Origin of the sequence: Arthrobacter sp. NPDC057013, from assembly GCF_042674585.1 — a bacterium.
Lineage (GTDB): Bacteria > Actinomycetota > Actinomycetes > Actinomycetales > Micrococcaceae > Arthrobacter.
In genome coordinates this window covers 1-55,109 of the sequence record NZ_JBHUSE010000009.1, presented here as the reverse complement: position 1 = coordinate 55,109, position 55,109 = coordinate 1, and the positions used below count along the sequence as shown (strand labels likewise).

Here is a 55,109-nt window from a genome sequence, read left to right as displayed (position 1 = left end):
CGTCGCCCGGAAAGCAGACCCGGAACTGCAGGCTGCGCACGAGACTGCCGCGGCACTACGAACCACTCACGCCCCCACTGCGGGGGGTTTGGAGCATCTTAGGGAAGTGGTGACGTTCGTGCGGACGACGGGTCGCTTCCCCTCCAGAGCCACTACCAGCGAAACAGAGCGGACCTTGGCTGCTTGGCTGACGCACCGGCGGGCGGAAGCCCGCGATGGGACCCTGGCCCCGGCTTACCGGGACGGTCTGGCGGTGCTTGACGGGTGGAAGATCCCGTCCCGGGCAGAGTCTGACGAAGCGCGCTGGCAGGAGCGGCTCGCCGCCCTGGTCGAGTACCGGAACGCCGGCAACGACTGGCCCCGGCACAAGGCTCCGGCGACAGGGCTCGAGCACGACCTCGGCGTCTGGCTGCACTTCCAGCGGGCCAAGCTGCACCGCGGTGAACTGGACGAGGCCAAGATCAGAGAGCTGGACCGCGCTCTCCCCGGTTGGAGTGAGGGCAGGAAACGCGGACGGAAGCCGCACCGGGCCGGGAGTTCGCTATGAGACGCAGGCCAGCTGCCGCTATCTGGACTCGGAAGACTGAAATCAGCCGTTATCCCGACCCGGCAGCGGCGCGCCGTTGAGGAACGCCTCGTACTCGACCCGCACATCCTCATCGATTTCAGGTTGCCGGCGGCTGTACCGGGCATCCGTACGATCCCGTTTCGGACCGGAAATCCAAAACTCCTCGCCATTGTCGATGTCGTAAAAGTTTGCATCGAAGTTGGCGCGAGCGAGTCCGGTGACCCTCTCCAAGGTCCGCCCGCGGAAGTACGCAGTCCTCCAGGTCTTTGAGAACCGCAGCCTGGTGATCCATGCCGGCCCCTGATCCGTGTTGTAGCCGCTCTTCAGCTGGACGTACATAATCCTTTCGGGCATGGCGACATGGTAACTCCGGCCCTACTCCACCGGGACAGCACGCTACCGTCCTGTTCGAATCTCAGCGCGGGCGGTGGCCTACGAAACCTTGGAAGAACCTTGGGAGACCCCCTCAAAAAGGGGGCAAAAGCGAGCTTCGACTCTCAGGTCGCACCCGCATTTCCTAGTGTCCTCGAAGCAGAATGGTCTTGTCGCTGAAGCACAGGTAGCCGCGAACCGCAGCTTCAGCTCGCCGGGCCCGGAACGCGTTCCCCCCTTGCACTGCGGGCCCGGCGGACAACCTCTTTCAGGTGATGGCCAGGACGGGGACGTATTGATGCCAGCCGAGACGCTTAGGCCAACGCCCCGCAGCCGGCGTGAGAAGGCCTGCCACTGGCTGGCAGACGGGGTGTCTTTCCTCGCGGTCCTTGGTGCCAACCTCGTTTGGCCGGACACGGGCTTTTGGTCGGCCCTTCTGGTGGCCGTGGTCTTCCCGCTGCTGGTGCTTCTGCTGTTCGGCGGGCTCGCGACCCCTGCACGGAAGGCGCGCCTGGCCCTGGACGCCGAACGCGGCCTGATCGAATGCGCGTCCCGCCAGCCCAAGGCACCTCCGGGATCACTGCAGGACCGGTGGAAGCCCGGCTATGCGGAGGTTCGTCACGGGCACATCAGGTTCCAGGCACTGTACGGGGACATGGAAGAGGCTGCCGGGCCGATCAACGTCTTCCAAGTTCTTTCTTCACCCCAGCCGGTGCCGATGCCGCAAAAGCGGCCTGCGGACGTCAAACGGGGCTGGAAGATTGTCAGCATGGACACCGACCAGGGACCGCTGCAGCTTGCCGCCAGTCAGGCATCGTTGAGTCTGCTCGACAGGCTGTGGCCATGACCGCGGAGGACGGCAAGGACGGCCACAAATACGAATGGCAATCCTGGCCGCCCGACTCGCTTGAGGGCATGCCGCCCAAACGCCGCCGCCTGGTCGCCTGGGGACTCCTCTGGTTCCTCCTCGTTGGCTGGCTGTTCGGGGAAGTCCTTGAGGCAGTCGGCATGCCGCAGCCGTGGCGCTCACTGCTCATGGTCGCCGGCTTGGTTGCCGTCTTCGGGCCCCTAATCCGCGGAGCATCCCAGGAAACCCGGCAACTGCGCGCCGAAGGCATCGATCTTCCCTCTTACCCGGTTTCGCGCAAGTCCCTGGTCACGAACGCGGTCATCACCGGGGTTGCCTGGGTCGGGTTCGCGGTATTCGCGGCTGCCGGCCAACCACCGGCGGTCGTGCTCCCCGTTGCTTGCACGGGCTGGCTCTTCTACTTGTTCTGGCGATGGCGGGCCTCCCGAACCTAGCCCTCCGGATCGCTCAGCCGACCGTGACCCTGGCCGGGTAGGTGGTGGTGTCGTAGGCGAGCATCATGGCATCTGAGCTGGCGGAGCCCACGGCGACGCGGATCTGCAGCACCCTGTTGCTCGGCAGGTTGATAGTTCCGAGGTCGATGTCGGTGGGCACCCAAGTTGTGCTGCCGCCGCTCCAGCTGCCCTGACTGGTGATGGTTACAGGAGTGCCGGCCGCCGTACAGTTGTTGCTGCCCGGGTTGCAGATGTAGAGGCCGACGGTGAGGCTGCCGGTCTTGGTGGGGCTGAATCCCTTCATTGCCGTCCACAGCCGCGCTTTGGCGTTGCCCGATATGACCGTCGTTGCCCGTGGCATCATCCACGACTGCAGTGAGGCGCCGAGGGGCGCGTCCAGTCCCTGTCCGATCCCCTTGGCGATCAGCAGGCCAGGGTCGGTGTCATGGGCCGTGTCGTAGTTGTAAAGCGTCGTCAGGGTTGGCGCTGTTGACGTGAGCTCCAGCGGCGTCGTCGTCGATGGTCCTGGGCTGTCGTTTGGCGCGTTCGTCTTCAGGTAGAAGATGTTCGCCGCCGCGGCCGCAGTGCTGATCAGGTTTTGGTGGTTCACGCTGGAGGCAGCGAACGCGGCGCGGGTCGGTTTCGGTGCCAGCCACACTCCAGCCGCTGCCAGGGAGACTGCCACCACGATCCCGACTGGCACAGCCCACTTCCGCACCCCACGCGAGCTGGGCCCCTTCGGGCCATTCTGGTCATCCGGGCCGTCCAAGGGCTCGTCCTTCTCGGGAACGTGCCACGGGTCGTGCTTCTTGAGCAGGCCGTACCGACTGAGGAAGCCCAAGAGGATAACCACGAAGACGGCGGCCGCAGCGAGCATCGGCTGGCCGTTTTGGATCCAGACCGCCGGCAGACCGATGGCCGGCACCAGGAGCAGGCCTTTGCCGATCACCGCGTCGTGACGGACCGGGGACACGTCCGGCTGTCCGTTCGCGTCGCCTTTGGTGCGGTAGCTGCCATCGGGGCGGATGTCGAGGGTGCGGTGGGTGATGAGACTGCCGGGTTTGTTCGGGTTCTTGAAGGTGATGACGGTGCCGGGCTTGATCGGGTGCTCCACCGGGGCGACGAGCACGATGTCGCCCGGCGCGATGCGCGGCATCATCGACCCGGAGGTCAGCACCACCCGGTCCCAGCCCATCACCAGGGGCAGGACGGTGGCAGCGAGGACCAGCCCCGCCAGCGCGCTCACCACGGTCAGGGACACCAGGCCCACGGCAAATTTCAGCCGTCGCACGTCATTCCCTCCATTGAATGGTCACGCCGGCGGGGCCGGCTAGGTCCGCTGCTGGCGGTTACGGGCGGTTGGTGGTTGCCACGTCCTTGCCCTGGGCTTCCCAGGTGAAGTCCACGGCGGCGCTCTTGCCCTGGTACTGGGCCAGGTTGGACACCGTCATGCTGATCCGGTAGCTCTTGGTCGCGCCCTTGACCGCGTTGGTGTAGCCGCCGAGACCATTGGCGTAGGTGCCGTGGCCGGCGCTAAGGTCGGCAAGGGTGCCGGTGTACTGCGAGGTGCCGCCGGTGAAGCCGGTGCAGTCAAAGCCTGTGCCGCCGGTGGCCCCGGATCCGACCTCTACCGTGGTGGCCAGGCCTGCGGCCAGATCACCGGAGGCGATGGTTTCGAGCTTGATGTCGGAGGTAAGGGAGCCGTTGTAGGCGACGTTGACGCAGCGGGTGACGGTCTGGCCGCCGTTGAGGTTGCCGACGTTGAACATGGCGGTGCTGGAGCCGTCGTTGGTCAGCACCACGGTGCCGGATTCGACAACGTTGCCCTTGCTGTCTGTGCTGGCGGTGAACGCAGCGGACGAGCCCTGGACAAGGAGGACGCCGACGGCGGCGAGGCCGAGGGCACCCGCTCCGAGACGCAGAAGGTTAGCCGGGACGGCAGCGGGCAGTGCTTTCATAAGAATCCCCCAGAGGTGATAAGTGGTCGGCGTTCATTTACTGGTGCTGAAGCTGAGCATTCCAAGTCGACCTCGGGTTTCAATCTGGATCGCATCAAGATCGGCTCAAGAGTCACCAGCGTCCGTGGCCGACCTGTTCTTGCGTGCCGATCTTGATCAAACCTTGAGGAAAAGACCGCTCGGCCCTTGATGAGCGAGCGGGACACTGAGCCCGGCCGTGCAGCAGCGACGCGGCCATTTTTTGATTGACAGGAACCACATGACCCTCGGCCCCACCCCGGCCGCCCTACGCATGGAAGCCATCATGATCGACACTTCCCTGCCCGCTTATGACCCGCTGGCACTGATGTCGCTCGCCCACGAGGCAGGCGAAGCAGTCGCCCGGCGGTTCCTCGACCATTACCTGGAATTGTTGCCACACCGCCACGCCCGAACCCTCCAAACCCTCACCTGCGGGGATGCCGAAGAGGCGATGGACGCCGTCCTCAGCCTGAAAGTCGCCTCCGCAATCGTGGGCGCAGCCCAGCTCAGCGCCTTCGGCCAAAATCTCCAGGACCAGCTCAAGTCCGGCAGCGTCGACAACATTACGGACATCGCAACGGAGCTCGATAGCCTGGTGGCTGCTTTCAATGGGGCGGTGCCCCGCCTGTAACAGAACAAGCCCCTCCACCGTCAGGGCTCCGGGGCAGTGAGAGGAGACTGGCGATGCAACTCGAGCCAGTGAACACCAACAGCCCTGGCACCTTCGAACCCGTCCCGGCTCCGAACTGCCGTAGCCGGGCATCCGCGCCGGCGCGCCGGCCGACGACCCTGCAATATCCCTGGCGGGGATTCCAGCCACCTTCCCCGTATACCCGTTCATCCGATGGCCCGACGGTAACTTCAGGGGCCGGCGGCGGCTGGGTGGGAGTTGCCCGGTCTCAGAGGCGCTCCCCGCCGCCGGCCCTGGAACTATTGAACAGTGGAAGTTCGCCCATCCGCGCGGGAAGCCCTTACGTGTTTCGCCGTTGCCGCGCCTACGGAGTCGCGCCGGTGGAAGATTCCGCGAGCTGTTGTGTCAGCCAGCCGAGCTGACGGCCGATGCCCATCCCCTTCATGGGGACCTCGTAACGCCACTGGCTGCCGTAGACGGCATACCGGTACTGCTCGCCTGCCAGGACAGTGAGCGTAACGTCCTCAAGTCCGATGAGTTCGGCGGCCAACTGCTCCTGGACCCGTTCACACCAGGCCGGGATCGGTGGGGACGTGCGGCGGCTGGCGCCCAGCCGCATGTCGTAGGGCTCCAGGACCGTATCGGGGTGAACCAGACCGTGCTTGGCGCTCAGGATGTACCAGCGGTCGCACGTCTGCTCCGCGTAGGCCGACGCTTTCTTAAACAGCGAGGAGACATACAGTTCCCGGGCAGGCGCCGGACGGCGCAGCTTCTGCGAGGCGCAGCCGACCAGGCCGACTCTGTGGAGTTGGATTCCCATGCCCAGACGCATGCGAAGACCCCACCGGCACTCTGATGTGACTAGCGACACATCAGCCTTTACCATGGAGCCAGCATCGCCATGGGCAAACGGCACACGAAACCATCCGACGAGCCCGCCTGGCGGCATCACTTTCTCAGCCGGGGGGCAACACGCATGTCATCAGTCCAGTTCGACCGTGTCGGGGACAACGTTTCCGTGGATCTGCTCGGCGAAAGCATCGTACGGGTCGTTCTGAAGCCAGGGGCACGGATGACCGCGGACGACGGGGCACGCGCCAGGCAGGAGCTCCTGGCCCTCACGGGAAGCAAACCCTCCGTGGTGCTGCTGCAGATCACTGGCGTCGGCTCCGTCACCCCGGAAGCGGTCAGCGTTTACAGCGACGCCAAAACAGTCCGGGCCTTCGCCATCCTGGGCTCAACCCCAATGGACCAGGACGTCGTCCGCGGGTTGCTGGGCCATCACAAGCCGGCGTGCCCGACCGAATACTTCACAGACCTGAATAGCGCCCTGCACTGGCTGCTCCAGCACATACCCGCGTAGGAATAACCCGCAGGCTTCAGTCCGGGCGGCCAACGACCAGTGGAACACCGGGGGTTGCTCAGTCCTCGTGCCGGAGGGCGGCCCGGAGCCGGGCGGAGCGTGAACCGATCCGGTTCGTCTGGCCGGTCCGATGCTTGCGGGCCTTCTGGTCTGCGTGGGTGCCGGAAGCACCGGAGGCGGCGAACTGAACCCGCTGCCGCACCAGCTCTGCCGGCAGCGCGAATCCGGGCTTTCGCTTCTTACGGGCAGGCATGGGAGGGCGTCCTTTCAGGGATGGTTTAGCGGGCACGGTGAGCCCTTCTCCTCCGAATGTGTGCGGCAGCCCGGCCCGCCGTCGCCGGTGCACCATGTGTTCGACGCTACCCGGCGACGACGCCGCCTTCGACCAACGTAAGCGTGGTGGCTGAGTCCGGCGCGGTGTCGATGGCTTCCTGGACGTGGACGGAGAACATGGCGATGGACGCTTTCTCCAACGTCCAACCCGGCCACATCGAGTGCCACGCGGCATCATCAATCGTGATCCGTCTCCGGATCTCATCAAGGGGCTCCCGGAAGGTGAACGAGCGCGTGCCATCATTCCTGGCGGTGATGGACAAGGCCCCCTCGTCAGAGACCTGAGCGGAGCCGACGTCGGCCAGCCCAGCCGTCAGGTCAGTGGCAAAGGTGTCTAGATCGGGCGTGCTCATAATCCGTCCTACCTGCTGCTCGTTGGGTACGCCGTAATGATCCTGCCTCCGGCCGATGTTGCGTCACCCGGCTCATGCTGAGCGGCGGTCAGCGCGCCGTTACCACCCGGGTTTTGGCGCTGGTGCGGGCTAGAGTGGTGTAGCCGGCTTTACTTCCGGTGACCGTGACGGTCATGGTCTTGCCAACATCGGCTGCGCCCAGGAGGTAGGTGGCGCCTGTGGCGCCAGAGACGTTCAGGCCGTTGCGCTTCCACTGGTAGCGGAGGGTGACAGGTGCTGGGTTCCAGATGCCAGCGCGGGCAGTTAGCCGCTGGCCTTTTGCCGCTGTTCCGGCGACCGTGGGGGCCGGGGCTGCAGTGAGGTTGGCGGGGTGAAGTGCGACCACCGTCACCGTGTTGCGGTCCGGGAAGGTGGCATAGAGGCCGGAACCCCAAGGGTTAGCCGTCAGGCTGCCAACGCGGCCGGTCAGGTTGGACAGGACGGAGCCCTTGCCCGTGGCCGGGTCAACGTCGTAGATGGTGGTGAACCAGGAGCCCTGGAACACAGCGAAGCCGGAGCCATGAGTGTAGAGGTGACGTCCGTTCGGGCTCAGGGCCAGGGCTGCGCTCTGGGGACCGAACACCGCGTACTTTACGGTTTTGGCAATCGTGTTTGTGGCGGTTGTGATGACGGTGAAACTGTCCTGAGCGCCGCCTCCGACATACAGCTGGGCACCCCCTGGAGCAAGGGCGATCTCACCCGGCTCGTAGGTAGTGTGAACCTTCGCTGCCAGGGCGTTCTTGGTGATGTCCACGACCAGGACATCCCCGGCGTTGCCGTCGGGCCCGGTCGCGTATAACCGGGTTCCGGCCTCATTGACCAGGAGTTCGCGCGGCACCCCCGGCAAGGGGATGTCAGCTGCGATCCTGTTGGTGCTCGTGTCGACGACAGAAAGCCCGAACAGGTGCGCCACGTACAGGTAGCGGCCGTCCTTGCTGGTCTCAAGCGGCCCCGGGTATTTGCCGACGCTGATCCGGCCGATGGCCACGTTGCGGGTGGCGTCGATGACTGTCACCGTGCCGTTGTTCTGGGCGTCTTCGCTTTCGACGTAGACGCGGGTGCCGGCCCGGTTGACTGCCAGATGCCGCGGGGAGGCAGCGGTCGGCACAGTCGCGATGACCTTCTTGGTCGTCGTATTGATCACGGAGACTGAAGACGATCCCAGGTTCGCCACATAGGCACGCGAGCCTGAGCGGTTGAACTTCAAGTCTTGCGGGTTCTTGCCCACCGGGATGGTCGCCGCGATCGTGGAGGTTTGCGGGACGTCCGCGTGGGCTGGCGCCGCGAGGCCGGCACTGCCCACGCCGAGCATGGCGGCGACGGCCAAGGCAGGGAGCGCTCGGCGCAGAGCACGCTTCTTAGAAGGCACAGTGGTACTGGTCAGCAATGAACTCAAGGTGGTGGTTCCGTTTCTGTCGTGCCAAAGAGGACGACAACCCGTCACCGTCCCTCCTGCGGCTCAACGTACCAGAATTCACCGGCATATCCACTCATTGGACAAACCCTGGAGCTGGGAAAAGCCGCGAAACTTCCGGGGCTAGAATGGCACGATCCGTTTCCGGGCGGCGATGATGTCGGCCAGTCCCGGCACGGCCGCGGCGATGCGCCGGGCAAGGTCGCGGGCTTCGGTGGCTGTGGCGAAGTTGAAGATGCTGCCGCCGACGCCGGCGATGTTGCACTGGAGGTTCCAGTAGGTCATCCCGTCCAGCAGGATCCTTTCACCGAGGATGGCGGCTGCCCGGCGCAGGCGCACCGCGTCCTCCGCGAGTTGGCCGGTCAGGGCACGCAGTTCCGTTTCCCGCACGTATTGGAGCACCTCGGAAAGGCCGGCGTCCCATGCGTCGTCCGTGCGGCGGAGGTGGTCCAGGGAGATGGCGAGCCGGGCATCCGGGTCGGAATTCAGTGTGGCTTCGATGGCGGGCAGGAACGCTTTCAGGTCGCCGCCGGGCACCAGGCCGCCGGGCTGGCGGATGTGCTGCTGGCGCCGGTCGGCGACGAGCCGGCCCAGGACGGGTTCGGACTCCACAATCTGTGTGACGGTGGCGCGGGCCTCGGTGTCGTCGGCCAGGTCCAGGATGCTGTCGCCCCGCTGGTGGAGGCTGTTGGCCAGCTCAGCGTAGGTCGTGCCGTCCAGTTGTGAGGTCCCGGCGAGGATGCCGAGGCATGGCGCAGGCGCGTTCCAGACGTGGGCAAACGCGACGGAAGAACTGACCCGTTCTGCGGGCGGCGCCGTCACTGCAAGTGATTCAGCAAGTTCCGGAGCGTGCTGAAGAGCGACGGGATTCCTCTAGGTAGAAGTGGTTCGGTCGTTGAGCTCAGTTGAGCGCCGCCGCTTCCTCCGGCGTGTATGCGACGCCCGCCGAGGTGGCGATGAGTTCTTTCAGCAGGGCGCTGTGCTCGGCCAGCTCGGCCCCCGACACGCGAACCCGATAGTACCCAAACCGCTTTTCGTAGCTGAGGAGATCCAGCCCGCCGGCATCGAGGCGCGCCGTCAGCTCCTCGGACTGCGGGATCCGGAACTCCACAATGAGGTGGCTGCGCCGAGGACGAAAGGTCATGAAGTTGTTGGCAAGTCCCGAGCGGGAAAGCCCAATGTAGTGCTTGTTGAACTTCAGCTCATGCCCCGGCGCGAATGTATTCAGGACTCCGAGAAAGTCTTCAGCGAGACGGACGGTGGTTGTGGAGCCGCGCTCTTCCCAGAAGGCGCGGTCAGTACTCTGGCCGGGCTCGTCCTCATCCTCTTCCGCGCCGACGGACATGAGGTTGAGGACGGTCGTGGCATGCAGTGTCACCGCCGAGCCGATTTGTAGCGCATTCATCTGGATGGCAATGAGCGGGATGGCCTTGTTGAAGAGGCTGATCACGTTCAGGAATCGGGATGTGATGTCCTCAGCGACGATGACGGCTACATGGTCGAACTGGGGATAGCGGGAGCGCTCGATGTCCCAGTATTCGATGGTCCGTATTATGTGAGCCTCGTCAGTGGCACCGAGTTGCAGTTCGACCTCGTAGCGCGTGCCCGTCTCCGGATCGGACAAGAGCAAGTCCAGGCGGCCGGCGCGCGGCTGTCGGCGCTCGATGTCGCGAACGACCAGCTCTCCAAGCCCGAGCAGTGAGGGGTCTTCGGCGATCCGCTCCTGAAGCCATTTCTCGCTGTACTCCGAATGGCTCCTGAGGCTGAGCGTACGCGCGCGCTGATAAGTCATCCGGACAGTATTTCAGAACCGCGGGCTTAGCTTTGGTCACTGCTCGCCGCGGACATGAGCGACCGCGCTCCTAGAGGCCGGAATGTCACCGCCCCCTAGACCACCTGACAGGCTGTCTGCGGACAGCACGCTGGGTCCCGCCGCCTGCTGGAAGCCAGAGATTCACGTTAGGTGGTGGAACACTGCATCTGTCGAAAAGGACACCAAAACCACGCCCGATACTGGCACTCCAAGGCCCGCCGATATGGTCTCATAACGGGAGGGTAACACTAGGCACTATGCGGGAGTCCCCGAACTGATCCGCTGGGCAAGTAGCCCCTTAAACGACTGTGGCCGGGCTGCCACTCCGCAGTCCGGCCTCAGCTCTTGCTCCTTAGAGCGGGCTGATGTTTTCCGCCTGCGGGCCCTTGGGTCCCTGCGTGATGTCGAAGGAGACCTGCTGGTTCTCTTCGAGCGTGCGGTAGCCCCTGGTTGTGATGGCTGAATAGTGTGCGAACACGTCACCGCTCCCGTCGTCGGGCGTGATGAAGCCGAAGCCCTTTTCGGCGTTGAACCACTTGACCGTACCTGTTGCCATTTGCTGCTTCCTTACGTGGGGGCCGGTCGGCTCCGCTGTTCGGAAACCAGTCCCCAACGACCCCCAGGGCCTGAGCCTATGTGCCCGGGGCAGCACTGACAACAGCTGGCGTCAGATCACGTCGTTTACAGCTGTTCCTTAGCGAGGGCTTTGGTTTTGGCCGGGGTTTCGCGGCCCAGGCGCTCGTCAAGGGTGACGCGCAGCCTGGCAGCGGCCACCTGCACCCTGTGGTCGGCGGCGGCCGTCTTCTTGGACTCCTGCACGGAAACGCGGCGTGGGGCATGCACGTTTCGTTGCTCCGGTGCGCTTGCGCCCATCGTTGCCCCTCCTCGTTGGTCGTTTCGTCCGTTGGTCCATTGTCCCCGATGTCGGAAGCTGAGTCCACGGCGTCTCCTGCAGTCCGTGGCTTGGGAACCCTAGCTACCCAGTCCTTTACCTGCTCGAACTCCCGCCTGGCAGCGTCGGTGAAGTGTGCCCACGAGCCGAGTTCGACGGCTGGACGGCCGGAAACAGCGTTCTCCGGCGGTATCTCCGGGGATTGCGGGGAATCGCCGTTTTCGTCGCCCCCGACGGATTTCCAGGCGATGTCGAACAGCTCGAGTTCTTCTTTTCGGGCGAGTTCGCTGCGCGCCAGCACCTCCAGGGTGGCCAGTCCGAGGGCTTTGGTCCCCTGGTCCTCATCAAGCGCGCGGTCGAGGGCCCACTGGGTGCGCCGCCACCATTCGGCGCGGCTGTCCGCCTCCGTCTTCTGCCGGAGGGCGTTGGCATCGGCCTCGCGCCGCTGTTCCAGGGAGGTCTTGTCCGCTTCCGTGCGCTGCTTCAGCGTCCGCCAGTTGATGTAGAAGGCGAGGACAGCGGCGATGAGAACGGCCAGCGGTCCGACGCCGGCGAGGATCACCCACCATTCGGCAGGGCCCGAGTGGAAGAAGACGTCTATCGGAGGCGTGGGGTCGGGGTTGCTGCCGTCGTTCCACCTTAAACCGCCGAAAGGCCGGCACCGGGCGACACGGCCATGAACGGGTCTTCAGTCCCTGGGCCGGGCATCATGCCCAGCCGGCGCTACAGGAAGCCCGTGTATCCCCTCGGAGCCAAGCCTGGTCGGTGGCCTCGCCGTAGAGTCCGGCCGGGAGCCTGGCGTCAGCGACGGCGCGGGCCGGATCCATCACCTCACGCACGCGCGGGATGAAGGCGAAGGGTTCAATCCCCGGCTTCAGCCGGTAGCCGTGCTCGATGTGGGTGCTCAAGGTGTCCTCCATTGATGGTGGGTTGATGCACCACATGTGTACGGAGGACCCGGTGCCACTCCCCTGTCAGCTGGGCACCCGGCGTCCGGCCCTTTCGGCGAAGGCATCCAGTGCCGTCAGCATCTCCGGTGACCGCCAGAAGCGGCCCTTCTTGAACTTGTCCACGCCAATAACGATTCCGGCAGCCTCCAGGGAGTCCATGGCGCGCTTCTGCCGCATGTAGTCCAGTCCCAACTTGGATTCCAGGACGGCGGCGTTCACCACCGGTTGGCGGGCCAGCAGGTCGAGGACGGGCCAGACAGCGGAGTCCCGCCGGGCTTTGATCTTGTCGGCCCAGGACGTGGTGATGGCGACGACGTCGTCGGCGAGCCTGGTGCCATTGTCGATTGCGAGGAACGACGCTTCGGCAGTGACGGTGATGATCCGTTCCGGGTCCCCGGCACGGTAGGCGGTGAGTGCGTCGTGGTAGTTGTGGACGTCGGCGAGCAGGCCGGCCGACACCGGAACGGTGACGTGGGAGGCGAGCCCGCGGCGCTTGAGCATGGCATGCAGCAGGGCCCGTCCGGTGCGGCCGTTGCCGTCGGTGAACGGGTGGATGGTTTCGAACTGGGCGTGGGCGATGGCGCCTTGGACTATGGCGGGCAGGTCGGTCCGGCGGGCGTAGTCCATCACGTCCTCCATCAGGGCAGGTACGCGGCTGTGGTGTGGCGGGACGAAGTCGGCGCCGATCGGGCTGACATGGCTGGACCCGATCCAGACCTGCTCCTGCCGCCACCGCCCGGCGACGTCGTCGTCGTTCGTTCCGTCCATCAGGGCGCGGTGCATGTCCAGGATGCTCTCGGGGCTCAGGTGCTCAGCCGCTGCAAGGGCTGATTCCATGGCCCGCACGTTTCGGACGATCAGGGTCGCATTGGCGCGGTCCTCCACCCCGAGCTCGGCCTCGGCCAGGCTGCGGGCGCTGGCGATCAGGTTCTCAATCCGGGAGGACGCCGCGGACTCGCTCCGCAGCAGCAAGGCAGCGAAAGGCCTGACATGTTCGCCGCAGCGTTCATCGAAGCGGCTGATCGCCTGCGCAGCTTCCTCTGCAAGGGTCGCCGTCCCGGGAGACGGCAGATAGCCGGAGTCTCCGATCAGCGGCGGGGTGAACGCCTCGTACGTCTGGCCGGCCATCCCGGAGAGGTAGCTACTGGATTTGAAGGCATCCACTTTCCCGACCCACTCGTGGCTTTCGTACCCGCCGTCCGGCCACGGGGCCGCCGATCCCAGGGAGATTGCGGGCTCTGAGTGCGTGACGTGCCCGTAAGTGCCGTCCTGATTCCGCGGCTGTTCCATGCGGTTCCTGTCTGTAAGTATGTCCTTTGGATTCTTACATTTATCGAGCTAAGTGTAAATAACCGACTAAGGTCCTGCACTTGGCACCCCCTCGGGCCCTCTAGCCGAAAGGATCGGGGGCAGATTCTTACAGCTATTTGTCTATGCGTAAGAATGGCGCTTTGATTTTCTCATTTAGGCCTCCGGTGTCGTTCCGTTACCACGGCAGCTGATGCTCGTGGGTTCCCTGCGGGATGGTGTGCAGGAGGACGTACTCGCCGGTCGCCGGGTCCATCTCCCACAGGGTCATCTCGGAATGGGAGCCGTTAGGGCCGTATATGCGGCTCCTGATGGCCGACTGGGCGTAGCCCAGCTTGGTGTGGGCTTTCCGGACGGGGCTGCGGCCAGGAACGATGGTCAGCCAGGACGAGGGCTTCGGTGTCTTCACTGAGGGATCCCAGAGCACCCAGACCTCCGGCTTGTCGTCCGGGCAGTGCAGGGTGAGGGCGGCCCAGACCTCGGTGTCGGCGTATTCCCGGCTGGACTCGAACACCGTGAAGAGATCAGTCCAGGCTTTGCGGTGCGCCCGTTCGGGCTGGCGCGGCGGGCAAACGATCGCGGAGCGCAGAAACCCCCGGCAACTGCTGCCGGGGGTCGTGGCTGTATCGGTTGGAGTTGGTCAGGAGCCGAACGCTGCGGTGTACTGCTTGTTTACCGTCGGGGTGAGCTTGCCGCTGACCCGCAGCAGGACCGCACCTTTCAGGTGGTGCCATTCGGTGCCGTAGGCGGGACCCATCTCTTTCAGGACCCCCAGGATGTACTCGGAGCGGGCTTTCGCGTCGGCCTCGTTGGCGAACACCTCAACGACCGCTCCGCCATCGATGCCGGTCTCCCCTGCCGTGGCGCCGGAGTCGGTGATCCAGGCGGCGGAGGTGTACTGGTTGGGCCGGCCGATGAGGTTGTTCGAGTCCAGCGCCTCGGTCACCGTGGTGACCTTCGTGATGCTGGCAACCTTTGGCTTCAAGGCGGCGGCAACCGCCGTCGCATCGGCAGCTTTAGTCTCAGTCGGTGTCGGCGTCGGTGTCGCGGTGGGCGTCGCTGAAGATGTGGACGCGGCTGACGATGGCACCGCCGAGGCGGGCTGACTGGACGAGGCAGGCTGGCTGGAGATCGGGGTGGAAGGTGCCGAGCAGCCAGCCAGAAGAAGTGCCGTCACCCCAAGGACGGCCAAATGTTTACGCATATGCCTGATGCTAGCCGCCGGTCAGGGCAGGTTCGGAAATGCGACGGGACTGCCCGCCATTGAGTCCTTGAAGCGGCAGCCGTCGCTAGGGCTGCCGTTGGCGCTCCTTCTGTTCGCTCGCCAACCCGATGCCCATCACGACGAAAATGGGCAGCGCGAGAAAGATCATGATCACCGTCGCCTCGTCCTGCTCTAACGTTGACCCCAAGGGCCTTTTACCCGATGCCCCCATGGTGGGAGCAGGCGCCCTGCCTGCCGCCGCTGTGTGAGACCCAGCCGTCCGAGCAGACAACGGTGTAGCCGGAGCCGCCTCCACCATACGAGCCACCCGAGTAGCCGGAACTGGATCCACCAGAATGGCCTGACTCGCCCGAGCTGCCGGAGTATCTAAAGGGGTTGGGTAGGGCGCCCAGCAAGCCGGTCACGTCGACATCGTATTCGCCTCCGTAGGAGACCAGTTCGTCCGCATAAATCCGGAGCAACTTATTGTAGGCGATGTCGTTGTCGGTGAAGTCGCCCTGGATCGCGAACGGCAGCGCCAGGCTGAAATCTTTCTTGTACACCACCCCGGGCGGGGGCGGGGGCTTGACCGCCGTCGTGCAGTTCCCTTCGATGGCGCCGTCGCAGGTGGCCGGCACCTCCCTTCGGTCAGCCTTTCAGGTGGACTACGAGAAGCTCATCCAAGGCATCCTGGCGTGCAGCGGAGGATTCCGGGCTGGATGTCCTGCGCACGTACTGGTATTACGCCTCCAAGGACGCCTTGTTCACCGATCAACACAAACAGATCGGCCTGCTGCCCGGAGTAAAGGTCCGACTCGGCAGGATTTCCTTTAACGGCGAGCAGAAAGGTGTTGACCTGAAGCGGGGCCTGGATCTCGTCGGCGTGGCACGCAACCGTGCCGCGTCGGTGGCCTACCTGGTCTAAGGCGACGACGATCTTGCCGAGGCTGTTGAGGAGGCTCAGGACCTCGGCACGAAAGTCGTGCTGGTCGGTGTAGCCGACACGGCCCATCGCCTCGGGGTCATGTCAGTGGCGGAACATTTGGCTCTGCGGGTGGACAGCATCATCACCCTCCCGGCGGAACTGATCGCAGACTGCTTCACCAAAATCGTCCAGGAGGCGCCCCGGCCGGCTTCGCCGTCTGCCCAGACCGCCCGCCCGTCGACTCATCCTGCTCCAAGGCCGGGTGGTCTGATCGCCAAGCCTGCCCCGCCGACACGGCCGCTTCCCTATGTGGCCCCGCGGCCGCACCTAGCCGAGCCGCACCTCGTGTACAGCTCCGGCGGCGCCAAGCCTACCCTCGTCCAGGAGGACAGTGCCATGGACGTCGCTCAGGATATGGGGGCGAGCGTGACGGCAAGCTGGTACGGCTCTGTAACTCAGGGGGAACTTACAGAGCTGCTCGCTGACCGGCCGATCCTGCCCGGGGAGATCGACAGGGTGCTGCTGAAGGACTGCGCTCAGAGAATCGGGGAATACAAAACCGACCTGCAGGCTGTCCGCAAGGCCCTGCGGCTGGCCTTCTGGGAAAAGCTGGACGAACTGATCTAGCGCGCGTTTCCTGTGCGCCTAGGTGTGGCCACTGCCGGGCTGAATTGACCGCACAGCGGCGCCTCTCCCCTAGGCAAAATTTCGCACCGATAACGGATATGTCAACCTAAATTGATTGAAGTGGCCTTTGATGCATTGACTCAGCTCACGGCAGGTACTAAATCGCGATTTTGGGGCCCGCATTTCGCATCGGCGAGGAATGTCCGCGAAGATCGTTTCGGTACCATCTGACACGAAGGGCAGAGATGACCCCCGACAGTAGCATCAATCAATCTGATTCCCTCTTAGTACAACAAATTACCAATTTGTGGTCTAAGACGGCTTCATGCGGTGGGACGGTGTGATCGTGGACCCCAAGTACCTTGAAGCTCTCTTCGCCAACTACCCCGAGCGCCTGACGACTCAGCACCTCGAAGAACTCTTCGGGCTCTCCCGGAACACCGTGTATCGCTGGCTGCAAACTGGAGTGATTCCTGCTTACCAAGTCGAGAAGACATGGTTGATCTCCAGGGATCAGGTCAAGGACTGGGTCTGGGAAAACCGGAACACCCTCAGGAAGGGCCAGGAGCCGGAAGTACCTGCGGATCGCCCCTAAGCACGCTTTAGCGGGGTGTGGACGGGCCAGCGGGCGACTTCGGCCAGCAGGGCCGCGGCCACCTGAGGGGCTACTACGTTGGCGGCCTGCAGGAACTGCCGGGACCGGCTGCCGGTCCAAGGGAAGCTTGCCGGGAAGCCGTTGAGGACCCCGGCCTGGGCGCTTGTCAGGCGGGCTCCGTCGGATTCGCGAGTCCATGTCCGGGCTTTCTCCGTCAGGCACCACGCAGGATTGTCGGCGGAGAACAGGTTGCCGCCGCCGGGCTTGCGGTTGGCCCTGGTCCGCACCTTCTCCCCCACACCCCAGCCGAGGGCAGCGGCGGCGCTCGTGCGCACCGCACCGGCTGCTGGCTTCGGGATGTGAACGGGGCGGGTCTTGTGACCGATCAGGAAGGCTCGGCGGCGCCTCCGCGACGGAACCCCGAAGTCCATGGCAGCGAGCATGCCGACATCAACGAACTCCCAGCCGGCCGAGTACAGCTCGGCGGCGATGTCCTCCCACATGTACTCCAGCGCCGGAACCTGCTCGAGGATGAACCATTCGAGGCTCGGCAGGGCGAAGGCGAAGCGCACAGCCTGCAGCACCAGTGGGGTGCGCTGGTCCTGGACGACCGCGGTGGCGTCCCCGAACATCTCCTCCCAGGTGCAGTCGCAGCCCGGCTCGGCGCCCAGGTGCGTGATGACGTCCAGGACGTGCTGATAGTCATCGGAGAGGCCTGTGCGTTTGCCCGAGGCTGAGAAAGTTGGGCACGGGGCGCTGGCGATCAGACCCCTTCACGGACGGGAAGTCGGCAGGATCCAGCTCCAGTACGTTGCCGTGGAGCCTGGTGTACCCGGCTGCGCGAGCGGTCTGCACGGCTGTTGCGTCCAACTCGACCCCGATGATCCGTCGCGGGTTGATACCGGCAAGTTCGGCTCCACGGTCCCAGCCGCCCGGCCCGGCGAAAAGGTCCAGGATGTCGGGTTCAATAGTGGCCGTCATGGCGTTTGTCCTTCGGGGTCGGCGTCAGCTTCAACCCGAATGTGTACGGAGCTCCCCGGTTCGCTCGCCAGGGGGCATCATCAGAATGCCCGGCACGACACCTAGAATTTGTGCATGCGCTGGGGAACCGTACATGTCTTGACCGAAAACATCGGCGACTATTGCTATGGGCAGAGGACCGAATCATTCGAAGCCTGCATGCGCCATGCCAAGGAACGCTCTGACAGCACTTCAGCGATGTTGACCTTCATCGTCATTGGCGTCATTGTCGCCATATTTTTCTACAACCGCGGCAAGAGAAAGGCCGCGGAAGCGGCGGCGGCACAAGCCGAGCAGACAAGACGAGGGCGGCTTAGTCCCGAAAAGCGTGTCGCAGAAGATGTCGAGGCGGCGCGGGTCAGGGCAGTTCAGCGAGAGCAAGCCAGATCAGACGCTGAGGAGCTTGAAGCCCTTCGAAGAATGTGGGCCAGCGGCTTTTTCAAGCCAGGGGTTCCCCTACCGCCCGAGCGCCAGACGGATTCACGTCCAAAACCTGAAGGGAACGCAGCGCCAGGCTGGTACGACGCTCCTCCGGGCGATGGCTACGGCCTCTATTACCGGCAAAAATATGCTTACCAGTTTTGGAATGGCACGGATTGGGATCCGCAGACGTCTCCCCCCTCCCAGTATTACTACTGGACGCGCCGTCGGTAGCCTGCGTCAAACCCGTTCTATGAGGTGGACTCCTGCCCCTACTCCGCGAGGCGCCGGAGTTCTCTTGCCAGATCAACGCTGGGCGAGTATCCCCCGGACCGTTCGATGAGGAAGTTCCGTGCGGCCGCGAGCCGGTCGCTGGCCAGGTACCGCGTCTGCCATTCTCTGCTGCCCCGCAGTTCCGCGGCCATCTCATCCACCTGCCCCATCAGCTTGGCAAAAGCCGCCTGGGCATTGTCGCGAACCATCCGGCTGGCCTCCTTCAACACCTGGCGCGTGATGAAGGAACCCTCGTTGGACTGCAGCCTGTCCTCCACAAAGTTCGTCCCGATCGACGTTCGCGTGCGGAGGTTTCCAGCGCGGTACTCCGGGTCCTGCTCAAGCAGTTCGGCGAGGTGCGTGATGCGAATCAGCTCCGCCCTGTAATCATCGACGCGTTGGGCGTCGCGGTCTTCAGACCAGCCGTCACGCAATTTCTCCAGTTCCTGTTTCCAGACCGGCACGGCAAGGTAGATGTAAGTCGCGCCGCCGCCGACCCACTCAACGAAGACACCGTCGATCTGCCCGGTGCGTTCCTCCCACAGCCTCAAGAGCTCAGCAGGAGGCTCGGGAGTCAGCTCAGAGAAGAAGTCTTTCTCGCCCCAGCTTTCGACCAGTTCCGCTGTGTCGAGCCGGGAAACAGCCAGGCTCACGAAAGGCGCGAAGGACTGTTGGGCCACGTCGAGCACTTCATCGACGGAGGCTGTCCCATGCCGGAAAATCACATCAGGTTTCCCCGGGAACTCTGCCTCCATAAGCCGCAAGCCACGCCTGTCAGCACCAGCGCGGACCTGGTCCACGAGCTCTTCGAAATCATCCACCTCCGCACAATATCGGATTGAAGTATGGAGCCCGCCGAGCGCCCTCCGCCGGCCGTGCCGCCTGTGCCCACCTCCAGACGCGTACGTCGCTTCCCGGGGCATTCTTGGACATCTCCGCTCAGGTTGCTCGACAGCGACGGCATGGCGGGCAACCGCTCTTACACGGCGAAGAGGGCCCAGCCGGGGTGTCCTGGCCGGGCCTCAATACGATCCGCCAAATAGGCAGCGCGTCGGCTACCCTAGGGGCTCGTCCCCACCGACTTCGTAGGTTCGGGCGTGGGGTTCAAGCCTCCGCTTGCCCCTCCGCTCGGTGGGGTCGCGGGGTCTCCCATAAGAAGAGCCCAGTGGTCGTTGTTCCAGGTAATTCTGAAGCTTCCCGCGGTTGCCAGGCCGGGCTTGGACACCTTCACGTCCGCCACCTCAGGAAAATCGTTGCTGATGTCGATTTTCCCAGAGTCGCGGCTCCATCCCTGGGCGAACTTGACGAGCTTATCGACCTCGGGGCGTACGTTAACCCGGTCATCCATCACCAGCTTTTCAACTTGTTCCACGGAACCCGTCGCGGCCGTCGTCATGACGTTCTGGGCGAAGTCGTCGCGGGTGTCCAGGTTCGGGGACGGAAGCTCGGGAGTGCAGGCTGCAAGGGCCAGAGAGGCCAGCAGAATCGCTGCTGCGTACTTACGTGCGGAGTGCATACCAGGTCGCTCCCGGCTTCTGACTGTAGAGGGTCCAGATGGACTTATTAAGGGTGTCTGTTGTGTGGTATGTGACACGGATGTCGTTGTATCCCGTCCCACCCGAAGCCCAGTAGGTCACGATCATCGCGTGGTCCTTGAGCCCGTTACTCTCCCAGTCCGCGATTTCGATGTCGGCCGGGCCCATGCTGTTGAGGTATGCAAGCTCGTACGTGCGTCCACTCCCCCAGGTTGCATAGGCAAAGAAGTCCGGCGTGGATGTCCATGACCTGGTCGCGATCCACGGGTAGTAGTACCACTGGTCGTTGGTCTGATAGTAACCGCCATAGTCGTACATCCCCCAGCCGCCCTGGCGGAGCGACTGAGAAACGAAGTTGGTGCAGTCGTTTCCATACGCTTTGTAATTGGGGTTGTAGTTGAGATAGTGCCCCATCGCGTAGTAAACCATGGCGTTGTAGTCGTATCCGACGGCCATCGTCGTCACCATTGTGCTGTCGGAGCTGTTGGTCGTTTTCTTTGGCTCAAGGGTTGCTTTGTCCCCCTTCTTACCGGGAACTGCACCCTTGCTCGGTGCCGGAGCAACCTGCGTCACTGCCGTTTCCGACGGATCTTTCGGATCGATCATGGAGAACGGAAGGCTGGTTTGGCCGGTATCGGGAGTGATTTCATCGAGGACCCATACCCCGCCTACCTTGATAAAGGAGGCGGTTTCGTGGACCCGGTACTGCTCGGGAGTGTCGCTGGCCCCAGTCGTCTCAGATGCCATGTAGAGCGTTGCCGACTCGTCGAACTTGACGGTCGCAGCCACGTCCGAGCCCGTGACGTCGGTTATTTGAATGGTGGTTGAACCCGACGTGTAGTGGAATCCGAACCCCTTTAGCCTCTGCTTCCGGGCCGCCACGACACTCTTCTCGATGCCTTTGGCGTCTTTGTACTTCTTGGTTGATTTACTGGCCTTCAGCTTCGGCAGCCCGGGTGTTGCCAACGCTTCACCACTCCGGTCATTGACAGCCGCTTCCAGGATTCCCTGTGCCTCGGCTGCAGTCACGGTGGATGTAGTCGCGCCGTCGGTCGCGAACGACGGCGTAGCGGCCGCCAGCAGCAGCAAAGGTGTAACGAGCGCAGCCGTCAGTTTCGATCTATTCAAATGTTCCCCCCAAGGGACTTCTCGCGCGGGCACCGTTGCCGTAAATATCGCGAAGTGATCGAATCTTCTTACAAAGCCACCCGTAAAACAAGCTTTCCCTCACCGTGTCGGCCCTGCCTTCGATGAGGCTCGGAGGCCAGCCCCGCCGCGGCCAACACTGGCGCCTTGAGTTCGGAGCAGTCCAGCGCCAAAACGAGCGCTGGCATCCGGCCAGCAGTGACAACCAGTCAGGTCCAGAGTTCTGACCCGCAGCCCGGGGCAGGTCGCCATCGCCACAGGGCAGGTGGCCATCACCGAGGTCACCTTCAAGGAAAACTCCAACACGCAGGAGGTCCGGCTGCCCCGGGGAACCAAACCGGGCGACGGCAAGAAGATGGCCGCTCATCATCGTCCGCGTAGTCGACACCCTGCAGGCTTCCTCATCCAGGCGGTCGCAAGTCCCGGGCATGGCAGCAGGCCGGCCAGCGCGCCGTCAGTCGCCACGGAATGAGGAAGTGACCGGGCTCCGTGACCAGGGGCTGGTCGCACCAGAAGAGTCAGAATGTAGGCCACAGGGACTGCTCCAGTGAGTCTGAGTCTGCTTACTCCCCCCGCGCACATTGTTCTCGCGTTGGCTTCGGCAGTGCGCATCATTCATAAAAGGCATGTGTGCGGCCGAGTTCAACAAGCGCCGGCCGATTTCAATTTTCCCCGCATCTCTTCGATCTCTTCCCGGCTGCCCGACGAGTCCACAAGAAGCGGCCTGCCCAAGGTACCAAGGGCCGCCGACTCGGGCACCTCTTCGGGTGGCCCGGAAGCCGCTCGACCCGTTGCTCCAAGGTGGTCCACTTCGCTGGTCCATTAGTGGTCCAAGGGTCTGGTCCATGGTGGTCCACTTTCGTGGTCCACTTCGTTGTCTCCCCCTGGTCCTAAAGTGGCCCATACGTGGTCCAAAACGGGCCAATGAAGTCAGGAAGCGGGGCTGATTTGAGTTCACGATTTGAAGCTGACGGGCCGGAGATGACGTTCGCGGCGATGGCCCTGGTTGCGGTGCTCGCTATCGCTAGTTTCTCCCTTTCCTTCCTCGGGCTCATCCAGGCAGCTGCATGGGCGGGAGTCGGGGAGAACCTTCGTTGGCTCGTTCCCATCGTCATCGACTCGACCATCCTCGTGTACGCCGTTTCGGCCACGGTGCAACGTGCTCGCGGGGAAAACACGGCCATGTCGTGGCTTGCGGTCGGGTTTTTCACCGCCGTATCGGTGGCCTCCAACACCTCGCACGTGCTGGCTCCGACGGGGGCTGCGCAGCCGCTCTCCCCTGCCTTGGTGTTGGGGTCTCTCGTGGCAGGGATCATGCCGGTAAGTCTGTTTTTTGCCACTCACACGGCCGTGAACTTAATCGTCCAGCCCGTTTACGGGACGGTCGACCAGCGGCGCCGACGTGCGGCCAAGCGGTTGGTCCAAAACCAGAAAGTGGCCCACCGGACCGGACCTCATGGACCACAAAATGGACCACGCGTGGACCAGCAGGATGGACCGTTTGGACCACTAAGTGGACCAGGAATGGAGCAGGGTTCCGGACCACGTGGACCACGCCAAGTGGACCGCTCTGGACCAACCGAGAAGATCCGCGTCACAGCGGACCCTGCGAAGGTGCGCGAACTGTCCCGGGAGGGGAAGAGCCAGCGAGCCATCGCGGGCAAGCTCGGGGTGTCCAAGACCGCAGTTGCCCGAATCCTGGCGGAGCAGGAGAAACACTCGCGCGAGCCTGCCGCGGTCCGTTAGGCGAAGGGGTGGTCGTTCGTGTGGGCTCACGGGCGAAGGCAGGCCGGCGATGAATCCCGAGATCCAGCCTTCCTGAACCTGATTCACACCCCTGCACCCAAGCCGGAATGGTCAAAAATCAGCGGCCCTAGGAATTAGGCGCACGACCGACAAGCGGGCAGCGGCTCGTGAGCAGACAAGGACCCCAGGTCCTCCCTCGCGCAACCTCCGCGGAGCCGTCAATGCTCCGACGGGGGTGCGCGGCCAACGACGGGCGGACACGGGCAGTTTGTGCAGCTGCCCACGGGTTGATCAGGCGACGGCGGGCTCGAATGATTCCCGCACGGACAAGGTCTGGGCCTCCGGGGCGGGCACGGGGACTGGCGGGCTCTGCAGGCCCGCGGTGGCTGACGCCTTACGGGACGTCTTCATAGCCTTCTTGGCTGCCGGGCGCATGGCGGAGTTCTGGACGAGCACGACGGACAGGTGCGTGACGGTAAGCAGGACAAGCGGCGGCATGGACGCCACGACAGCTGCGACCACGGCCGGGACCGTGGTGTGCTCGACGGCGAAGATGGCGTGGACGGCGTTCGCGACTGTGGAGACGCCGGCTCCTCCAATCAGCAGCCCCCACGGGTAGAAGAGCACTTTCAGCTCCCGGCCCGCGAGAGCAACGATGGCTACGGTGGCGGCGACGATGAGCCCGTCGATGATGACCGGCCAGATCCACGCGAGTGACGGGCCGATGCCGGAGCGGATGGCCAGGTCGGTGAGTGCTGCGAAGGACAGGACGAACGCGCCGATAGCGATCACGACGGTTGCTGCGATGCCGGTCGCGACGACGGGGCTGGCCAGGGCTCGGCTGTTTTTGCGGCCGACTGTCCTGGTCACGGTTTCCTCCGAAAGTATTGCCTCTTCGAGTGGACGCTAGTCAGCGAGCGGAGCCCGCGCTTTATCCCGGCGCGTTGGCAGCAGTCAGCAGTGTCAGGAGCGGCCATGTCCGTCCACGTCCCTGGCCTCAGCCGGGACGGACGCTTCTTTGCTTTCATGACTTACCCCATGCGTAGACATCCAGCGTATGGGGTGCGAGGACGGCTTTGGCTGAGAAGAATTCAGGTGGGCCCCGTAGACGTCCTGACGACACACCAGGGGCGCGACTCGACATGCGCCGGATCGGCCCACGGGCATCCTGTTTTGCGCTGCGGCGGCTCTGGCAGAGGTGTCCCGAGGCGCTGCGATGCCTGGGGCCCGTCCAGCCGTCCGCCCAGCCGTCCGCCCAGCCCCGCCCACCCTCCGCCCAGCCCCCTGCCGGGCGGGGAAATCCTTGCAAATAAAGGGAAGGAGGCCCCTTATGAATGAATGACCAGTCTTAAGAGAGAAAACTATATATATAAGGGGAGGCCGGTGTTATTAGTTGTTTGCTGCTCTCCGAACTAATAACACTTCCTCTCTCTGTATGTCCTCAGTTTTTCGGCCGGTCAGACCGGCGGGCTGGGCGGGCCCGGGAAAAACCGCGGAATCACGCGGATTTTGAGGGCATTTCCGGGGCCGGTCAGGCTGGGCGGGGGGTGGGCGGGAACCCGGAATAGGGTGGGCGGGACATCAAAAAGCACCGTTTTCGCCCATCCGAGGCTGCGCAGCGGCACCCTCGTGCACCACGGTATGCGATTGCTAATTCCCCCGGTCGGCACCATTTGACCGTTTTGGCCTCACCGGGGACAGTAGGACCCCCTCGCCAAGAGGTTGCCGGGGTTTCACTGTGGCTCCTAGAAGCTGCTGTCCTCGTTGCGCTGCTGCGCATTCGGTGACCGTGCCGCCGAGGATGGTGTCTACCTCAATGGGCCCCCGGAGATCGCGGGCTATCCCGGCCTCGGGGCTGAGGCCGGGACCGCCATGCTGCTAGGGAATCCGAACGGTTGAACCCGAGTATTTGGTCACCGTGGTGTACCCGGCTTTGGTACCGACGACGCGGACTTTGAGGGTGTCGTACCGGTCGGCGGCGACCAGTCCGTAAGTCCTCGCGGTGGCCCCGGCGATGGCGACGCCTGAGCGGTACCACTGGTACCTCAGGGTCGTCCCAGCCGTCCACGTGCCGGTGTTGGCCGTGAGGGTGTAGCCGTAGCGCGGCGTGCCGGAGATCCACGGCGTCGGGGCCACAAGAGTGCCGGCGACGACCGCGGTCGTTACGGCCGAGTCCTTCGCGACAGTGGTGTAGCCGGGCTTGGACCCGGTGACACGGACCTTCATGGTCTTACCTAGGTCAGCGGCCCCCAACGTGTACTTGGAGGCGGTGCCGCCGACAATGGCGACGCCGGAGCGGTACCACTGGTACTTCAGCGTGGTCCCGGAGGTCCAGGTGCCCGGCGCTGCGGACAGCGCGTAGCCGACCTTTCTGGTCCCGCTGACCGCAGGCACCGGGGCCGTGAGCGTGCCGGGGGCCACCAGCGATGTTTGTGGTGAGTCTTTGACGAGCGTGGCGTAGCCGGCCGTGGATGCGGTCACCCGCACCTTGATCGCTTTGCCCAGGTCAGCCGAAGACAGCGCATAGGTGGAGCCGCTTGCGTTCGGGATTACGACGCCTGAGCGGAGCCACTGGTAACTCGGTGTGAGGGGCTGAGGCCACGCCGTGGTGGTGGCGTGGGCCGTGAGCACAAAGCCCACCTTGGCGGTTCCCGTAATGACGGGCCGGGGATCGGCAAGCGTTCCTGGCAGGACCGGATCTGTCGGTGCCGACTCCAAGCTCAATGGACTGTAGCCGTCCTTCGTGCCGCTGACCCTGATCGTCAATCGCTTGCCGACGTCCTCCGCTCGCGGAGTGTAAAAGACGCTGTCGGTGCCCGGAATCTGGACGCCGTCCCGGTACCACGACTTGCTGATCTGTGTGCCAGAGGGCCAACCGGACCATACGTCACCGGCCGACACTTCAACGCCCAGTTGCGGCGCTGCGGGGGTAAGGGCGGGGATAGTCGCACTCAGGGTTCCGGGACCCACGTCGGCGGTGGGAGCAGAACCTACGGTCAGCGGTGCGTAGCCTGCTTTGGTTCCGGTGATGGTAACTGTAATCGGCTGGCCGAGGTCGCCAGCATCCAACGTGTACGTTGCGGTAGTGGCGGCAAGGGCCGCGACTCCGTTCCGGTACCACTGGTAACTCAGCGCCGCGTTCGGCGTCCAGGTTCCCGTGGCTGCCGTCAAAGTCTGGCCGACAGCCGCCGTTCCGGTGATCGTCGGAATCGCCCCGGTCAGGGTGCCGGCGGCAACCGGCGTCGTTGCATCGGATTCGACCGTGAGCGGATTATAGCCGGCAGCCGAGCCCGTGACGCTGACTGTGAGCACCTGGCCCAGGTCTTCGGCGACAGGCGTGTAAGTTCCTGCCTTCGCTGTAGGGATTGACGCACCGGCCCGGTACCACTGGTAGCTGAGCGTTGCGTCGCCTGCCCAAGTGCCCGGAACCGCAGAAAGTGTGGCACCGACGGCCGGGTTACCGGTGATGGCTGGCTTGGTGGCAGTGAGTGCCCCTTCGGCGACCGGCTCGGTTTGGGCGGAGGTTCCTGTAACGGTCTCCTCATCCGGTGACAAGCTGTGCACCGTGACGGTGACCGTAATGGTCTTCCCGAGATCGGAAGGTTTTGGAGTGTAGGTCCTGCCGCTGGCAAAGGATATGGGACCATCACTGTTCGACCACCGGTAGGTCCAGTAACCATACCTGCCTTCCTGAGCCGTCAGCGTTGAGCCAACTTTCGCCTCACCCGTAATCGAAGGGGCGTAGGCCGGAGCGGGCGCTACGGTCTCCGTGGCGGTCGGTTCCGGAGTGGGTGTGTCACTTGGCGCGGGAGCGATGGTGCCGATCGGCGTCGGTTCCGGGACGAGGACAGGGTCCGACACTGCGGAGGCGGAACCCCATCCCTGCTTGTAGCCAATGACCCGGACGCTGATGGACCTGCCCATGTCGCCGAGGTCTAGCTGATAGCTTCGGCCGGTGGCGCCGGGGATGGGCTCACCGTTCCGTCGCCACTCATAGAAGTACATGAGGCCTGTCGGCGCCCAGGTGCCCGTGTCGGCGGTCAACGTCCGGTCGTACTCGGGGTTGCCCAGAATGGATGGCTTCCCGGGCGTGATTGCAGGTGCCGCGGACATGGAGGCCCGGACGGCCGCCCAGGCGTCGACCAGGCCGGTGCCGCAGCCTCCGGTGTCGCACGCCCCTGGCAGGGGGCGGGCGGTGGCCTTCATTTTCGCTTCGACTTCGGCCGGGGTGATGGTGGACCCGGAGGTCATCATGAGGGCGGCGAGGCCTGCCACATGGGGTGCGGCCATCGAGGTGCCCTGCATGAAGCCGTACGCTTCGTTGCCGACGGTGGTCTGGCCGTCGTTCCAGGTGGAGAGGATCGCGTCGTAACCGCTGGCGGTGGCGTCCCCGCCGGGTGCACTGACGTCTACTTCGGGTCCGTAGTTGGAGTAGAACGCGCGGCTGCCGTCTCGGCCGGTCGCGCCGACGGTGATGATCTTGTCGCAGTTGGCCGGGCTGGATCCGGCGGCCGGGGAGTTCTCGTTGCCGGCTGCAGCGATCACGACAGCGCCCTTGGAGGCGGCGAAGTCCAGGGCGGACTGGAAGTAGGCCTCGCACTGTCCGGCGCCGCCCAGGGACATGTTGATGACCTGCGCCGGGGTCGGGTTGGCGGGCAGGCCGGCCACGGTTCCGCCGGCGGCCCAGACGACCGCGTCGGCGATGTCGCTCAGGTAGCCGCCGCACGCCCCGAGCGCACGGAGGGGCTGGACCTTGGCGCCGTAGGCGACACCGGCGATGCCCCGGCTGTTGTTGCCGACCGCGGCGATGGTTCCGGCCACGTGGGTTCCGTGCCAGGACGACGGTGAACCGTTGCAGTAGTCGCCGGTGTCGGTGGCGTCCGCGTCCCGGCCGTCCCCGTCGTTGCTCATGCCGGGGTCGGAGATGAAGTCGTAGCCGGGGACGATGTTGGCTGCCAGGTCGCTGTGGGCGGTGATGCCGGTGTCGATGACGGCGACGGTGGCTCCGCGGCCGGTGGTCACATCCCAAGCGGCCGGGACGCGCATGCCGCCGGTGGATTCGCGGTAGTCCCACTGGTACTGGAAGTACGGGTCGGAGACGGTCGCGGCGGGACGGACGAAGGTGTCCGGTGCGACCGATTCGACATTGGTCTGACTCCGCAGTGAGGCGACGACGCTGGCGCGCTCACCGGGGGTCAGAGTCTCGCTGGCCTGGACGACCGTGGCGCCTGTCGCGGTGCGGCGCAGCTCCTTGACGGGAACGCCGGCGGTGCGGGCGGCCTGCCCGAAGGCTTTGGCCTGTGCGCTGGCGGCCCCGGCGGCTCCGGGCTTGAACTTCACGACGAACCGGTCGGCCGCCTGGGCGGGCAGTTCTTTGCTGGTGGTGGGCGGTGCGACCGGCCCCGGGTCAATGGCCGGGTCCTGGGCTGCTGCCGCAGGGAGAGCGAACAGGGTGCTGAGCAGGACGGCTGCGGCGCTCAGTGATGCGACGGCCTTGGTCAGGCGCGGTGCTGGCATGTGGTCCTCAAGGACATGGCCGGTGCTGGCACCGGCGGACGGGCGGGAGCGGGAAACACGTGTGCTCGCAATGGCCCGGGCCCCGCCAAAACTTTAACCTAGAAGTTCTTCCGCTCTTGAGCTCTGGCGGGGATCCTGCGGTTTTCCTGCGGTTTCGGAGGGGAGATTCGGACGTCCGGCCGGGTACCGGCCGCCGTTCGGGTTTTGAAGCAGTTGCCTTCGACCCGCTACGGCCATACCGCTAGAACCAGCGTGAACCCAACGCCGGGATCGATCCGGCGACGTCCCGTTTACGACGTTTCCCCTCAGGAGCGCAGGCTCTGCCTCGGTCCACACGGCTGGCCGCGAACCGCCTCCGTTCCGGAAGATGCCCGCCCGCATGCCTGCCGGCAGGCAGCAGATGCAGACAGTGCGTAGCTAAAGATTTACCGGATTTTTCGATACTTAACGAAAACTGTAGAGCGGGGTAATTTGAAAGTCAGCTCTTTATTCAAATCCCCACACTATTATGGCGACATGCGTACCTGCCGGGAGAATATGGCGGCCGTACAAATCAAGCGAAGGTCGCCATCGACCGCTCAGACGAGAGCGTCAATTCTGCTGGCCGCGTCCAAAGGCCTCTTGGTGCCTGCAACCGCCAAACTCGGCCGGGAGGACATCGACCCCAAAAACACGGCCTCTACGTCACCGGTGAATGGAGCCAAGATGCCTCACTGCCGCTCCTCGCCGAGCTCCCTGACTGCGTCATGGCCATCGGCTTCCCAATCTCGATTATGACCCCCGGCCTGCCGGACACCGGTCTAGGGCACGGCCGTCTCACCAAAGTAAATACGAAGTGCCAGACACGCGGCATCGGCGGCTATCCACAGCCCTCAGTGTCTGGCGGTTTGAAGGGAACAGCAAAATGAAACCACTCGGCACGCCGGCCCTCACCCTAGCTCTCTTACTCGGTGCTACTGGCTGTGGAGGGACAGAGGAATCGGCCCCGACAACCACAGAGCAACACACGGCATCACCGGCGCCAGCTCCGGTGAAGAAGACGCCGGCGGACACGCGCACAGTTGGGCAGAAAAATGCGCAGCGGGCAGCAGAGAGCTACTTGGAAACGTCCCCATTCTCCCGCTCCGGGCTAATTAAGCAGTTGGAGTTTGAGAAATTCTCCAAGGCGGACGCCACCTGGGCGGTGGATCACATCAAGGTCAACTGGAAGGAACAAGCGGCAAAAGCCGCCAAGTCCTATTTGGAAATGCAGGGGTTTTCCCGAGGGGGGCTCATCCAACAGCTGACGTTTGAGGGATATACGGCCGCGGAAGCGGAGTACGGCGTGACACAGGCAGGGCTGTGACCCTTCAGGAAGCTTAAGCCCCGATTGATCGAATTCCCGTCACCCACAAAGCCGGAGACCTCGGTATCGTGCAAGTCGTCGTCCCGGTTCCAAATTCAAAAAAGCTGAGTCGTTGGCGCTCACAATAGTGACGTTGAGCCGCTCCGTGTAACTTTCTTCAAGGGGAAATCCGCACCTGGGAATGCGTGCGCGCATGTCCGGGCGCTCACCGGGATGCGCCAGGTGGATGTCTCAGCGATGATGATCCTGTGCCCCTGTTCCCGGTTCGGACCGCCCGCTTTGACACTGCCGTCCCCGCCGGACGCATCGGCTGCAGCCTTACCACCGACAAGCTCCTGCTGCATACCATCCCGACCGCTGATGCCTTGGAGGCACTCCTGTCCACCGGAAGACTCGTGCCAAACACTTCCCTGGCCGAACCTCACTTCGAGGACGCGTACGGCTGGATGCTCCGGCAGGTGGCTTCACGCCTGTCCACCACTAGTAACGGAGCGCTGTGGTTCTGGGCCCGGATCCACCGGCGGGACCTCGTGGACTTATGCAAAGCCTCTCCCGGGAGCGTCCTGCTCACCTGCAAAGTGCCACGGGAACGCGTGCTCGTATCGCATTACGGCGACTGGCACGCAGTCCTGAACGGGAGCCCTCACGTGCCCGACCTACCAGGCGAGAGCGACGACGACTACGTCGCCCGGCTGGAGCGCATCTTCAATGAATTCGAGGTACGGCAGAAGGCAGCCGGAGCGCCGCGCCAGCCGATTCGCGATTGGCCCGCAGACCTGCGCGCAGACTTAGAACGAACTTGGGAGCACATCCTCGACCCGTCCACTTTCGGCCGTTCGGACACTTTGCAGGCCACTACGCACGTCCTTCACAACGAAGATGTCGTAGAGGCGGTCCGCCTGATGTCGTAGTGCAGGCTGGAGTACCTTTTGCCAGCTTTCAACCCGCTAATAGCAGAAGCTCCGGGACCAAGCCGAAGCTGTTGAACGACAGTCACTGGCCGTACAAGACGAAACACATGGCACTTGGAAGTAGGCCCCCAAGAGGCACTGCGGATGCTCTGAACGGTTCCGGTATCGGTATGATTGCGTAATGCTTGTTAGCGTCTCCCAAGCAGCCGAGCGGCTCGGAGTATCAGACCGGCGTTTGCGCGTGTTGCTCGCCGAGGGGCGCATCCCCGCCCAGCAAGTAGGCAGGCAATGGGTTATCGACACGGTTGATCTAGCCAGGCATCAAGGGACCCGGGCAGCAGGTCGGCCGCTGTCCCGCCGAAGTGCATGGCTGCTCATTCAAGAGGGAAGTGGACTGGCCGCAGAAATGGCTGGCGTTGCAGGTACTGCTCCTATCGAGAAATACCGCCTTAATCAAAGACTTCAAAGACTGGCGGAGGCCTCCGACCCGCTGAATTTGCTCCTATCGATGCTCGCTAGGCGGGCCGACAAGCTTGAGGTCTCAGCAGTCAGAGCCGATCTTGCCGGGCTGATCGTTGACCCGCGCCTCCGGCTTTCAGGTGTTTCACACCCGGCCTCCGGTCTCCTGTCCAACGCCGAGGTGGAGGCATATGTGAATGCCCGGCACGTCGAGGCACTCATAAAGGATTGGTTCCTGATTCGCGTCGCGGCTGGTCGTCAGCCCAACGTCCTGTTGCACGTGATGGAGGACGTCCCCCAGGAGCTCGGGCTCATGGCGATAGCCACTGACCTCGCCGAACGAGGGGGCGTCAGGGAAGGTCAAGCAGCGCAAGCGATCATTGAGGGCCTACGACCCGTATGGCAGCGTCCGGGACACCCATAGCGGTGAATTGGAACCGCGTCGAGCATCGACAAGGAACCGCATGACTCCATTGAGGGGCGCACGTACTAGTACAAGCCACGATGAGGGCGCGCGGATCCCGCTGGTACGCGGCATCCTCGCCCGTTGTACTGCATCCGGTCGATAGCGTCGTGGGACTTCAGCCACCGGTAACCTTTGTATGTTCAACGAAAAGCACTGGGGGAACCTCATGACCGAAACCGCCGCATCCGCCGCGCCCACAAAGAAGCGTACGCTTCTCGTTGCCATCCTGGTGGCCGTACTGTTGATCGGCGGTGGAACGGCTGGCTGGTTGGCTTGGAACGCTACGGAAACGACCCGCCAGGCGGAGGCGAAGGCGGCAGCGGAGCAAAAGGCCAAAGAGGATGCCGCAGCGGCGAAAAAGGCCAAGTCCGACGCGTACTGGGCCAAGGTCTATGAGGACGAGAAGGCTGCCAAAGCCAAGGCGGAGGCCACTGCCGCAGCGAAGGCGTCTGCGGACCGGGCAGCGGCCACCAAGGCCATTGCTGACGCCGGCTGGAGCGAGAAAGCCCCCGGCATCTACTACGCGGACTCCCCCGACACCACCTGCGACTACACGGCCTGTGCCAAGTTCAACGTTATGACCACGCTGGAGAGCGGCTGCCCGGGCGGCATCGTGATTCGGGGACGGTGGCTGAACGGTGAGACAGTCACCGGGGCGGTCTTCGAGGTCACCGGGCCGGTCTACGCCAACGAGCAGGCCGCCGTCGAGGCAAACGATTATGGAGGCAATGCCACCAGCGTCGACCTGACCGAATTCAGCTGCCGCTAGGCTCAACCGACAAGTTGCGGCGGTTGCGAATCTCAATTGAACAAAGGTGCGGAATGCGGATTGTCTCCTGGAATTGCTCGATGGCCTTCTACAAGAAGCGCCACCTGATCGAAGCTCTATTTCCGGGCATCGCCATCATTCAGGAGGTGGCGAAGAAGGACATCGTGAACACTGAGTTCCCCTTCGCGGCCTGGGTGGGATCCAACCCGAACAAGGGCCTGGGCGTGATTGGGTTCCATCCCGCCAGCTACAAGGTCACCGAGACTGCGGACCCTGCCCTGCCGTGGCACATCCCGTTCAGCGTGGACGGACTGAATATCGTCGCTCTGTGGGCTCACCAGGCAACACGCGAGCTCCGCTATGTCCGGGTCACGCACGAGATCGTTGACCGGCACGCCGATTACCTTGCCAGCGGACGCGGACTGATCGTCGGCGACTTCAATAGCAACACGATCTGGGACCGCGAACACCCGGGCCGGAACCATTCCATGCTGGTCGACAAGCTGAGCGGGTTCGGCTTGGACAGTGTCTTTCACCGCCAGGAGCTGAGTGCCCACGGCAGCGAGCTGGCCAAGACGTACTTCCATACGAAGAACCTGAAGTTCGGGCACCACATCGACTACGCGTTCCTGTCCTCGACAGTGGAGGCGAAAGTCTCCGTCGGCGAACCAGACACCTGGCTGGCCCACAGCGACCACATGCCGCTGACACTGGACATCGGCTAGCGGCCAGCCCGCCCCTATCTTTCTCACGATACTCGACCCGGCGTGCGCGGTTCGCCTGCCCACAATTACAGGTACGGGAAGACCTTGTCCGGGTGGCCATCTGCTGCAGACACCACCCTACCGGTTCACCGCCGCAATCCTTGGAGAGTCGGTTGAAGCTGCGGGCCACCTTGTGGGCCTGGACCAGCTGGGCGAGGGTCTGCCGGTTGGCGTCCGTCATGCCGGCCCCTTCAACGTGTCTGTGCCCTAATGGAGACCACGTCATTACGCTCAGAACTACCTCGCCCGTGGTGCGGATTGAGTCCCTGAACCCCTCGGAATCGTGAATATGGCACCACAAGGGTTCCGGAAGGCGGCACCGTCACCCAGCGTTCTCGACGTCATCATCCATGATGCGGGGAGTTCAGTAGGAGAACGCTGGACCTCGGAACTTAGGCTCATCCCCCCGTCTGTTAAACTGAGGGTAGAGGTAAACCGAAGGCGCAGGCCAAAGGTTTGCCCAAAAACTGATGGGCCCTGGAGCCCCACACTCCGGGCACCAGCTTTTCGACACGGACCCGGGGCTTCTGCGCCCAGAAGGTCGTAGGCCCATGGAAACCTTGTGTCTACTGCTGCTAGGAAGCGCAGCACGAGATGGTCGGCACTAGACTGAACCCAGTCCGAATTGGTAAGCATGACCGCAAGCGCACGAAGGAGCAGTGATCGTGAAGAAGGCGGCTTCATCTCTCGAACGTGCTGCACTAGTCTCCCTCCTGCATCCACCGCGTGAGTTCAAATGGGCGGCGTTCCGAGATCATCTGATCGAGGATGAAGCACTCCCCTCCGAAGTACTACTGGAATCGCTGACCAACAACACTGGAAGATTCGACGACGAAATCGCGCTCAGTGTTCAGCGAATAAGAACTTGGGAATCTCTGGGCTACGCGTTCATGACGTACCTAGATCCTGAATATCCGATTCAGCTAAGGGAAGTCCACGACTTTCCCCCATTCCTATTTGCTCGCGGCACACCCGCCCCGGAGGCTCAACGTGAGCGCGGCATTAGCATAGTTGGTTCTCGCTCGGCCTCTCCCGCGGCCATTCGAGATGCGGAGGCCTTGGCCCTAGCGTTGGCCAAGGATGGTGTCACCGTCATTTCCGGACTAGCTGCAGGAATCGATGCAGCGGCGCATTCGGCTGCACTTAGCGTCGGTGGAAGAACTGTTGGGATTATCGGGACAGGGATCGACAAGTACTACCCCAAATCATCGGAGGTTATCCAGCGCCGCATGGAGAAGGGAGAAGGCTTGGTACTTTCCCAGTTCTGGCCCGGCTCCTCTCCGACTAAGTACAGCTTCCCCATGCGCAATACAGTGATGTCTGGGTATTCACGCGGGACCGTTATCGTTGAGGCGAGCGAGAAGTCTGGCACACGCCACCAGGCGCAGCGGGCTGTTCAGCACGGCAGGCCCTTAGTAATTTCTCGCGCGGTGGCCAATGACACCTCTTGGGGCCGCAAGCTAAGTAGCGACCCCAAAAGAACTGAAGTCTATGTCGCTGACAATCTTGACCACGCCATCGAACTTGCACTCTATATGGCAAGGCCCCTGCGTGCCGCTATTCCCAGCCCTGACCAACTTTCCCTTGCATGGCAGTAAGCACGGACGCCCTAGACGAGTGGCTGCCTAAGGTCGCGCACATAATGCGGAATCCTGGGCTGCCGATCGATCCTGCAGAGGCCCGGACTGATCTCCTGTCCCCGGCACTCACCTACTGCCCGATGTGCACGATACCCATGTACGACACGTGGCCGTACTGCTTTGCATGCAAGACCGCGAGAGAGACCCTCCCTGCCACGGAACTACCCCGGAGACTGGCGTTCTTGACTTACGCCGGCGCTACACGCCAGTCCCTGACTGATGTATACGAGTATAAGAACGATCCGCCAAGTAGCAGCGCACAGATACGCCTTTCAGTACTGATGTACCTATTCACTGGGATCCACGGCCGCTGTCTCCTAGCAAGCTCCCAGCATCCGATCGATGCTGTCGTGACCGTGCCGTCTGGACGGGGTCGCAATCCACACCCTCTGGACCATTTTCTTAGGTATTTTCCAGATGAGTGGAAGACAGTCAGGGCATCGTACGTCGGGCCCACTCGAGACGGACGGGCGACAGCAATCAACCCTGAATTTTTCCAATTTTCAAGCCCGTTAGTTGGCGGGCACATCCTCATTCTCGAAGACTCCTGGGTGCAGGGTAAAAATGCTCTCGGCATGGCTGCAAGCGCTTATCAGAACGGCGCCGCCGAAGTAACCGTTATCAGCATCGCAAGGATTTTAGAGCGGACCTTCGGAGCTAACGCACCTTGGTTAGTGACTACCGCCGCGACGTCCCTGTACGATCCGTTCTTCTGCCCTGTGACGCGCGGCACATGCCCCCTGTGATGACCCCATCGCTAAGCATGCCCTATTAGGTTCCAGTCATATGCGAACCCTGACAGGGGTGAGAACCGCAGAATCAGGGAGGCAAGCAATCCTGGCGACCCGCATTCAACCGCAGACGGTGAGGAGGAGCAGCTTTGACTGTCCGACGCCCTGCCGCCTTCAGTAGCAGAGGCGTAAAGCTATAGGAGTAGAGGAGGTCGCCACATGAGCGCGAAAGTATTGAAGAAACCTTGCACAGGAACCGCGCGCGGGACCGCCGCCGCACACTCTAGTGACAGCCTCCAGCACCTCCTTGCCTCCATGCACCTGCGGCTAACTGCGGACGATCTAGTAGCTGCACTGGAAGCGCTGCAGCGCAACGACTCTGCCGTGGATCTCCCAGCCCCCGACCGTGACTTTCGGGCCGCCCATTCAGGAATCACGCACGATCCAAGCACCGTCGCCAGCGGTCCTGCAAGAAACGCCGCGGCACAGGTCCTAATGGACTCCTCATCGCTCACTGCCGCTGAGGTCGCAGAGAATCTGAACCTCTCACCTTTTACCGTCCGCCATTACAAGGCGGAGCGGAAGCTGTACTCATATCTGGCCAATGGCCGGCTTCTGTTCCCGACATGGCAGTTCAGGCAGCAAAGTCCCCGTCCCCTTCCCGAGCTGGACCGGGTCTTGGAGCGCTCCCCGATGACCTTCATCCGCAGGCTGTCGCCGGCTTCTTCCAAACCTCGAAGCCCGACTTGGTGATGGGCGGTAAAGTGGTCTCCGCCTCTGTGTGGCTCGAGGCCGGCCGTTCGGTGGGCCCCGTCCGCGCTATGGCCGACGCTTTGGCAGCCTGGCACTGACGAGTAACCAGCGCCCCTGGGAGCGCCACCCAGCGGATTCGCACTGGCATGCCTTAACGTTGACGGCCCCCGCTAAGGGGTCTCCAGCCCGTTACCAAGAGTTCGCGACAGGACTAGTTCATCGCCGACACGGGGCGGGGGAAGCAATCGCGCCCGCGCCCATGCCCGGATACTGCTGGACAGGAGTGACTTCGCGTTGCGGACAGGGGCCCACCGGGCTGCGTAAGGATCGTCGCGCTAGCTACCCCAGTTTCCCTGCAGCGGCTTACCGAACGTCATGCCCTTGTACTCGCAATGCATTGAGTTCTCGATGTCCCAGGTCCGCGTCATCACCCGCGCCGATCCGCTGAGCTTCAAGGACGCAATTGGCGAGCCGAAGTTCCTGAACGCCAGCAGGTGATCGCCTTCGTCCGTCGCGAAGGTCGTCCGACCAGACGGGACTTCGTACGTCTCAGGCAGGTCTACATAGCCAGTTCCCATCTCAGCGCCGCTGTCCCGGACCGCAGTGACAGTAAGCAACTCGCCGACCTCGATGCTGACCGGCACTGAGAACCTATTGTCCAGTACGAAGGTCAGCTTCAAAGCATCGAAGACGTCGCTTCCCGGTACAGATTCCGCCTTGACGAGCGTCAGCGTCACCCCGTTGTCGGCGGGGCACGTGGGCTCCGGGGTCGGGCTGGACGGAATAGCGGGTACGGCATCTGCCTGTTCAACCGTCGGCGGTGGCGGTGGCAGCGGCTGGACTTCAGCGAACGACTGCTCCGGGACGGGTGATGGTGTCACCCGCTCAAAGTGGGCCGGCACGGATGAGGTTGGCGCCGTGCTGCTCTCCGTTGGTTCGGGCTCCCTGCTTTCCGTCGGCTCAGTTTCTACTGTTGGGGAGCTGGCCGGCGCCTCTGCAGGTGAAGCAGCCGCAGGAGTGGACACAGCACTCGATGGTTCGCTTGTCAGCGATTGGCCAATCCGGACGCCGACAAGAATGACGATGACCGTCACCAGGACAACGCCGACCGCGATGGCGGCAATCATCGGCCGACTGAGGGTGCGTCCACCCGGAGACTCTTGATTCACCGCATCAGTGTAGGACGGCAGCTCCGGGTTTCAGTTGGCCGCCACGAACTCGGCGGAACTGTGACAAGGCGACCGGACGAACACTGGTGAGGCGGTCAACGGGCTCCGCACACATGCGTTCCAGACAGTCTCTGCCGAACCGGAAGGAACGCCATGTTTGAACGCTTCAGCGCTGACGCCCGCCGCACCGTCGTCCTCGCCCGCGAGGAGGCACGGTCCCTGCACCACGACTTCGTCGGCACCGAACACCTGATGCTCGCACTCAACCTCAACCAGGAGCCGCCGGCCAGGCGCTGAACGGCCTCGGCGTCTGCCACCCACAGCCCTGAACACCCCCGCGTCTCTGAGCAGCTACGCCGCGCCAGCGTAGTGCTGTACGCTCCGGCGATAGCCGCAGCCGTGGCGTAGGTCCGTTGGCTGGACCAGCTGGTGGGCATTTAAAGAAGGGACGGCGCCGAACGAAGCGCCTCCCCAGTCATCTTTTCGTTGAGCTTCATGCCTGCGTCATGTTCACAGAGTGTCCGCTGCGCGGCCACCGTTGACCTGTTCGCTGCGCTCTCTCACCGTTTCGTTCCCTACACGTTCACCGTCATGGTTGCCTGGCTGCGGCCTGCGGCCGCGGCCGGCGTCATGGCTGCGCCGCGCTGGCCTGGCGCTGCGCGCCGGGGCTGGCGGCCACTCCCTCAGGGTTCCTTTGCTCACGTGGCTGCGCCACGCGCCCACCGTCTCGTTCACCGTCGCGGTGACCTTCTTGTTGTCCTGGCTGCGGACTTCGTCCGCGGCCGTCTGCTTCACGGCTGCTTCTCGTTTCCCGGTCGCTGCGCTCCTCTCCCCTGCTGCTCGTACATCACGGCTCGCTGGTGTCTTCGATGGCCTGCGGCCGGCTGGAGCTGGTCCACGGCTGACGGCGGCTCTCTCCGGTTGTCGATTCGTCCGACTCACGGGTGTCTGTTCGTTAATCTGGTGACTTCGTCACCCGTTCCTCTGCGCGGGGTGCTGTCCGTGGGGCGTGTCGGCTGGCGCTGCCCCTGCGGGGCGCAGGTTGCGTTCCGGTCACCTTTACGTGGCCGGTCTGGGTGGGTGGTGGCCTGCGGCCGGCTGGGGTACCTGGACGGTTGCGTTGGCAGATTGGCCAACGTCGAGCTGGACGAATCGACTCCGGTTCGACAACGGGATGCGATCAGTTCACCGCTGCGATGAACGGGGAGGGCGACGAATCGTTGACCGGCTCCGAGCAGCCTCGCAGTACAACCCGGCCACACATTCAACGGCCACCACTAGACGGCTACCCGGCCACCCACACACTCAGCCGGCCGCAGGCCAAACCCAGCACCACCAACGGTGACCATGACAGATGCGGCCACCCACACGAAGCGCCGCAGGCGTTAACGGCCCGCCGCAGGCGCCACCCCAACCGGACATGCCGCCAAAATGCAGCCACCACTTCGTTTCGGCGAAAACACAGTGGACCCCGCTCCGGAACGGAAGCCGCCGCACACATCAAGGCAGAGCCAAATAGTCAAAGTCCCACGACCAAGAGCACCAATGGTTCCGGCTGCGCCGCCACTAAGGTTCGGTCGGAAAACAACTCTTATTAGGTGATGGAAGCCGTCGGCAGTCCTGCAGTCGGCCTTCCCGCGAAATACGCCCCACACCTCAGCGTCCAGCGGATACAGAAGGCGTATATCCGAGGCCTGACGTTCGTCACTGTGACTGCTGGGAACTTCGCTTTGGGGAACAAGGCCTTGAGCCAACTGGCGCCGCCGAGATAGTGACTGCGTTTTGCTAGGCGTTTGCTCCTTCACGCGCTGCCACACCTTTACTGTCACGTACCGTGACACTAAAGACCTCGGTGAGCGCGCGTCAGGCCACTCCCTGTGTACTCGGGGGCACACGCCTCTGCTCGCTCTCAAAGTCCCGTGTGCGACAGAAGCTTCGGTCTCCAAACCCACTCGCCTACGACTAGTCCGCGAGCCTCAGCTAACGCGGGCACCCGCGAACAGCCCCGCATCACCGGCTGAAGGGTTGCCCTTCATCGGAGGGCGCAGCCGGGCTCGCCTCGAACCAAGCGCGGCCGTGGCGGTAGCGGAACGCGAAACCGTTGTACCCGGCGGGCCGCAGGTCGATGGTGTCCAGCGCGCCCGCTGCCGGACGCTCGGCTTCATCCCAGCCGGGAACAATGTCGCCAGGTTCGGCCTCCCGTGCCAGACCGATTTCCGGGAAGCTGGCGTCCAGGAAACCGCCCCGCTCTGTCACAGGGATGCCGGTGAAGGCGTGCCCCGCGTACCCGTACAAGAGCAGCCGCTTCTCCTCGGGGCGTGACGGTTCCGGCATGGAGGACTGCTCATCCCAGAGCCACGTCGATGTTGCCTTCGCAGTGAACTCCTCCGGCATCATGTCGTTGATCCTGTCGATGCCATGGGCGGGACAGTACGCGGCGGCGTACACGCCTTCTTCTTCCAGGACATGGTCATCCGCATCAGGGAAGGACCGCTGGAACTCCGACAGGCAGATGCAGCCTGCGGACTTGGCTTCTTTCGCCGGCAAGCGCCCGGACGCGTCCTCACCGAAAGGCCAGGACGGAGCGAGGCCAGCGCCGGCGGGAACCTTCCAGACGCGGCGCCTGCCCACCCGAGCTATCGCAAAAAGCCGCCAGCCCTGGCGGGTTGCCGCCGTGACGGCCACAATGCTGAGGGCGGCTGCCGCGGCAGTGAACATGGTGGAGCCTGATTCCTGCCCGGCCTGTTCGTAGGTCAGGCCCAGTTCCGCCGGAAGCACGGCAAAGGCCGCAGCCCAGCCGGCGCCGGCAGTCGCGAACGGGACCAGCATGCTGATCAGGCCACGGCGGAGCACCCGTCTGCTGGCCTGCACCGCCGTGGGACCGACCGTCGCGGTGCGTCCGGTGGCCGAGGCCTGTGCCAACGACCGCACGGCACGCAGTTCACGCCACGACCGGCTGGCGACACCCGCTGCCAGCACAGCACCCACAGCAGCGGCGCACCACCACACCGGGGCCGAGGTGTAGCCGTCCAGGGTGTGTGGCACTGCCGCGAAGGTCAGGACTATTGGGGCTGCCACAATGGCGCCGCGTCCGAGCATCCAACCCGCAAGACAGAAAGCCGTGGCAAGAAGAATGCTCGCTCCGCCGAACATGTCGATGAGGCGGAACGGCCCATACCAGGAGGGATCATCCGTCGACTCCCAGCCGCGGTCGGCAACGAACGCGCCTGCAGTGCCGAGTAGCCCGGTGAGCCAGCCGGCGAGCCTCTGCCACCGGCTCGGGATCCGCTTCGGGAGCGCCACCCAGGCCGCAGCGTCCGTGCGAACAATGTCGACGCGTGTCAGCGGTCGCTCCTGTCGTTAGTTGGTGCACCGAGCCTATGGCACAGCCTGTGGCAGATCCGGCAACGTCGGATCATGGATTGCGTCGCATCCGGACCGCTTGTGATAGCCAAGGCCCTACAGATCGACGTCGTCCGAGTTCGCAGCGTGTTTCTCACACAGCAGACCGCTCTCGGCGATGAGGACCTGTCCAGCACGTCATTCGATCCATTCCCGTCCTCCAGCTGGTTTAACCCGGCAACACCACGAAGGAACCGTGTAGCTCAATCAGGGGCGCAACGAAGGAATTGCCTTCCGTTCCAGCCAATAGGGCAAGATACTTTCCATGGGTTCAGCTAGTTTCGAAGATGTCCTCGATCGTCTCTATTTCTCGGCGAGTGACCAGCACGACAAGGGCACCAAGTTCGAGCACCTGATGAAGCGGTACCTGGAGCTGGAACCCAAGTACGCCGACCAGTTCTCCGACGTTTGGCTGTGGAGCGAATGGCCGGGCCGGAACGGGCACGTCGACACGGGCATCGACCTAGTCGCCAGAGACCGCTACACCGGCGAGCTGACCGGTATCCAGTGCAAGTTCTACGACCCGGCCCGGACCCTGGACAAGAAGCAGATCGACTCGTTCTTCACCGCCGTCGGCAAGGCTGACTTCTCCTACGGCATGGTCGTCTCCACCACCGACAAGTGGTCCCAGCACGCCGAGGACGCACTGGAGGGCCAGTCCAAGCCGATGACCAGGCTCCGCTTCGCCGACCTGGCGGACTCCACCATTGACTGGTCCGAGTTCAGCGTCGACGCCCCTGAGCAGATGAAGCAGCTGGGCGGCAAGGAACCCCGCAAGTACCAGCGCCAGGCGATCGATGACGTGAAGAAGGGCTTCACGGAGAGCGACCGCGGCCGGCTCATAATGGCCTGCGGCACCGGCAAGACCTTCACGTCATTGAAGATGGTCGAGGAGATCGTCCCCATCGGCGGCTCCGTGCTGTTCCTAGTCCCCTCCATTGCGCTGCTGCAGCAGACCCTGAACGAATGGACAGCCCAGGCCTCCGTTCCGCTGCGGCCCCTGGCCGTCTGTTCTGACACCAAGGTCGGCCGCAAGGAGCACGAGGACGTCAGCGTCCACGACCTGGCGTTTCCGGCCACGACCGACCCTGCCAAGCTGCTGAACCGGGCGAAGATCAGCACCGGTCAGGAAGCCATCACCGTGGTTTTCTCCACCTACCAGTCCATCGACGTCATCCACCAGGCCCAGAAGGCCGGGCTGCCCGAATTCGACCTCATCGTCTGCGACGAAGCCCACCGCACCACCGGCATCACCGAAGCCAGCCACGACGACTCCGCCTTCGTGAAGGTCCACGACAATACCTACATCGAATCCGGCAAGCGGCTCTACATGACCGCCACCCCGCGCATCTACGTCCAGGAATCCAAGACCAAGGCCGCCCACGACAACGTAACCGTCTACTCCATGGACGACGAGGCCGTCTACGGCCCCGAGTTCCACCACCTCGGCTTCGGGAAGGCCGTGGAGATGGGCCACCTCGCCGATTACAAGGTCCTGGTCCTCGCCGTGGACGAGGAAACCGTCAGCAAGTCTTTCCAGAGCCTGTTTGAGGACAACGGCGACCTCAACCTGGATGACGCCGCCCGGATCGTCGGGTGCTGGAACGGACTCTCCAAGCGCGGCGTGAACGGCCAGCGCCTGGACATCACCGACAGCTCTCCCATGCGCCGGGCGGTCGCGTTCGCCCGCAACATTAAGGAATCCAAGAAGCTCGCCGCCGACTTCGAACTCGTCGGCCGGCAGCTGCTCATCAACCGAGGTGAGTCCGATGCCCCGGCGCTGAAGCTGGAAGCGGAGCACGTGGACGGCACCTTCAACGTTCTGGAGCGCTGCTCGAAGCTGGACTGGCTCAAGGCCGAGGACACCGCCGGCGCCGACGGTGAAGAGACCTGCCGGATCCTCTCCAACGCCCGCTGCCTCTCTGAAGGCGTCGACGTCCCCTCGCTGGACGCGGTGCTGTTCCTGAACCCGCGCAACTCCCAGGTCGACGTCGTCCAGTCCGTCGGCCGCGTCATGCGCAAGGCCGAGGGCAAGGAGTACGGCTACATCATCCTGCCCATCGCGGTACCGGCCAGCCAGGACCCTGAGACGGCTCTGAACGACAACAAGAAGTACAAGGTCGTCTGGGATGTGCTGCAGGCGCTCCGCGCCCACGATGACCGGTTCGAGGCCATGATCAATAAGCTCGAGTTGAACCGGAACGCCAACGACAAGATCGACGTCATCACCGTTGCCGACCCGTTCGGCGATGGCCCGGGTGGCGGCGGCAGCGACGCCAACAAGGGCACCGGCACGGAGGCCCTGTTCCACATGGCCGGCGCCGACCAGTGGCGCAACGCCATCTTCGCCCGCATGGTCCGCAAGGTCGGCGACCGCCGCTACTGGGAATCCTGGGCCAAGGATGTCAAAGAGATCGCCGACCGGCACGTGCTCCGGATTTGCACCATCCTGGACGGCGAAGACCACCGGCCGCGGGAAGAATTCAGCGTCTTCCTGCAGGGCCTGCGCGGCAACTTGAACGACGCCATCACCGAGTCCGACGCCATCGACATGCTCTCCCAGCACCTGATCACCAAACCGGTCTTCGAGGCCCTATTCGAGGGCTACTCCTTCGCTGCCAACAACCCGGTCTCCCAGGTCATGGACTCCATGGTCGACATCCTGGAGAAATACAACCTGGACTCGGAGGTCGCCAGCCTCGAATCCTTCTACCGGTCGGTGCGCGTCCGTGCCGAGGGCATCACCAATGCCGAAGGCAAGCAGAAGATCGTCACCGAGCTGTACGAGAAGTTCTTCAAGCTCGCCTTCCCGCGCACCGCTGAATCCCTTGGGATCGTCTACACGCCGGTAGAAGTTGTGGACTTCATCATCCGGGCCGTCGACGACGTCCTGGCCAAAGACTTCGGAGCTTCCATCAGTGACGAAGGTGTCCATGTCCTGGATCCATTCACGGGGACTGGAACCTTCATCGTGCGACTGCTCCAGTCCGGCCGGATCAAGCCGGAAGACCTCCTCCGCAAATACGCTTCAGAGCTCCACGCCAACGAGCTGCTGCTCATGGCCTACTATATCGCCGCGATTAACATCGAGGCCACGGTCCACGGTCTGTTGGAAGACCAGGCGGCAGCCGAAGGCAAGGACTTCGGCGAAGTGCCGTACCTGCCATTCGACGGCGTCGTCCTCACCGACACCTTTCAGATGACAGAAGACGGTGACACGCTCGACGACTTCGTCTTTGCCTCCAACAATGACCGCGTCAAGGCTCAGAACGCCCTCGACATCCGCGTCATCATCGGCAACCCACCCTACTCTGTTGGCCAGTCCAGCGGCAACGACAACAATGCCAACCTGAAGTACCCAACCCTCGACGAATCAATTCGCAGCACCTATGTGAAAGCCTCGTCCGGAACAAGCCACCGCGCTCTCTACGACTCATACATTCGGGCGATACGGTGGGCCTCGAACAGGATCCTCAGTTCACCCAACGGCGGGGTCGTCGCCTACGTTTCTAACGGCGGTTACATCGATTCCAACAACGCCGATGGACTCCGAAAAGCCTTGGTCGATGAGTTCCATGACATCTACGTCTACAACCTGCGTGGCAACCAGCGCACGGCAGGCGAGGAGAGCCGCAGGGAGGGCGGCAAGATCTTCGACTCTGGCAGCCGGAACACAGTTGCTGTCGTCATTCTCGTCAAGCGGTTCGGGGCCAGCAGCGGCGCCGTCCTGCACTACCGGGACATCGGTGACTACTTGGACAGGAAGCAGAAACTCAGCATCGTGGATGCGGCGAGCCTGGACACCATTGAGTGGTCGACCATCGTTCCTAACGCGGACGGTGACTGGATCAACCAACGCAATGTCGCCTTCGACTCTCTGACCCCACTCGTTACCTCGGCTAACCAGCCCGGGATTTTCGCCTTGACATCCCGGGGGCTAACGTCAAACAGGGACTCCTGGGTCTACAACTACTCCGAAACAAAGCTCGTGCAGAATACCGGGCTCCTGGTAGACGGGTTCAATTCACAGCTGAGCCGGGGAGTTGAACTTTCGGATCTTCCGAATGACCCGAGCCGCTTCAGTTGGTCCCGTCGGCTGCGATCACGGTACAGGAGCGGAAACGAGCTGGCCTTCAGCAACCGGGCGGTTCGCAGCGCCATCTACCGGCCGTTCCAGAGGTCATGGCTGTACTTCGGGGAAGGACTGAACGAGGACACCCGTCAGCTGCCCGCGGTCTTTCCTACCCCCGGGGCCGTCAACCAAGGCATCTACATAACGTCCCCTTCGTCCCACTACCCGACGTTCGAAGCCCTCATGGTCGACTCCGTTCCAGATCTGCACATGCTGGACACGGGTCAGTTCTTCCCCCGTTATACATACTCCGCTACAGCCGTGGGAACGCTTTTCGAAACGACTGAGGGCGAAGTGCAGAGGGTAGACAACATCACCGACGCCGCGCTTGTCGAGTATCGTGCCGCGTACGGCCCTGACATCGCGAAGGACGACGTCTTCCATTACGTCTACGGGATCCTCCACTCTCCTGAGTACAGAGCTACCTTCGCTGCCGACCTCAAGAAGATGCTCCCCCGCATCCCGCAGGTTGGTGGCGTCGAGCGCTTCCAGGCGTTCGTTGACGCCGGCAGGGCGCTCTCCGATCTCCACATCGGCTACGAGTCGCTGGAGCCGTACGACCTCAATGAGATCGCAACCGGGCTGGCCGTCGAGCAGGACGAGTACGCCAGGTATTCGGTCAAAAAGATGAAGTATGCCGGCAAAGCGGGAGCATGGGACAAGACCCGGATCATCTACAACTCCCACGTCACGCTGGAGGGGATCCCGGCGGAAGCCCACAGCTACATGCTGGGCTCGCGGTCTGCCGTGGACTGGATCCTCGAGCGGTACCAAATCAAGACCGACAAGGCGTCGGGAATTGTGAATGACCCGAACGACTGGTCGCGCGAGCATAGGCAGCCGCGCTACATCATCGACCTGATCGGCCGTATCGTGACGCTCAGCTTGGAGACGAACCGGATAATAGAATCCTTGCCTCAACTTAAGGTCATGTAACAGATCTCCTCAAGGCCCAAGGCGTGGCTGGCGCGGTTAGCTCTTCGGCTCGGTGAGCTAATGGTCTTGTTTGGCGACGCAGAATCTCGATGTTAGTCGGACTCCGACTTTCCTTTCTTTGGAGGAGCCACGTTTTTGAGACCGTCCGAGTAGTCGGGGACAATCTCCGGTCGGTGGATGTAGTGCCTGCGCGTCGTCTCCGGTGAGGAATGGCCCAGCTGTTGTTGCGCGGCTTCATCACGATAGTACTCAGCGATCTCGCTGCTGACGGTTGATCGGAAGCGATGCGGGCTGATTTTCTCGTGGATACCAGCAGCCTTATTTGCCTTCCTTAGGTCCGACCTAAAATTGCTGGGCCGGACGAAGGTGCCATTCCGTGTTGCAAAAACAGCGTTGGTACGGGTATTGCGCTTGTTCATGTGCCGTAGCCGGATCATGTCTTGGATCCAGTCCTGCGTCAGCTGCAGTATTCGCTGGCTATCGCTCTTGGGATAGTCCTGGCGGTAGAAGAGTCCGTCTTTCTCAATCAACGTGCCGCTCACCGTTATCAAGATGCGGTCTCCATCGAATTGGATGTCGTCCCAGCGCACTGCAAGTGCCTCACCAATGCGCATGCCGGTAGCGAAGAGGAATTTCACAACGTCCGAGAGCCGTCCAGTCGGTTTGGGGCCTCCGACTCCTTTCTCTGGCTGCCGCGCACGGACTGCCTCATGTACTGCTGCCACCGTGGATGGCTTGAGTCTTGTCGGGCGCTTCTTGGGGCTGGGCACGTTGGAGACAAAGCGGACAGGGTTGTCTGCCCGATGGCCCTGGCGTACGGCGTAGTCCATAATCTGGCTAAGAACCTGCTTAGCCAGATCTGCAGTCCGGTACCCCGTTCCGTCTTCTTTGTCGTACAGGCTGTGGATAGCCTTCTCGCAGTCGGGAGTCTTCAGCTCCCCCACAGGGAATCCTCCCAACACTGGAAGTAGATGACGACGAAGGTTTCCCGCATATGAAGTCCATGACTGCATCCGCAGACCGTTAGTCGGCGACGCACCGGTTTGGGTCGTCTCATCGATTTCCACAGGGGAAGGTTTCCGTACTGCCAACCAGCGCTCTGACAGCTCTTCAAGAGTCACGATCGAGGCCTCCGCCTTTGCTGCTTCGGCCTCCTTCATACGCTGCTCGGCTCGCTTTTGAGCTTCTTCGACAGCACGCCGCAGTGCAAGGTCGGCGGCACCTTTGGTGCGTCCCGATCGCTTGATGTCGTGCCGCACGCCCGCATCGTCGTTGTACCGCCCTCGGGCCGTCCATCTGCCGGACTCATCTTTTGTGGGCGTGTACTGGAAAAGTTGCCACGCTGGCATTTTTGCGCGTGCCATCAGCCGGCCCTCTTTACCTGGTTGTCCATCCAGGTATCCACGTCGCTCAGGCGGTAGAGGACCCGTCCCTGTCCGATTCGGACGTACGCGGGGCCGCAGTCCAAGCTTGCCCAGTTGGCGAGCGTCGCGGAGCTGAGCCTCATGTGGGCAGCAGCTTCTTTCCGCGTCAGCCAGACCGTTTTCTCGATCTCGTAATTTGTCTCGTTCACATTTACTTCTATGCGGCTGCCGCGGCGACGGGTGTCACTTTGTGGTCCTACCCCGTAAGGGCACACTTTGGGGCACACTTTGAAAAGTGATTGGAGGGGGTGTCCGGGAATGCTTGTCCGAGGATAATCCGCTAGATTCCGGGGTCTAGGCCATGATCGGGGACGTGTCGGAGTCCCCGGGAATCCCTCACTCGTAATGAAAAGGTCATCAGTTCGATTCTGATAGGAAGCTCGGGAAGAACCCCGTATTGTCGCTCGTTCGGCGGCGGTACGGGGTTTTTTGCTGGTTTCGCCCGGAGATGCCGATAGGCCCGGGCACATTTTGGCGCCCCTCGGCGCAAACTCCGCTGCACCCGGGTTCGGTAAATTCCCGGCCCGGGAATTTACCGCGGTTCACTCCCCCGACGGCGTCTGCGTCCTGGGCCAGGCCTGCGGTGCCAGCCCGGCACCAGGTTTTCTTGAGCCAGAATTGATCGGCCCTCGATGGGTCCTTGAGTCAGTGCGGGCAGAGTAGCTGTTACCGGCACGGAAGACCGGTTACCCGAAGTCCGCGCGCCGGACTCCTTGTAGAACGGGCGTTCGTCATCATGGGTCGCAACCTGAACTCCGCCATCGGCAGAGCCGCTGTCGCCGCGATGGTTTAACGCCACCCGGACATCCCGTGCCAACAAATAACCCACACACGTCCCCTCCGTCGTCTGGCCCCAGAACCGCGGCGGAGGGGACCCATCCGTAAGGCAGCAAGCCATGACAGCAGCAGCGCCGGCGGCCCGGGTACCCGGCCCCGCGGTCCCCGCCAGGGGCCGGCCGCTGCTGAAAGCCGGCAGCGTGCTGGTGCGCACCGTTGCATCTGTGCCGCTGGCCGCCGCCGTCGCAACCTTCCTTTTCCTGGCCGTTGGTCCCAGTTTCCTCGGCTACCAGACCAGCATTGTGCTTTCCGATTCCATGGCTCCGATCATCAACCCGGGGGACGTCGTGGTCACCGTGCCGTCGCCGGTCAGCTCGCTGAAGGCCGGGGACATCATCACGTACAGAATCCCCGTGCAGGACCGCCGGGTCGAAACACTCCGGGTCGTCGGGCTCACCCGCGACGGCGGCGGCAGCACCACGGTGCGGACCAAGGGCGACGCCGACCACGACGCCGAACCCTGGCTGGCGACCTTCGAAGGCAGCTCCGTGGACGTGCACGCCGTGACAGTCCCGTACCTCGGCACTGCGATCCAGGCGCTGCGCGAACCGGCGGCGCTGATGGCCCTGACATACGGGGTTCCCGGGGTGTTGGTCTTCGGGATGCTGGGCAGGATCTGGTGGAAGGGCCCCGACGCTGCTGACGGGTCCAGGAACGGGGCCGATGGTGCAAAAACACCGGCCGCAGGCTGACGCGCCCGAGCCGACGCTGGACGGGCAGCACCTCCGGGACCTGGCGGAGGATTGCTCGACGGCGGCAGCTGAGTCCTTCGCGGACAATTACGCAGCCCTGCTCCCACAGCGCGTTAACCGCATCATCCGGAGTATCGGCGTCGGGCACCGGGAGATGGCGATGGATGCCGCCCTTAGCCTGCGGACGGCGTCGTCAATGGCAGGCGCCCTGCGGATGAGCCGCCTGTGCAGCCAGCTGGAGAAGGCCCTGGTAACCGCTGACCTGGCCGCTGCCGCGGGTGTGGCGCGGGACATCGACCTGCACGTGCCGGAACTGCAGGAGGCCCTCGCTGGCCGGCGGCGCCCGGACCAGTAGGCTTTTGCCCCGCTGCGTCCCTTCTGCCTTTTCAGCCACGGGCGCATGCGGCCGTCACAAAGTCATAGATCTGCCCGCGCAGTGCTGTGCCGGCCGCGATCTTCAGCTGCCCCTCACGTCCTCCCACACTCACATGCAGGGGCAGCAGGGTGCCCACCTTGTCCTCGGCGATGGCATGCGGGTCGCAGCGGGCAGGGCGGATCCGCAAACGCAGTTCCGAGCGCGGCGTGCCCTGCGCGACGCGGACGTTCCGCGGCCACGGCTGTTCCGCCGGCTCGGCAATCAGGGTGGTCCCGCCGATGCCCGCGATGGTCATTGGCCCTGCGTCCGGGCCGGCGCCGCCCGTTGCCTTCGGGGTGATGACCAGGCGCACGACGGCGGTGCGGGAGTCCGGGGCCACCTCAAGTCTCCGGTCCAGGGCGATATCCGCTACCGCGGCCGCTTCCGCAGCCAGGCACAGCTCCTGGTTGTTCCGTTCCAGGACCCCGAAGGGGTCGTCGGCGACGTGCGCCACTTCCTGCAGTCCGGCACGCCCGGGCTCCGAATATCTCACCGTGGCTACTGGCTGCTGCGCGGTTGATTGCGGGGCGGTTGGTTGCTGTGTGCCCCGTTGGCCCCGGCCACAGACCGGGGCCGGAAGCCGGGCTGGGAGACTCTTGGGCTGGTCGGGAGGCAGTTCGAGGCCGCCGGCTGGCTCCCAGACGATGTCCCCCTGAAACAGCGGCGATGTGAGCTCGGCCCCGGCAACCGTCACGGACGCGCCGGACACATTGGTGAGCAGGAGCTGGATGGCCTCTTTTCCGTACTGGTCCCGGGACTGGTTCACTTCCACCGTTATCGGCGGTGGTCCAGCAGAGAGTTGCGTCCCCGGCTCCCGTGGCTCGGGGGCCGTGCAGGCCGCCAGCGCAGGAACCGCCGCCGCCAGGGCAGTCGCCGCTACGATAGCGTGCCGCCGAAGTGCAGGGAACCACGGCGCGTGGACCTGTTGTACAGGCAACAGGTCCACGGCCGGGGCCACTCTAGAACTGCCCGGTGGGGCCGGTGTCCTCGACTTCGCCGCGCCAGCCGCCGGTTTCGGTGCCGCGTGATTCGATGAAGTCCTTGAATTTGCGCATGTCGGACTTGACCTGCATTTTGTCGATCTTCAGGGCCGCGCCCGCCTTCTCAGTGACGGTTTCCGGTGCCCATTCGAAGTGGACCTTCACTTTGGTGTGGGTGGCGTCCAGGGGTGTGAACCTGATGATGCCGGCGTGGGACTTGCCGTCGGTGCTGCGCCAGGCAATCCGGTCATCAGGCTCCTGGTCCACGATTTCGGTATCAAATTCCCGTTTCACGCCGCCGACTTTCGTAACCCAGTGATTGGTGGTGTTGCTCAGCTGGGTTACGGACTCCACGCCGGACATAAACTGCGGAAATGATTCGAACTGCGTCCACTGGTTGTAGGCCGTATGGACCGGAACTGCGACATCAACGGTCTCTTCAACAGTTTCCATCTGCTTCCTCCTGTCATTACGGGTGGCCCGACTACGGGCCCTAGGCAGCCGCCGTCGTTCCGCACAGCAACCGCCACCTGAACGGTAGGTCCGGTCGCTTCCTGTGTCCAGACCCCGCAGGTGATTGACGTCAGGGAATGCCAGGGGTGCCTCTGGAGGTGACCAGAATGTCCCCGGCCTGGCAGTCCAGGGCGTCACAGATAGCAGTCAGCGCGGCCGGGCTTTCTGAAGGCCGCGTCAACGCCCGGCAGGCTGGGCTGCTGCCCCTCCACAGGCAAAAAGGAACCCGCCGGGACGGACGTGGTCCGTCCCGGCGGGCTCCTTACCGCTGTGCCGTCTGCGTTCAGGCAGTCGGCGCGTCGAACCGCTGCCCCTCGGGCTTGGACGGCAGGATCGTCAGGACCAGCAGTGCCAGCGCCCCAAGGAACGGCACGAGACCCAGCAGCACAAACCAGCCGCTGAGGTTCACATCGTGCAGGCGCCGCGCAGTCAAAGCCAGGGATGGCACGATGGTGGCCAGGCCCCAGACAATGGCCAGGATGAGGCCCACCGTGGCGCCCGGGCCCGGAACGGGCGTACCGTCGGCGGACACGGTTGTTCCCCCTGCGCCCGTGATGACGTTGATGATGATGCCGACCACGACTGCAACGAGCAGCCACCACCAGTACTCACTCCGGCTGGCACGGCCCGAGAACGTGGCGTACTTCTTGAAGAACCTGCGGACGGCTGCGGGCAAGGGCGCCCCGTAGTACGGTGCCCAAAGCGGCGGTTCGCCGGTTCCTCCCTGGTAGGCCTGCTGCTGCGGATATTGCTGATAGCTCACTGGTTCCCCCCACGGGTTCTGAGTTATGAGACGAGCCCATCGTAGGGGCCCAACCGGCGAATCGGCCTTTCGATGGAGAAAATTTACTGCGATTTTCACTTCGTGTCCTGATAAGTGCGGAAGTTTCGGGACTGCGCGGAGCTGCTGATGCCGCGGCCCGGGTGCGGCTAGCAACTGACCATCGACACAGACCCCGCGCGGGCTTAACCTTTGCTCGCTGGGACCCGACAATGACGACGGTGAGGTGGCAAAATGGGAGCCCGGGAAGATGTTGATTTGGTGCAGCGGGGTTACGACGCTTTCGGTGCGGGTGACATGGACACCCTCCGCGGGCTGTTCACGGAGGACGCCGTCTGGCATCTCGGGGGCAGCGGCGGGCTGTCCGGTGACAAGCAGGGCCTGGACGCCATACTGGCGTACTTCGGCGAACTGTTTAACCGATCCGACGGCACGATCAAGGTCGACTTGGATGATCTGATCGGCGGGGACAACCACACGGTTGGCTTCCAGCGGGTGCACGCGCAGCGCAACGGCGCCGCTATCGACCTGCGCACCGTCATCGTCTTCGCACTCAGGGACGGCAAAGTCAGCGAGGTTTTCGAATTCCCTGAGGACACTGCCAAGGCCGCCGATTTCTGGTCCTGAGAACCGGCTGCAGCTTCCCTGGGGCCGCCTGCGCACCCGATCCTTTTTTGCGAGGGTCGCCTAGAGTGGGCCCATGGCAGACGCGATGAAGTCCCTCACTGAAAGCTTCAGGAACGTGGGCGTTTCCAGGGCCTACGGAGATCCGATCCGGCTGGGCGGGAAAGAGATCGTTCCCGTTGCACTGGTTTCCTTCGGGTTTGGCGGCGGCACCGAAGGCGGTGATCCGGAGGGAGCCGGCTCCGGCGGCGGGGGAGGCGGATTCGTCTTCCCCCTTGGCGTATATACCCACAACGACGGCGGCCGCCTGACTTTCCATCCGAATCCCCTGTCGCTGACGGCTTGCCTGGTACCGCTGGTGGGTGCCGTCGGGCTTGCGCTGCGGGGTGCACTCCGGGCGCGGCGTTAGCCGCCCTCGTCGGCCGGACGTCGCTACGCGACGTCGTCGGCGATGTTCCGGTCGTCGGCGATGTTCCGGTCGTCGGCGTTGTTCCGGTCGGAAAGGTGGGCCAGCAGGGCCCGTTCCGGACTGCCCGGGTTTTCCTCGAGGTGGCGCAACAGGCTGGTGCGCACGTCGGGGCCGGTGGCAACCGCAGAAAGCACATCGATGATGACGTCCATTACCTGACGGCGCATCGTCCAATCCTCTGAAGCGTAAGTCACGTGCACCTCCTGTCCGGCCGCGAAATCCTTCCCCCGACTGCTCTTTCGATTGGCACTGTCCCCTGAGCCAGTACCCTCGCTTCCAGCATCCACGCTTAGCTGCGGGAAACGGGAACCAGCGGGGCCGGCCCCTGTTTAGGGCCGACCCCACTGATAGATCCCTTTGTTATGAATTCAGGTCAGACCCGGCTTCTGCGTGTGACGGCGCCGTAGATCAGCAACACAATGACAGCTCCGAGGATGGACAACAGCCAGGTCCTGAGGTCGAAGAAGTCACCCAAGCCACCACCGAAGATCAGCGAGCCGATCCAGCCGCCGAGGATGGCCCCGACGACGCCCAAGACGAGGGTGACTATCCAACCGCCGCCCTGCCTCCCGGGAAGAATGGCTTTTGCAATGGCCCCCGCAATCAGACCGAGCAGGAGAAATCCAAGAATTCCCATGACGCACTTTCCTTTCCACCAGACAGGTACCGCGGGTGTGGCACCAGCTATAGAGATGAGTTAATCAGCATGCTTAGTAGCTGGCAAGCGTCCGAGGCGCGTGGCCCGAAAATTCTCTTGTCAGTCCTGTTGGGGCGGTGCTATAAAAATCGGTATCAGCCAACATCGGAAACTGAGGTCAAGGAGGGGGTCCCCGGCAACCAATTAACGCCTCATGGACCGGGACGGGATACCGGTAAACGCAAAGCTGCTTATTGGGCGGAGAGCTTTCAGAGAACGCCACAGCGCATAGTGTGCAGGTGCAGCATCATCAGCGTGCGGATCCTATTCCCGCTAAGTGGTCCCCGGCTGCAGGAGCGGCCGGGGACCACATCACCCTAGCTGCGGAGGGGATCGCAGCATCCGGAGTTCTTGAGCTGGTTGTGGTGGGTTCAGTGGACCAGGCAACAATCGTCAGCTACGCCCTCGGCTATATCGCCGTTGCGATAGCCGTTTTTGTTATGTTTCTGCCGGCGCTCGCCATCTTTGGCCTGCTTCTGCTCGGGGCGGGCGCCGTACAGGTGATTGTTCTACTCATCAATGCCACGGCCGTTGGCCTCTACAAGGCTGTCCTCGGGCTGTATCACCACCTGCTGGACAGGTGGCATAACCGCCCGCGCGGCAGGCTGGCCGCCCATTAGGGCGGAACAGCCCCCGGCCGGCGCGCCCACCTGGGCGCTGCCCTGTGTGTGGGCATGCTGAAACCTGCGCGCCGGTACATATGATGGCAATCATGGAGGAGGAACTGGAGCGCGCCGCCCAGGCTTTGTACGCGCTTCCCTTCGACGAGTTCATCGCCGCCCGCACTGCTGCCGCCAAAGACGCCGCGGCATCCAATAAGCCCCTTGCGCAGGCAATCCGGACCCTGCCCAAGCCTTCCGTGGCCGCCTGGACGGTCAATATGCTGACGCACCACCGCCCCGACGCCGTTCAGCAGCTCCGGGCTCTCGGACAGACCATGCAGGAGGCCCAGGCTTCGCTCGACGCTTCGGCCCTGAGGGAGCTTGCCAAGGAACGTCGGAAGCTCCTCGGCAGCGCTGTGGGTGAAGCCCGGCTGGCCGCTGAAAAGCAGGGCCGGAAGGTAAGCGGCGCAGTTGCCACCGAGGTGGAAGAGACACTGCGGGCCGCCACGGCGGACCTGGCGGCTGCCGCCGCCGTCGAAAGCGGTCTATTGCTCCGCGGGCTGTCCGCCGACGGCGTTGACCAGGTAGATCTCAGTGACGCCGTCGCGGTTCCGTCCGCCCTCGGTAAGCTGCCGCCCCGGCCTCTTCCGCCCCGGCGGCCCGCTGAAGCACAGCGCCCCGCTGGCGGGGCACCGAAAGCCCGCCGGCAGGAACCCTCCGCCGCGACCGCCCCGGCCGGACGGCGTGACCGGACCCAGCCGTCAAAGGCAGCGGCCCGGACGGACGCCGGCGCCGACCCTGCAGAACAGGAGAAGCCGCGCCTCCGGGCCGTCCGCACCGCTCCCCGCCCCGTCACGCCGTCACTGCTGGAGAAAGCCGAGGCAGCGCTGGCGGAGGCGGAGGAAGCGGCTGCTGACGCCGCAGACGAGGCAGCGCGCCGCGCCCAAGCCCAGGAGGAAGCCGCGGCAGACTTCGTCCGGCTCACAGCCGAAGTCAATGACGCCCGGCAGCGGCTCCGCGCCTTGGAGCTTTCACTCGATGCCGCCCGCAAGGAACGCGAGACCGCCGCCGCTGAGGCGAAGCAGTACGCCCGGGCAGCGGACAAAAGTGAGCGGTCGGCGGTGCTGGCGAAGGAACGTGTACTGCGGCTCCGCAACACGCCGGACTGAACTGCCAAGAATGATGCTCCTATTGGTGTCAACCGTTCGGCGCCGCACGTCGTGACAGGGTGACCGGGGAACTGCTTAGTGGCGTCAAGGGTCTGTCGATCGCT

59 protein-coding genes and 2 pseudogenes (1 of these 61 running past the window's edge) are annotated in these 55,109 nt (G+C 63.6%); 27 read left to right on the top strand and 34 right to left on the bottom strand.

From position 1 onward, the window contains the following. On the top strand, positions 1-547 hold the 3' portion of the coding sequence (locus ACFTSA_RS13550) for a helicase associated domain-containing protein (RefSeq protein ID WP_377923001.1). The gene continues 128 nt to the left of window position 1, outside the view; 547 of the gene's 675 nt are visible here — the last part of the coding sequence; the start codon falls outside the window, past its left edge; its stop codon occupies positions 545-547. A gap of 42 nt (positions 548-589) precedes the next feature. Here the strand turns inward: ACFTSA_RS13550 and ACFTSA_RS13545 are convergent, their stop codons facing one another. Then, positions 590-922, bottom strand: a complete 333-nt coding sequence (locus ACFTSA_RS13545; RefSeq protein ID WP_377923000.1) for a hypothetical protein — start codon at positions 920-922, stop codon at positions 590-592. Between the two features lie 316 nt (positions 923-1,238). Between ACFTSA_RS13545 and ACFTSA_RS13540 the strand changes: the two genes are divergently transcribed. Both ACFTSA_RS13540 and ACFTSA_RS13535 read left to right on the top strand, forming a co-directional pair. Next, complete coding sequence (locus ACFTSA_RS13540) at positions 1,239-1,787, top strand: hypothetical protein (protein ID WP_377951908.1); 549 nt, start codon at positions 1,239-1,241, stop codon at positions 1,785-1,787. Further along, positions 1,784-2,242, top strand: coding sequence for a hypothetical protein (locus ACFTSA_RS13535; RefSeq protein WP_377922896.1), 459 nt, complete (start codon positions 1,784-1,786; stop codon positions 2,240-2,242). The genes ACFTSA_RS13540 and ACFTSA_RS13535 overlap by 4 nt, the downstream gene beginning before the upstream one ends. Before the next feature lie 13 nt (positions 2,243-2,255). Here ACFTSA_RS13535 and ACFTSA_RS13530 read toward each other — a convergent pair whose 3' ends face one another. Then, positions 2,256-3,533 carry a signal peptidase I gene (locus ACFTSA_RS13530; protein WP_377951906.1) on the bottom strand — a complete coding sequence of 426 codons (1,278 nt, stop codon included), beginning with the start codon at positions 3,531-3,533 and terminating at the stop codon, positions 2,256-2,258. A gap of 58 nt (positions 3,534-3,591) precedes the next feature. Continuing rightward, positions 3,592-4,200 (bottom strand): TasA family protein, encoded by a 609-nt coding sequence (locus tag ACFTSA_RS13525; protein ID WP_377951904.1) that lies wholly within the window; start codon positions 4,198-4,200, stop codon positions 3,592-3,594. A gap of 259 nt (positions 4,201-4,459) precedes the next feature. Here ACFTSA_RS13525 and ACFTSA_RS13520 point away from each other — a divergent pair, with 259 nt between their 5' ends. Further along, complete coding sequence (locus ACFTSA_RS13520) at positions 4,460-4,852, top strand: Hpt domain-containing protein (protein WP_377951902.1); 393 nt, start codon at positions 4,460-4,462, stop codon at positions 4,850-4,852. Positions 4,853-5,216: 364 nt separating this feature from the next. On the opposite strand, the gene ACFTSA_RS13515 is transcribed toward ACFTSA_RS13520, so the two are convergent. Beyond that, positions 5,217-5,672: a DUF6884 domain-containing protein gene (locus ACFTSA_RS13515; protein ID WP_377951901.1), complete on the bottom strand. Its 456-nt coding sequence runs from the start codon at positions 5,670-5,672 to the stop codon at positions 5,217-5,219. Between the two features lie 156 nt (positions 5,673-5,828). Between ACFTSA_RS13515 and ACFTSA_RS13510 the strand changes: the two genes are divergently transcribed. Next, positions 5,829-6,215, top strand: coding sequence for a hypothetical protein (locus ACFTSA_RS13510; protein WP_377951899.1), 387 nt, complete (start codon positions 5,829-5,831; stop codon positions 6,213-6,215). 58 nt (positions 6,216-6,273) lie between these two features. Here ACFTSA_RS13510 and ACFTSA_RS13505 read toward each other — a convergent pair whose 3' ends face one another. The 7 genes from ACFTSA_RS13505 to ACFTSA_RS13475 all read right to left on the bottom strand — a co-directional run bounded on the left by ACFTSA_RS13505 (position 6,274) and on the right by ACFTSA_RS13475 (position 11,040). After that, on the bottom strand, positions 6,274-6,468 hold the full coding sequence (locus tag ACFTSA_RS13505) for a hypothetical protein (protein ID WP_377951897.1): 195 nt from the start codon (positions 6,466-6,468) through the stop codon (positions 6,274-6,276). A gap of 106 nt (positions 6,469-6,574) precedes the next feature. Beyond that, on the bottom strand, positions 6,575-6,901 hold the full coding sequence (locus ACFTSA_RS13500; protein ID WP_377951896.1) for a hypothetical protein: 327 nt from the start codon (positions 6,899-6,901) through the stop codon (positions 6,575-6,577). A gap of 88 nt (positions 6,902-6,989) precedes the next feature. Beyond that, positions 6,990-8,309 (bottom strand): YncE family protein, encoded by a 1,320-nt coding sequence (locus ACFTSA_RS13495; protein WP_377951894.1) that lies wholly within the window; start codon positions 8,307-8,309, stop codon positions 6,990-6,992. A 168-nt stretch (positions 8,310-8,477) separates the two neighbouring features. Then, positions 8,478-9,176 carry a hypothetical protein gene (locus tag ACFTSA_RS13490; RefSeq protein ID WP_377951893.1) on the bottom strand — a complete coding sequence of 233 codons (699 nt, stop codon included), beginning with the start codon at positions 9,174-9,176 and terminating at the stop codon, positions 8,478-8,480. 79 nt (positions 9,177-9,255) lie between these two features. Next, the gene (locus ACFTSA_RS13485; protein ID WP_377951892.1) at positions 9,256-10,146 is read right to left on the bottom strand and encodes a hypothetical protein; all 891 of its coding nucleotides are present in this window, start codon (positions 10,144-10,146) and stop codon (positions 9,256-9,258) included. Between the two features lie 373 nt (positions 10,147-10,519). After that, positions 10,520-10,723 (bottom strand): cold-shock protein, encoded by a 204-nt coding sequence (locus tag ACFTSA_RS13480; RefSeq protein ID WP_377951890.1) that lies wholly within the window; start codon positions 10,721-10,723, stop codon positions 10,520-10,522. A gap of 125 nt (positions 10,724-10,848) precedes the next feature. After that, positions 10,849-11,040: a hypothetical protein gene (locus tag ACFTSA_RS13475; RefSeq protein ID WP_377951888.1), complete on the bottom strand. Its 192-nt coding sequence runs from the start codon at positions 11,038-11,040 to the stop codon at positions 10,849-10,851. A 152-nt stretch (positions 11,041-11,192) separates the two neighbouring features. Between ACFTSA_RS13475 and ACFTSA_RS13470 the strand changes: the two genes are divergently transcribed. Further along, the gene (locus tag ACFTSA_RS13470) at positions 11,193-11,702 is read left to right on the top strand and encodes a hypothetical protein (RefSeq protein ID WP_377951886.1); all 510 of its coding nucleotides are present in this window, start codon (positions 11,193-11,195) and stop codon (positions 11,700-11,702) included. 64 nt (positions 11,703-11,766) lie between these two features. Here the strand turns inward: ACFTSA_RS13470 and ACFTSA_RS13465 are convergent, their stop codons facing one another. From ACFTSA_RS13465 to ACFTSA_RS13440, 6 genes are all read right to left on the bottom strand, one after another. Beyond that, positions 11,767-11,967 (bottom strand): hypothetical protein, encoded by a 201-nt coding sequence (locus ACFTSA_RS13465; protein WP_377951885.1) that lies wholly within the window; start codon positions 11,965-11,967, stop codon positions 11,767-11,769. A gap of 66 nt (positions 11,968-12,033) precedes the next feature. Continuing rightward, a complete protein-coding gene (locus ACFTSA_RS13460; RefSeq protein ID WP_377951884.1) occupies positions 12,034-13,299 on the bottom strand; it encodes a Fic family protein in 1,266 nt (421 codons plus the stop codon). A gap of 196 nt (positions 13,300-13,495) precedes the next feature. Continuing rightward, positions 13,496-13,831, bottom strand: coding sequence for a hypothetical protein (locus ACFTSA_RS13455; RefSeq protein ID WP_377922927.1), 336 nt, complete (start codon positions 13,829-13,831; stop codon positions 13,496-13,498). Positions 13,832-13,957: 126 nt separating this feature from the next. Beyond that, positions 13,958-14,521 carry a hypothetical protein gene (locus tag ACFTSA_RS13450; protein WP_377951882.1) on the bottom strand — a complete coding sequence of 188 codons (564 nt, stop codon included), beginning with the start codon at positions 14,519-14,521 and terminating at the stop codon, positions 13,958-13,960. An 85-nt stretch (positions 14,522-14,606) separates the two neighbouring features. Continuing rightward, positions 14,607-14,729 (bottom strand): hypothetical protein, encoded by a 123-nt coding sequence (locus tag ACFTSA_RS13445; protein ID WP_377951881.1) that lies wholly within the window; start codon positions 14,727-14,729, stop codon positions 14,607-14,609. Positions 14,730-14,736: 7 nt separating this feature from the next. Next, a complete protein-coding gene (locus ACFTSA_RS13440) occupies positions 14,737-15,159 on the bottom strand; it encodes a hypothetical protein (protein ID WP_377951880.1) in 423 nt (140 codons plus the stop codon). 122 nt (positions 15,160-15,281) lie between these two features. On the opposite strand from ACFTSA_RS13440, the gene ACFTSA_RS13435 reads away from it, so the two are divergent. From ACFTSA_RS13435 to ACFTSA_RS13425, 3 genes are all read left to right on the top strand, one after another. Next, complete coding sequence (locus ACFTSA_RS13435; RefSeq protein WP_377951878.1) at positions 15,282-15,446, top strand: hypothetical protein; 165 nt, start codon at positions 15,282-15,284, stop codon at positions 15,444-15,446. 99 nt (positions 15,447-15,545) lie between these two features. Then, a complete protein-coding gene (locus ACFTSA_RS13430) occupies positions 15,546-16,073 on the top strand; it encodes a hypothetical protein (RefSeq protein ID WP_377951877.1) in 528 nt (175 codons plus the stop codon). A gap of 346 nt (positions 16,074-16,419) precedes the next feature. Continuing rightward, on the top strand, positions 16,420-16,668 hold the full coding sequence (locus ACFTSA_RS13425) for a helix-turn-helix domain-containing protein (RefSeq protein ID WP_377951875.1): 249 nt from the start codon (positions 16,420-16,422) through the stop codon (positions 16,666-16,668). Here the strand turns inward: ACFTSA_RS13425 and ACFTSA_RS13420 are convergent. Continuing rightward, on the bottom strand, positions 16,665-17,300 hold the full coding sequence (locus ACFTSA_RS13420) for a hypothetical protein (protein ID WP_377951874.1): 636 nt from the start codon (positions 17,298-17,300) through the stop codon (positions 16,665-16,667). The genes ACFTSA_RS13425 and ACFTSA_RS13420 overlap by 4 nt on opposite strands. Before the next feature lie 70 nt (positions 17,301-17,370). Next, positions 17,371-17,649 (bottom strand): hypothetical protein, encoded by a 279-nt coding sequence (locus ACFTSA_RS13415; RefSeq protein WP_377951872.1) that lies wholly within the window; start codon positions 17,647-17,649, stop codon positions 17,371-17,373. Between the two features lie 114 nt (positions 17,650-17,763). Here ACFTSA_RS13415 and ACFTSA_RS13410 point away from each other — a divergent pair, with 114 nt between their 5' ends. Further along, positions 17,764-18,342 carry a hypothetical protein gene (locus ACFTSA_RS13410; RefSeq protein WP_377951870.1) on the top strand — a complete coding sequence of 193 codons (579 nt, stop codon included), beginning with the start codon at positions 17,764-17,766 and terminating at the stop codon, positions 18,340-18,342. 38 nt (positions 18,343-18,380) lie between these two features. Here ACFTSA_RS13410 and ACFTSA_RS13405 read toward each other — a convergent pair whose 3' ends face one another. From ACFTSA_RS13405 to ACFTSA_RS13395, 3 genes are all read right to left on the bottom strand, one after another. Next, complete coding sequence (locus ACFTSA_RS13405; protein WP_377951868.1) at positions 18,381-19,202, bottom strand: hypothetical protein; 822 nt, start codon at positions 19,200-19,202, stop codon at positions 18,381-18,383. 239 nt (positions 19,203-19,441) lie between these two features. Further along, positions 19,442-19,897 carry a hypothetical protein gene (locus ACFTSA_RS13400; RefSeq protein WP_377951866.1) on the bottom strand — a complete coding sequence of 152 codons (456 nt, stop codon included), beginning with the start codon at positions 19,895-19,897 and terminating at the stop codon, positions 19,442-19,444. Then, the gene (locus ACFTSA_RS13395; protein WP_377951865.1) at positions 19,881-20,945 is read right to left on the bottom strand and encodes an amidase domain-containing protein; all 1,065 of its coding nucleotides are present in this window, start codon (positions 20,943-20,945) and stop codon (positions 19,881-19,883) included. Before ACFTSA_RS13395 ends, ACFTSA_RS13400 begins: the two co-directional genes overlap by 17 nt. 1,065 nt (positions 20,946-22,010) lie before the next feature. Here ACFTSA_RS13395 and ACFTSA_RS13390 point away from each other — a divergent pair. Next, entirely contained in the window at positions 22,011-22,808 is a 798-nt protein-coding gene (locus ACFTSA_RS13390) for a DUF2637 domain-containing protein (protein WP_377951864.1), read from the top strand. 291 nt (positions 22,809-23,099) lie between these two features. Here the strand turns inward: ACFTSA_RS13390 and ACFTSA_RS13385 are convergent, their stop codons facing one another. Then, on the bottom strand, positions 23,100-23,678 hold the full coding sequence (locus ACFTSA_RS13385; protein ID WP_377951863.1) for a DUF2637 domain-containing protein: 579 nt from the start codon (positions 23,676-23,678) through the stop codon (positions 23,100-23,102). Between the two features lie 1,008 nt (positions 23,679-24,686). Continuing rightward, positions 24,687-28,325, bottom strand: coding sequence for a S8 family serine peptidase (locus ACFTSA_RS13380; RefSeq protein ID WP_377951862.1), 3,639 nt, complete (start codon positions 28,323-28,325; stop codon positions 24,687-24,689). 1,030 nt (positions 28,326-29,355) lie between these two features. Here ACFTSA_RS13380 and ACFTSA_RS13375 point away from each other — a divergent pair. The 8 genes and pseudogenes from ACFTSA_RS13375 to ACFTSA_RS13340 all read left to right on the top strand — a co-directional run bounded on the left by ACFTSA_RS13375 (position 29,356) and on the right by ACFTSA_RS13340 (position 36,163). Continuing rightward, on the top strand, positions 29,356-29,670 hold the full coding sequence (locus ACFTSA_RS13375) for an Ltp family lipoprotein (RefSeq protein ID WP_377951860.1): 315 nt from the start codon (positions 29,356-29,358) through the stop codon (positions 29,668-29,670). A 248-nt stretch (positions 29,671-29,918) separates the two neighbouring features. Further along, positions 29,919-30,581 carry a DUF3841 domain-containing protein gene (locus ACFTSA_RS13370; RefSeq protein WP_377922845.1) on the top strand — a complete coding sequence of 221 codons (663 nt, stop codon included), beginning with the start codon at positions 29,919-29,921 and terminating at the stop codon, positions 30,579-30,581. A gap of 181 nt (positions 30,582-30,762) precedes the next feature. Continuing rightward, positions 30,763-30,888: pseudogene (locus ACFTSA_RS13365) on the top strand (excisionase family DNA-binding protein); the annotation flags it as partial. Positions 30,889-30,987: 99 nt separating this feature from the next. After that, positions 30,988-31,464 carry a hypothetical protein gene (locus tag ACFTSA_RS13360; RefSeq protein WP_377922848.1) on the top strand — a complete coding sequence of 159 codons (477 nt, stop codon included), beginning with the start codon at positions 30,988-30,990 and terminating at the stop codon, positions 31,462-31,464. Between the two features lie 208 nt (positions 31,465-31,672). After that, on the top strand, positions 31,673-32,275 hold the full coding sequence (locus ACFTSA_RS13355; protein ID WP_377951858.1) for a hypothetical protein: 603 nt from the start codon (positions 31,673-31,675) through the stop codon (positions 32,273-32,275). A gap of 53 nt (positions 32,276-32,328) precedes the next feature. After that, positions 32,329-33,000 carry an endonuclease/exonuclease/phosphatase family protein gene (locus tag ACFTSA_RS13350; protein WP_377951857.1) on the top strand — a complete coding sequence of 224 codons (672 nt, stop codon included), beginning with the start codon at positions 32,329-32,331 and terminating at the stop codon, positions 32,998-33,000. 698 nt (positions 33,001-33,698) lie between these two features. Continuing rightward, complete coding sequence (locus ACFTSA_RS13345) at positions 33,699-34,637, top strand: DNA-processing protein DprA (protein ID WP_377951855.1); 939 nt, start codon at positions 33,699-33,701, stop codon at positions 34,635-34,637. 992 nt (positions 34,638-35,629) lie between these two features. After that, on the top strand, positions 35,630-36,163 hold the full coding sequence (locus ACFTSA_RS13340; protein ID WP_377922832.1) for a hypothetical protein: 534 nt from the start codon (positions 35,630-35,632) through the stop codon (positions 36,161-36,163). A gap of 335 nt (positions 36,164-36,498) precedes the next feature. On the opposite strand, the gene ACFTSA_RS13335 is transcribed toward ACFTSA_RS13340, so the two are convergent. Then, entirely contained in the window at positions 36,499-37,290 is a 792-nt protein-coding gene (locus ACFTSA_RS13335) for a hypothetical protein (RefSeq protein WP_377922833.1), read from the bottom strand. Between the two features lie 195 nt (positions 37,291-37,485). Here ACFTSA_RS13335 and ACFTSA_RS13330 point away from each other — a divergent pair. Further along, a pseudogene (locus ACFTSA_RS13330) lies at positions 37,486-37,596 on the top strand (Clp protease N-terminal domain-containing protein); the annotation flags it as partial. 246 nt (positions 37,597-37,842) lie between these two features. Here the strand turns inward: ACFTSA_RS13330 and ACFTSA_RS13325 are convergent. Together ACFTSA_RS13325 and ACFTSA_RS13320 are read right to left on the bottom strand one after the other, a co-directional pair. Further along, positions 37,843-38,127, bottom strand: coding sequence for a hypothetical protein (locus ACFTSA_RS13325; RefSeq protein WP_377951853.1), 285 nt, complete (start codon positions 38,125-38,127; stop codon positions 37,843-37,845). A gap of 1,215 nt (positions 38,128-39,342) precedes the next feature. Continuing rightward, entirely contained in the window at positions 39,343-40,635 is a 1,293-nt protein-coding gene (locus tag ACFTSA_RS13320; RefSeq protein WP_377951851.1) for a hypothetical protein, read from the bottom strand. 364 nt (positions 40,636-40,999) lie between these two features. On the opposite strand from ACFTSA_RS13320, the gene ACFTSA_RS13315 reads away from it, so the two are divergent. Further along, complete coding sequence (locus ACFTSA_RS13315) at positions 41,000-45,802, top strand: DEAD/DEAH box helicase (RefSeq protein ID WP_377951850.1); 4,803 nt, start codon at positions 41,000-41,002, stop codon at positions 45,800-45,802. Between the two features lie 92 nt (positions 45,803-45,894). Here ACFTSA_RS13315 and ACFTSA_RS13310 read toward each other — a convergent pair whose 3' ends face one another. Next, the gene (locus tag ACFTSA_RS13310; protein ID WP_377951849.1) at positions 45,895-47,166 is read right to left on the bottom strand and encodes a tyrosine-type recombinase/integrase; all 1,272 of its coding nucleotides are present in this window, start codon (positions 47,164-47,166) and stop codon (positions 45,895-45,897) included. Further along, on the bottom strand, positions 47,166-47,375 hold the full coding sequence (locus ACFTSA_RS13305) for a helix-turn-helix transcriptional regulator (protein ID WP_377951846.1): 210 nt from the start codon (positions 47,373-47,375) through the stop codon (positions 47,166-47,168). Before ACFTSA_RS13305 ends, ACFTSA_RS13310 begins: the two co-directional genes overlap by 1 nt. 747 nt (positions 47,376-48,122) lie before the next feature. Between ACFTSA_RS13305 and ACFTSA_RS13300 the strand changes: the two genes are divergently transcribed. Beyond that, positions 48,123-48,755, top strand: coding sequence for a signal peptidase I (locus ACFTSA_RS13300; RefSeq protein WP_377951845.1), 633 nt, complete (start codon positions 48,123-48,125; stop codon positions 48,753-48,755). Further along, positions 48,727-49,110, top strand: a complete 384-nt coding sequence (locus ACFTSA_RS13295; protein ID WP_377951843.1) for a hypothetical protein — start codon at positions 48,727-48,729, stop codon at positions 49,108-49,110. The genes ACFTSA_RS13300 and ACFTSA_RS13295 overlap by 29 nt, the downstream gene beginning before the upstream one ends. Before the next feature lie 31 nt (positions 49,111-49,141). Here the strand turns inward: ACFTSA_RS13295 and ACFTSA_RS13290 are convergent, their stop codons facing one another. The 3 genes from ACFTSA_RS13290 to ACFTSA_RS13280 form a co-directional block, all read right to left on the bottom strand. Continuing rightward, on the bottom strand, positions 49,142-49,936 hold the full coding sequence (locus ACFTSA_RS13290; protein WP_377951842.1) for a hypothetical protein: 795 nt from the start codon (positions 49,934-49,936) through the stop codon (positions 49,142-49,144). Between the two features lie 193 nt (positions 49,937-50,129). Beyond that, positions 50,130-50,603 carry an SRPBCC family protein gene (locus ACFTSA_RS13285; RefSeq protein WP_331571783.1) on the bottom strand — a complete coding sequence of 158 codons (474 nt, stop codon included), beginning with the start codon at positions 50,601-50,603 and terminating at the stop codon, positions 50,130-50,132. A gap of 343 nt (positions 50,604-50,946) precedes the next feature. Then, positions 50,947-51,426 carry a DUF805 domain-containing protein gene (locus tag ACFTSA_RS13280; RefSeq protein ID WP_377951841.1) on the bottom strand — a complete coding sequence of 160 codons (480 nt, stop codon included), beginning with the start codon at positions 51,424-51,426 and terminating at the stop codon, positions 50,947-50,949. 252 nt (positions 51,427-51,678) lie between these two features. On the opposite strand from ACFTSA_RS13280, the gene ACFTSA_RS13275 reads away from it, so the two are divergent. Continuing rightward, positions 51,679-52,071: a nuclear transport factor 2 family protein gene (locus tag ACFTSA_RS13275; RefSeq protein ID WP_377951839.1), complete on the top strand. Its 393-nt coding sequence runs from the start codon at positions 51,679-51,681 to the stop codon at positions 52,069-52,071. A 73-nt stretch (positions 52,072-52,144) separates the two neighbouring features. Further along, positions 52,145-52,477, top strand: a complete 333-nt coding sequence (locus tag ACFTSA_RS13270) for a hypothetical protein (RefSeq protein WP_377951838.1) — start codon at positions 52,145-52,147, stop codon at positions 52,475-52,477. Between the two features lie 23 nt (positions 52,478-52,500). On the opposite strand, the gene ACFTSA_RS13265 is transcribed toward ACFTSA_RS13270, so the two are convergent. Together ACFTSA_RS13265 and ACFTSA_RS13260 are read right to left on the bottom strand one after the other, a co-directional pair. Next, entirely contained in the window at positions 52,501-52,731 is a 231-nt protein-coding gene (locus ACFTSA_RS13265; RefSeq protein ID WP_377951837.1) for a hypothetical protein, read from the bottom strand. Between the two features lie 179 nt (positions 52,732-52,910). Beyond that, positions 52,911-53,174: a GlsB/YeaQ/YmgE family stress response membrane protein gene (locus tag ACFTSA_RS13260; RefSeq protein ID WP_003801204.1), complete on the bottom strand. Its 264-nt coding sequence runs from the start codon at positions 53,172-53,174 to the stop codon at positions 52,911-52,913. A 299-nt stretch (positions 53,175-53,473) separates the two neighbouring features. On the opposite strand from ACFTSA_RS13260, the gene ACFTSA_RS13255 reads away from it, so the two are divergent. Together ACFTSA_RS13255 and ACFTSA_RS13250 are read left to right on the top strand one after the other, a co-directional pair. Continuing rightward, positions 53,474-53,854 (top strand): hypothetical protein, encoded by a 381-nt coding sequence (locus ACFTSA_RS13255; protein ID WP_377951835.1) that lies wholly within the window; start codon positions 53,474-53,476, stop codon positions 53,852-53,854. A gap of 92 nt (positions 53,855-53,946) precedes the next feature. Beyond that, on the top strand, positions 53,947-55,005 hold the full coding sequence (locus ACFTSA_RS13250) for a hypothetical protein (RefSeq protein WP_377951834.1): 1,059 nt from the start codon (positions 53,947-53,949) through the stop codon (positions 55,003-55,005). Positions 55,006-55,109 lie beyond the last annotated feature (104 nt).

Bases quoted from the DNA above. Each gene is read 5' to 3' on its own strand.
- ACFTSA_RS13545 (WP_377923000.1), bottom strand. From the start codon at position 922: ATGCCCGAAAGGATTATGTACGTCCAGCTGAAGAGCGGCTACAACACG.
- ACFTSA_RS13540 (WP_377951908.1), top strand. From the start codon at position 1,239: ATGCCAGCCGAGACGCTTAGGCCAACGCCCCGCAGCCGGCGTGAGAAG.
- ACFTSA_RS13535 (WP_377922896.1), top strand. From the start codon at position 1,784: ATGACCGCGGAGGACGGCAAGGACGGCCACAAATACGAATGGCAATCC.
- ACFTSA_RS13525 (WP_377951904.1), bottom strand. From the start codon at position 4,200: ATGAAAGCACTGCCCGCTGCCGTCCCGGCTAACCTTCTGCGTCTCGGA.
- ACFTSA_RS13520 (WP_377951902.1), top strand. From the start codon at position 4,460: ATGACCCTCGGCCCCACCCCGGCCGCCCTACGCATGGAAGCCATCATG.
- ACFTSA_RS13515 (WP_377951901.1), bottom strand. From the start codon at position 5,672: ATGGGAATCCAACTCCACAGAGTCGGCCTGGTCGGCTGCGCCTCGCAG.
- ACFTSA_RS13510 (WP_377951899.1), top strand. From the start codon at position 5,829: ATGTCATCAGTCCAGTTCGACCGTGTCGGGGACAACGTTTCCGTGGAT.
- ACFTSA_RS13505 (WP_377951897.1), bottom strand. From the start codon at position 6,468: ATGCCTGCCCGTAAGAAGCGAAAGCCCGGATTCGCGCTGCCGGCAGAG.
- ACFTSA_RS13500 (WP_377951896.1), bottom strand. From the start codon at position 6,901: ATGAGCACGCCCGATCTAGACACCTTTGCCACTGACCTGACGGCTGGG.
- ACFTSA_RS13485 (WP_377951892.1), bottom strand. From the start codon at position 10,146: ATGACTTATCAGCGCGCGCGTACGCTCAGCCTCAGGAGCCATTCGGAG.
- ACFTSA_RS13480 (WP_377951890.1), bottom strand. From the start codon at position 10,723: ATGGCAACAGGTACGGTCAAGTGGTTCAACGCCGAAAAGGGCTTCGGC.
- ACFTSA_RS13475 (WP_377951888.1), bottom strand. From the start codon at position 11,040: ATGGGCGCAAGCGCACCGGAGCAACGAAACGTGCATGCCCCACGCCGC.
- ACFTSA_RS13460 (WP_377951884.1), bottom strand. From the start codon at position 13,299: ATGGAACAGCCGCGGAATCAGGACGGCACTTACGGGCACGTCACGCAC.
- ACFTSA_RS13450 (WP_377951882.1), bottom strand. From the start codon at position 14,521: ATGCGTAAACATTTGGCCGTCCTTGGGGTGACGGCACTTCTTCTGGCT.
- ACFTSA_RS13430 (WP_377951877.1), top strand. From the start codon at position 15,546: ATGTCAGTGGCGGAACATTTGGCTCTGCGGGTGGACAGCATCATCACC.
- ACFTSA_RS13420 (WP_377951874.1), bottom strand. From the start codon at position 17,300: ATGTTCGGGGACGCCACCGCGGTCGTCCAGGACCAGCGCACCCCACTG.
- ACFTSA_RS13415 (WP_377951872.1), bottom strand. From the start codon at position 17,649: ATGACGGCCACTATTGAACCCGACATCCTGGACCTTTTCGCCGGGCCG.
- ACFTSA_RS13410 (WP_377951870.1), top strand. From the start codon at position 17,764: ATGCGCTGGGGAACCGTACATGTCTTGACCGAAAACATCGGCGACTAT.
- ACFTSA_RS13400 (WP_377951866.1), bottom strand. From the start codon at position 19,897: ATGCACTCCGCACGTAAGTACGCAGCAGCGATTCTGCTGGCCTCTCTG.
- ACFTSA_RS13380 (WP_377951862.1), bottom strand. From the start codon at position 28,325: ATGCCAGCACCGCGCCTGACCAAGGCCGTCGCATCACTGAGCGCCGCA.
- ACFTSA_RS13360 (WP_377922848.1), top strand. From the start codon at position 30,988: ATGGCTGGCGTTGCAGGTACTGCTCCTATCGAGAAATACCGCCTTAAT.
- ACFTSA_RS13355 (WP_377951858.1), top strand. From the start codon at position 31,673: ATGACCGAAACCGCCGCATCCGCCGCGCCCACAAAGAAGCGTACGCTT.
- ACFTSA_RS13350 (WP_377951857.1), top strand. From the start codon at position 32,329: ATGCGGATTGTCTCCTGGAATTGCTCGATGGCCTTCTACAAGAAGCGC.
- ACFTSA_RS13340 (WP_377922832.1), top strand. From the start codon at position 35,630: ATGAGCGCGAAAGTATTGAAGAAACCTTGCACAGGAACCGCGCGCGGG.
- ACFTSA_RS13335 (WP_377922833.1), bottom strand. From the start codon at position 37,290: ATGATTGCCGCCATCGCGGTCGGCGTTGTCCTGGTGACGGTCATCGTC.
- ACFTSA_RS13315 (WP_377951850.1), top strand. From the start codon at position 41,000: ATGGGTTCAGCTAGTTTCGAAGATGTCCTCGATCGTCTCTATTTCTCG.
- ACFTSA_RS13310 (WP_377951849.1), bottom strand. From the start codon at position 47,166: ATGGCACGCGCAAAAATGCCAGCGTGGCAACTTTTCCAGTACACGCCC.
- ACFTSA_RS13300 (WP_377951845.1), top strand. From the start codon at position 48,123: ATGACAGCAGCAGCGCCGGCGGCCCGGGTACCCGGCCCCGCGGTCCCC.
- ACFTSA_RS13295 (WP_377951843.1), top strand. From the start codon at position 48,727: ATGGTGCAAAAACACCGGCCGCAGGCTGACGCGCCCGAGCCGACGCTG.
- ACFTSA_RS13285 (WP_331571783.1), bottom strand. From the start codon at position 50,603: ATGGAAACTGTTGAAGAGACCGTTGATGTCGCAGTTCCGGTCCATACG.
- ACFTSA_RS13275 (WP_377951839.1), top strand. From the start codon at position 51,679: ATGGGAGCCCGGGAAGATGTTGATTTGGTGCAGCGGGGTTACGACGCT.
- ACFTSA_RS13270 (WP_377951838.1), top strand. From the start codon at position 52,145: ATGGCAGACGCGATGAAGTCCCTCACTGAAAGCTTCAGGAACGTGGGC.
- ACFTSA_RS13260 (WP_003801204.1), bottom strand. From the start codon at position 53,174: ATGGGAATTCTTGGATTTCTCCTGCTCGGTCTGATTGCGGGGGCCATT.
- ACFTSA_RS13250 (WP_377951834.1), top strand. From the start codon at position 53,947: ATGGAGGAGGAACTGGAGCGCGCCGCCCAGGCTTTGTACGCGCTTCCC.